51 protein-coding genes and 1 pseudogene (2 of these 52 running past the window's edge) are annotated in these 57,671 nt (G+C 56.5%); 19 read left to right on the plus strand and 33 right to left on the minus strand.

The window, feature by feature from the left end:
* The 6 genes from araB to rluA all read left to right on the plus strand — a co-directional run.
* A protein-coding gene (gene araB / locus GY169_RS19735; protein WP_167576817.1) for a ribulokinase crosses the window boundary here: on the plus strand, positions 1–228 show its 3' end. Its footprint begins 1,479 nt before the window's first position; 228 of the gene's 1,707 nt are visible here — the last part of the coding sequence; the start codon falls outside the window, past its left edge; it ends in the stop codon at positions 226–228.
* A gap of 11 nt (positions 229–239) precedes the next feature.
* The gene (gene araA, locus GY169_RS19740) at positions 240–1,742 is read left to right on the plus strand and encodes an L-arabinose isomerase (protein ID WP_167576819.1); all 1,503 of its coding nucleotides are present in this window, start codon (positions 240–242) and stop codon (positions 1,740–1,742) included.
* A 177-nt stretch (positions 1,743–1,919) separates the two neighbouring features.
* Positions 1,920–2,615: an L-ribulose-5-phosphate 4-epimerase gene (gene araD, locus GY169_RS19745; RefSeq protein ID WP_167576821.1), complete on the plus strand. Its 696-nt coding sequence runs from the start codon at positions 1,920–1,922 to the stop codon at positions 2,613–2,615.
* Positions 2,616–2,718: 103 nt separating this feature from the next.
* The gene (gene polB, locus GY169_RS19750) at positions 2,719–5,088 is read left to right on the plus strand and encodes a DNA polymerase II (protein WP_167577346.1); all 2,370 of its coding nucleotides are present in this window, start codon (positions 2,719–2,721) and stop codon (positions 5,086–5,088) included.
* Positions 5,089–5,218: 130 nt separating this feature from the next.
* Positions 5,219–8,125 (plus strand): RNA polymerase-associated protein RapA, encoded by a 2,907-nt coding sequence (rapA, locus tag GY169_RS19755; RefSeq protein ID WP_163448243.1) that lies wholly within the window; start codon positions 5,219–5,221, stop codon positions 8,123–8,125.
* An 11-nt stretch (positions 8,126–8,136) separates the two neighbouring features.
* Positions 8,137–8,796 carry a bifunctional tRNA pseudouridine(32) synthase/23S rRNA pseudouridine(746) synthase RluA gene (rluA, locus tag GY169_RS19760; protein WP_163448242.1) on the plus strand — a complete coding sequence of 220 codons (660 nt, stop codon included), beginning with the start codon at positions 8,137–8,139 and terminating at the stop codon, positions 8,794–8,796.
* A gap of 102 nt (positions 8,797–8,898) precedes the next feature.
* On the opposite strand, the gene djlA is transcribed toward rluA, so the two are convergent.
* Entirely contained in the window at positions 8,899–9,723 is an 825-nt protein-coding gene (gene djlA, locus GY169_RS19765) for a co-chaperone DjlA (RefSeq protein WP_167576823.1), read from the minus strand.
* A gap of 183 nt (positions 9,724–9,906) precedes the next feature.
* On the opposite strand from djlA, the gene lptD reads away from it, so the two are divergent.
* From lptD to apaH, 6 genes are read left to right on the plus strand one after another with little or no spacing between them, the layout of a single operon-like run.
* Positions 9,907–12,270 carry an LPS assembly protein LptD gene (lptD, locus tag GY169_RS19770; RefSeq protein ID WP_167576825.1) on the plus strand — a complete coding sequence of 788 codons (2,364 nt, stop codon included), beginning with the start codon at positions 9,907–9,909 and terminating at the stop codon, positions 12,268–12,270.
* Positions 12,271–12,323: 53 nt separating this feature from the next.
* Positions 12,324–13,610 (plus strand): peptidylprolyl isomerase SurA, encoded by a 1,287-nt coding sequence (gene surA / locus GY169_RS19775; protein ID WP_163448239.1) that lies wholly within the window; start codon positions 12,324–12,326, stop codon positions 13,608–13,610.
* Positions 13,610–14,599 carry a 4-hydroxythreonine-4-phosphate dehydrogenase PdxA gene (gene pdxA / locus GY169_RS19780; protein WP_167576827.1) on the plus strand — a complete coding sequence of 330 codons (990 nt, stop codon included), beginning with the start codon at positions 13,610–13,612 and terminating at the stop codon, positions 14,597–14,599. Before surA ends, pdxA begins: the two co-directional genes overlap by 1 nt.
* Complete coding sequence (gene rsmA / locus GY169_RS19785; protein WP_064547358.1) at positions 14,592–15,413, plus strand: 16S rRNA (adenine(1518)-N(6)/adenine(1519)-N(6))-dimethyltransferase RsmA; 822 nt, start codon at positions 14,592–14,594, stop codon at positions 15,411–15,413. Before pdxA ends, rsmA begins: the two co-directional genes overlap by 8 nt.
* Before the next feature lie 3 nt (positions 15,414–15,416).
* Positions 15,417–15,794 (plus strand): Co2+/Mg2+ efflux protein ApaG, encoded by a 378-nt coding sequence (gene apaG, locus GY169_RS19790; RefSeq protein ID WP_167576829.1) that lies wholly within the window; start codon positions 15,417–15,419, stop codon positions 15,792–15,794.
* 2 nt (positions 15,795–15,796) lie between these two features.
* Complete coding sequence (gene apaH, locus GY169_RS19795) at positions 15,797–16,645, plus strand: bis(5'-nucleosyl)-tetraphosphatase (symmetrical) ApaH (RefSeq protein ID WP_163448236.1); 849 nt, start codon at positions 15,797–15,799, stop codon at positions 16,643–16,645.
* Between the two features lie 87 nt (positions 16,646–16,732).
* Here apaH and folA read toward each other — a convergent pair whose 3' ends face one another.
* From folA to GY169_RS19820, 5 genes are all read right to left on the minus strand, one after another.
* Positions 16,733–17,212 (minus strand): type 3 dihydrofolate reductase, encoded by a 480-nt coding sequence (gene folA, locus GY169_RS19800; protein ID WP_167576831.1) that lies wholly within the window; start codon positions 17,210–17,212, stop codon positions 16,733–16,735.
* Between the two features lie 155 nt (positions 17,213–17,367).
* Positions 17,368–19,236, minus strand: coding sequence for a glutathione-regulated potassium-efflux system protein KefC (kefC, locus tag GY169_RS19805; protein ID WP_167576833.1), 1,869 nt, complete (start codon positions 19,234–19,236; stop codon positions 17,368–17,370).
* Positions 19,229–19,762 carry a glutathione-regulated potassium-efflux system oxidoreductase KefF gene (gene kefF, locus GY169_RS19810; RefSeq protein WP_163448234.1) on the minus strand — a complete coding sequence of 178 codons (534 nt, stop codon included), beginning with the start codon at positions 19,760–19,762 and terminating at the stop codon, positions 19,229–19,231. The genes kefC and kefF overlap by 8 nt, the downstream gene beginning before the upstream one ends.
* 193 nt (positions 19,763–19,955) lie before the next feature.
* On the minus strand, positions 19,956–20,195 hold the full coding sequence (locus GY169_RS19815) for a YgdI/YgdR family lipoprotein (RefSeq protein WP_163448268.1): 240 nt from the start codon (positions 20,193–20,195) through the stop codon (positions 19,956–19,958).
* Positions 20,196–20,297: 102 nt separating this feature from the next.
* Entirely contained in the window at positions 20,298–21,185 is an 888-nt protein-coding gene (locus GY169_RS19820; RefSeq protein WP_167576835.1) for an ROK family protein, read from the minus strand.
* 165 nt (positions 21,186–21,350) lie between these two features.
* Between GY169_RS19820 and GY169_RS19825 the strand changes: the two genes are divergently transcribed.
* Positions 21,351–22,214 carry a MurR/RpiR family transcriptional regulator gene (locus tag GY169_RS19825; RefSeq protein WP_163448232.1) on the plus strand — a complete coding sequence of 288 codons (864 nt, stop codon included), beginning with the start codon at positions 21,351–21,353 and terminating at the stop codon, positions 22,212–22,214.
* A 233-nt stretch (positions 22,215–22,447) separates the two neighbouring features.
* On the opposite strand, the gene GY169_RS19830 is transcribed toward GY169_RS19825, so the two are convergent.
* The gene (locus GY169_RS19830) at positions 22,448–22,843 is read right to left on the minus strand and encodes a RidA family protein (protein WP_163448231.1); all 396 of its coding nucleotides are present in this window, start codon (positions 22,841–22,843) and stop codon (positions 22,448–22,450) included.
* Between the two features lie 24 nt (positions 22,844–22,867).
* On the minus strand, positions 22,868–24,298 hold the full coding sequence (locus tag GY169_RS19835) for an N-acyl-D-amino-acid deacylase family protein (protein ID WP_167577347.1): 1,431 nt from the start codon (positions 24,296–24,298) through the stop codon (positions 22,868–22,870).
* Positions 24,299–24,500: 202 nt separating this feature from the next.
* Between GY169_RS19835 and GY169_RS19840 the strand changes: the two genes are divergently transcribed.
* Positions 24,501–25,721, plus strand: coding sequence for an amino acid deaminase (locus tag GY169_RS19840; RefSeq protein ID WP_167576837.1), 1,221 nt, complete (start codon positions 24,501–24,503; stop codon positions 25,719–25,721).
* Positions 25,722–25,771: 50 nt separating this feature from the next.
* Here the strand turns inward: GY169_RS19840 and GY169_RS19845 are convergent, their stop codons facing one another.
* Positions 25,772–26,857 (minus strand): MurR/RpiR family transcriptional regulator, encoded by a 1,086-nt coding sequence (locus GY169_RS19845; RefSeq protein WP_167576839.1) that lies wholly within the window; start codon positions 26,855–26,857, stop codon positions 25,772–25,774.
* Between the two features lie 264 nt (positions 26,858–27,121).
* On the opposite strand from GY169_RS19845, the gene GY169_RS19850 reads away from it, so the two are divergent.
* From GY169_RS19850 to celB, 3 genes are read left to right on the plus strand one after another with little or no spacing between them, the layout of a single operon-like run.
* A complete protein-coding gene (locus GY169_RS19850) occupies positions 27,122–27,427 on the plus strand; it encodes a PTS sugar transporter subunit IIB (protein ID WP_106925318.1) in 306 nt (101 codons plus the stop codon).
* Positions 27,428–27,443: 16 nt separating this feature from the next.
* Entirely contained in the window at positions 27,444–28,748 is a 1,305-nt protein-coding gene (locus GY169_RS19855; RefSeq protein WP_167576841.1) for a 6-phospho-beta-glucosidase, read from the plus strand.
* A gap of 49 nt (positions 28,749–28,797) precedes the next feature.
* Positions 28,798–30,147, plus strand: a complete 1,350-nt coding sequence (gene celB / locus GY169_RS19860; RefSeq protein ID WP_223803329.1) for a PTS cellobiose transporter subunit IIC — start codon at positions 28,798–28,800, stop codon at positions 30,145–30,147.
* Between the two features lie 61 nt (positions 30,148–30,208).
* Here celB and GY169_RS19865 read toward each other — a convergent pair whose 3' ends face one another.
* From GY169_RS19865 to GY169_RS19900, 8 genes are all read right to left on the minus strand, one after another.
* Positions 30,209–32,938 (minus strand): autotransporter outer membrane beta-barrel domain-containing protein, encoded by a 2,730-nt coding sequence (locus GY169_RS19865; protein WP_167576845.1) that lies wholly within the window; start codon positions 32,936–32,938, stop codon positions 30,209–30,211.
* A gap of 75 nt (positions 32,939–33,013) precedes the next feature.
* Positions 33,014–33,625, minus strand: coding sequence for a helix-turn-helix transcriptional regulator (locus tag GY169_RS19870; protein ID WP_167576847.1), 612 nt, complete (start codon positions 33,623–33,625; stop codon positions 33,014–33,016).
* Positions 33,626–33,912: 287 nt separating this feature from the next.
* Positions 33,913–34,377, minus strand: coding sequence for a hypothetical protein (locus tag GY169_RS19875; protein ID WP_167577348.1), 465 nt, complete (start codon positions 34,375–34,377; stop codon positions 33,913–33,915).
* Between the two features lie 10 nt (positions 34,378–34,387).
* Complete coding sequence (locus GY169_RS19880; protein ID WP_163448223.1) at positions 34,388–35,152, minus strand: transcriptional regulator; 765 nt, start codon at positions 35,150–35,152, stop codon at positions 34,388–34,390.
* 193 nt (positions 35,153–35,345) lie between these two features.
* A complete protein-coding gene (gene carB / locus GY169_RS19885; protein WP_167576849.1) occupies positions 35,346–38,570 on the minus strand; it encodes a carbamoyl-phosphate synthase large subunit in 3,225 nt (1,074 codons plus the stop codon).
* An 18-nt stretch (positions 38,571–38,588) separates the two neighbouring features.
* A complete protein-coding gene (carA, locus tag GY169_RS19890; RefSeq protein ID WP_163448221.1) occupies positions 38,589–39,737 on the minus strand; it encodes a glutamine-hydrolyzing carbamoyl-phosphate synthase small subunit in 1,149 nt (382 codons plus the stop codon).
* Between the two features lie 455 nt (positions 39,738–40,192).
* Positions 40,193–41,014, minus strand: a complete 822-nt coding sequence (gene dapB, locus GY169_RS19895) for a 4-hydroxy-tetrahydrodipicolinate reductase (RefSeq protein ID WP_167576851.1) — start codon at positions 41,012–41,014, stop codon at positions 40,193–40,195.
* Between the two features lie 269 nt (positions 41,015–41,283).
* The gene (locus GY169_RS19900) at positions 41,284–41,916 is read right to left on the minus strand and encodes an alanyl-tRNA editing protein (RefSeq protein ID WP_167576853.1); all 633 of its coding nucleotides are present in this window, start codon (positions 41,914–41,916) and stop codon (positions 41,284–41,286) included.
* Between the two features lie 92 nt (positions 41,917–42,008).
* Between GY169_RS19900 and GY169_RS19905 the strand changes: the two genes are divergently transcribed.
* Positions 42,009–42,914 carry a LysR family transcriptional regulator gene (locus GY169_RS19905; protein WP_167576855.1) on the plus strand — a complete coding sequence of 302 codons (906 nt, stop codon included), beginning with the start codon at positions 42,009–42,011 and terminating at the stop codon, positions 42,912–42,914.
* Here GY169_RS19905 and rihC read toward each other — a convergent pair whose 3' ends face one another.
* The 7 genes and pseudogenes from rihC to GY169_RS23480 form a co-directional block, all read right to left on the minus strand.
* The gene (gene rihC / locus GY169_RS19910; protein ID WP_167576857.1) at positions 42,915–43,829 is read right to left on the minus strand and encodes a ribonucleoside hydrolase RihC; all 915 of its coding nucleotides are present in this window, start codon (positions 43,827–43,829) and stop codon (positions 42,915–42,917) included. It lies immediately after the preceding gene.
* Between the two features lie 66 nt (positions 43,830–43,895).
* Positions 43,896–44,846 (minus strand): 4-hydroxy-3-methylbut-2-enyl diphosphate reductase, encoded by a 951-nt coding sequence (gene ispH, locus GY169_RS19915; protein ID WP_163448216.1) that lies wholly within the window; start codon positions 44,844–44,846, stop codon positions 43,896–43,898.
* A gap of 1 nt (position 44,847) precedes the next feature.
* A complete protein-coding gene (gene fkpB / locus GY169_RS19920; protein ID WP_064547280.1) occupies positions 44,848–45,297 on the minus strand; it encodes an FKBP-type peptidyl-prolyl cis-trans isomerase in 450 nt (149 codons plus the stop codon).
* A gap of 140 nt (positions 45,298–45,437) precedes the next feature.
* A complete protein-coding gene (gene lspA, locus GY169_RS19925; protein WP_163448215.1) occupies positions 45,438–45,926 on the minus strand; it encodes a signal peptidase II in 489 nt (162 codons plus the stop codon).
* Positions 45,926–48,775 carry an isoleucine--tRNA ligase gene (ileS, locus tag GY169_RS19930; protein ID WP_163448214.1) on the minus strand — a complete coding sequence of 950 codons (2,850 nt, stop codon included), beginning with the start codon at positions 48,773–48,775 and terminating at the stop codon, positions 45,926–45,928. Before ileS ends, lspA begins: the two co-directional genes overlap by 1 nt.
* Positions 48,776–48,812: 37 nt before the next feature.
* Entirely contained in the window at positions 48,813–49,751 is a 939-nt protein-coding gene (gene ribF, locus GY169_RS19935) for a bifunctional riboflavin kinase/FAD synthetase (protein ID WP_064547274.1), read from the minus strand.
* A 25-nt stretch (positions 49,752–49,776) separates the two neighbouring features.
* Positions 49,777–49,956, minus strand: a pseudogene (locus GY169_RS23480) (DUF2575 domain-containing protein).
* A 123-nt stretch (positions 49,957–50,079) separates the two neighbouring features.
* Between GY169_RS23480 and rpsT the strand changes: the two are divergent.
* Positions 50,080–50,343, plus strand: a complete 264-nt coding sequence (gene rpsT / locus GY169_RS19945) for a 30S ribosomal protein S20 (RefSeq protein WP_003018940.1) — start codon at positions 50,080–50,082, stop codon at positions 50,341–50,343.
* Between the two features lie 94 nt (positions 50,344–50,437).
* Here rpsT and nhaR read toward each other — a convergent pair whose 3' ends face one another.
* The 9 genes from nhaR to GY169_RS19990 form a co-directional block, all read right to left on the minus strand.
* Positions 50,438–51,337 (minus strand): transcriptional activator NhaR, encoded by a 900-nt coding sequence (gene nhaR / locus GY169_RS19950; protein WP_163448213.1) that lies wholly within the window; start codon positions 51,335–51,337, stop codon positions 50,438–50,440.
* A gap of 27 nt (positions 51,338–51,364) precedes the next feature.
* Positions 51,365–52,534, minus strand: coding sequence for a Na+/H+ antiporter NhaA (gene nhaA / locus GY169_RS19955; protein ID WP_167576859.1), 1,170 nt, complete (start codon positions 52,532–52,534; stop codon positions 51,365–51,367).
* Between the two features lie 154 nt (positions 52,535–52,688).
* Complete coding sequence (locus GY169_RS19960; protein ID WP_223882118.1) at positions 52,689–52,976, minus strand: hypothetical protein; 288 nt, start codon at positions 52,974–52,976, stop codon at positions 52,689–52,691.
* 24 nt (positions 52,977–53,000) lie between these two features.
* A complete protein-coding gene (locus GY169_RS19965; RefSeq protein WP_167576861.1) occupies positions 53,001–53,834 on the minus strand; it encodes a DsbA family protein in 834 nt (277 codons plus the stop codon).
* Positions 53,835–53,865: 31 nt separating this feature from the next.
* A complete protein-coding gene (locus GY169_RS19970) occupies positions 53,866–54,573 on the minus strand; it encodes a pili/flagellar-assembly chaperone (RefSeq protein ID WP_167576863.1) in 708 nt (235 codons plus the stop codon).
* The gene (locus tag GY169_RS19975; RefSeq protein ID WP_411908103.1) at positions 54,566–55,090 is read right to left on the minus strand and encodes a fimbrial protein BcfF; all 525 of its coding nucleotides are present in this window, start codon (positions 55,088–55,090) and stop codon (positions 54,566–54,568) included. The genes GY169_RS19970 and GY169_RS19975 overlap by 8 nt, the downstream gene beginning before the upstream one ends.
* Positions 55,091–55,099: 9 nt before the next feature.
* Positions 55,100–55,633, minus strand: a complete 534-nt coding sequence (locus GY169_RS19980) for a fimbrial protein BcfE (protein ID WP_167576865.1) — start codon at positions 55,631–55,633, stop codon at positions 55,100–55,102.
* Entirely contained in the window at positions 55,634–56,641 is a 1,008-nt protein-coding gene (locus tag GY169_RS19985; RefSeq protein WP_167576867.1) for a fimbrial protein BcfD, read from the minus strand.
* A protein-coding gene (locus tag GY169_RS19990) for a fimbrial biogenesis usher protein (protein WP_167576869.1) crosses the window boundary here: on the minus strand, positions 56,642–57,671 show its 3' portion. 1,574 nt of this gene lie beyond the right edge of the window; 1,030 of the gene's 2,604 nt are visible here — the last part of the coding sequence; its start codon lies off the right edge, out of view — the gene reads right to left on this strand; it ends in the stop codon at positions 56,642–56,644.

The following is a 57,671-nucleotide window of genomic DNA, read 5'->3' on the forward strand; positions in this document are numbered from 1 at the left end:
GCTATCTTCGCCGCGGTGGCCGCCGGCGTTTACGCCGATATCCCGATCGCGCAGGGCAAAATGGCCAGCCGCGTAGAACATACCTTACAGCCACGCCCGGCGCAGGCTGCACGCTTTGAAGAACTCTATCAGCGCTACCAGCAATGGGCCGAAAGCGCTGAACACCATTATCTCCCTGCTGCTTCGTCGGAAAAAACCGCCGCTACCCGCGCAGCCCTGACTCATTAAAGGATACGAACATGACCGTTTTTGATAATTATGAAGTGTGGTTTGTCATTGGTAGCCAGCACCTGTATGGGCCGGAAACGCTGCGTCAGGTGACGCAAAACGCGGAGCACGTGGTCAATGCCTTAAACGCCGAAGGGAAACTACCGTGCAAACTGGTGCTGAAGCCGCTGGGTACCCGCCCGGACGAAATCACCGCCATCTGCCGCGACGCGAACTACGACCAGAAATGTGCTGGTCTGGTCGTCTGGCTGCACACCTTCTCTCCGGCGAAGATGTGGATCAATGGCCTCGCTATCCTCAATAAACCGCTGCTGCAATTCCATACCCAGTTCAACGCGGCGCTGCCGTGGGACAGCATCGATATGGACTTTATGAACCTGAACCAGACCGCACACGGCGGCCGCGAGTTCGGTTTCATCGGCGCACGCATGCGTCAGCAGCACAGCGTGGTTACCGGCCACTGGCAGGACAAACATGCGCAAGAGCGCATTGGCTCATGGATGCGCCAGGCGGTCTCTAAGATTGATACTCGTCAGCTGAAAGTGTGCCGCTTTGGCGACAACATGCGTGAAGTGGCGGTCACCGACGGCGATAAAGTCGCGGCGCAGATCAAGTTCGGTTTCTCCGTGAACACCTGGGCGGTGGGCGACCTGGTGCAGGTCGTCAACGCAGTTACCGACGGTGAAATCAGCGCGCTGATCGACGAATACGAAAGCAGCTACCGCTTTACTCCAGCTACCCAGATTCACGGCGACAAGCGCCAGAACGTGCTGGACGCCGCACGCATCGAGCTGGGCATGAAGCGCTTCCTCGAAGAAGGCGGCTTCCACGCCTTCACCACCACCTTTGAAGATTTGCACGGCCTGAAACAGCTCCCGGGCCTCGCCGTGCAGCGCCTGATGCAGCAAGGCTATGGCTTTGCGGGCGAAGGCGACTGGAAAACCGCCGCCCTGCTTCGCATTATGAAAGTGATGTCGACCGGTCTACAGGGCGGCACCTCATTTATGGAAGACTACACCTACCACTTTAACGGCGGTAACGACCTGGTGCTCGGCTCACACATGCTGGAAGTGTGCCCGTCTATCGCGGTGGAAGAGAAACCGCTGCTCGACGTCCAGCACCTCGGCATCGGCGGCAAGGCCGATCCGGCGCGTCTGATTTTCAACACCCAAACCGGCCCGGCGATCGTCGCCAGCATGATCGATCTCGGCGATCGCTATCGCCTGCTGGTTAACACCATTGAAACCGTGAAAACCCCGCACGATCTGCCGAAGCTGCCGGTAGCGAACGCCCTGTGGAAAGCGCATCCAAACCTCGAAACCGCGTCTGAAGCGTGGATCGTTGCGGGCGGTGCGCACCACACCGTGTTCAGCCACGCGCTGACGCTAGACGATATGCGCCAGTTCGCCGAGCTGCATGATATCGAAATTGCGGTGATCGACAACGACACCCGCATGCCGGCCTTTAAAGACGCGCTGCGCTGGAACGAAGTGTATTACGGGTCCAAACGTTAAGCCGCTTTCCCCCTCACCCTAACCCTCTCCCAACGGGAGAGGGGACCGATCGAGCGAGAACTCCGCCCTTCCCCCTCACTAACGGGGAGAGGGAACCAATCGGGCACAGACTCCGCCCTTCCCCCTCTCCCTATGGGAGAGGGTCGGGGTGAGGGAAATTCAGACTCGGAGCAAAACATGTTAGAAGAACTCAAACGCCAGGTCCTGAACGCTAATCTGGCGCTGCCAAAACACAATCTGGTCACCCTCACCTGGGGCAACGTCAGTGCCGTCGACCGCGAGCGTGGCCTGCTGGTGATTAAGCCGTCCGGCGTTGATTACGGCGTGATGACCGCCGAAGATATGGTGGTGGTCAGCCTGGAAACCGGAGAAGTGGTGGAAGGCAACAAAAAGCCATCCTCCGATACACCGACTCATCGCCTGCTGTATCAGGCGTTTCCAACGCTCGGTGGCATCGTGCACACCCACTCGCGTCACGCCACCATCTGGGCGCAGGCCGGGCAGCCAATTCCGGCGACAGGGACCACCCACGCCGACTATTTTTACGGCCCGGTGCCCTGCACTCGCCTGATGACCGATGAGGAAATCAACGGCGACTACGAATGGGAAACGGGCGCGGTCATTGTCGAAACCTTCCGTGATAACGGCATTGATCCGGCGCAAATGCCCGGCGTACTGGTCCACTCCCATGGCCCGTTCGCGTGGGGGAAAAACGCCGAAGACGCGGTGCATAACGCCATCGTGCTGGAAGAGATCGCCTATATGGGCATCTTCTGCCGCCAGTTGGCGCCGCAGTTACCGGAGATGCAGCAGACGCTGCTGGATAAGCACTATCTGCGCAAGCACGGCGCGAAAGCGTATTACGGGCAGTAGCCTGGACGAGGCGCAGCCTACTCCGGAATCCCCCGGCGACACCTGTATAAAACACCAGCTTCTTTATCTAAACCAAGCTATACTCAAGCCTGGTTTTTTGTTGATGAGAGCACGCGTGACGCAGCCACAAGCTGGTTTTTTACTCACCCGCCACTGGCGGGATACGCCGCAGGGCACTGAACTGGCTTTCTGGCTGGCGACCGACGACGGCCCGCTACAGGTCACCCTGCCGCCGCAGGAATCTGTTGCATTTATCCCTGAATCTCAGCGTACGCAGGTTGAACGCCTGCTGCACAGCGAAAACGGGGTACGTCTGGCACCGCTCGCCCTCAAAGACTTCCATCGCCAGCCGGTTTTCGGCCTGTACTGCCGCGCCCATCGCCAGCTCATGCGGCTGGAAAAAGTGCTCCGCGAGAACGGCATCACCGTCTACGAAGCCGATATCCGCCCGCCGGAGCGCTATCTGATGGAGCGCTTTATCACCGCGCCGGTGTGGGTTGAAGGCGAAAAATCGGCAACCGGGCTGCGTAACGCACGCATGAAGCCACACCCCGAGTACCGCCCGCCGCTGAAATGGGTGTCGCTGGATATCGAAACCAGCCGCCACGGCGAACTGTACTGCATCGGGCTGGAAGGCTGCGGGCAACGCACCGTCTACATGCTCGGCAGCCCGCCCGCGCAGCCGCCACAGGTCGATTTCCATCTCGAATATGTCGCCAGCCGCCCGCTGCTGTTGGAAAAACTCAACGCCTGGTTTGCCGAACATGACCCGGACGTGCTGATTGGCTGGAACGTCGTGCAGTTCGACCTGCGCGTACTGCAAAAAAGCGCCGAACGCTACAAAGTGCCGCTATTGCTCGGGCGCGGCGGCAGCGAACTGGAGTGGCGTGAACACGGCTTTAAGAACGGCGTATTCTTCGCTCAGGCTGCCGGGCGGCTGATTATCGACGGCATCGAGGCGCTGAAATCCGCCTTCTGGAACTTCACCTCGTTTTCGCTGGAGAACGTCGCCCGCGAGCTGCTGGGCGAAGGCAAGGCGATAGATAACCCATGGGACCGAATGGACGAAATTGACCGCCGTTTCGCCGAAGATAAGCCCGCACTGGCGACCTATAACCTCAAAGACTGCGAGCTGGTGACGCGCATCTTCCGCCAAACCGAGATCATGCCTTTTTTACTGGAGCGCGCCACGGTCAACGGCCTGGCGGTCGATCGGCACGGCGGTTCGGTCGCGGCTTTCAGCCACCTCTATTTTCCGCGGATGCATCGCCTCGGCTACGTCGCGCCGAATCTCGGCGAAGTGCCGCCGCAGGCCAGTCCCGGCGGTTATGTCATGGACTCCCGCCCCGGCTTGTACGACTCGGTACTGGTCCTCGACTACAAAAGCCTGTACCCGTCGATCATCCGCTCTTTCCTGATCGATCCGGTTGGGCTGATTGAAGGGATGGCGCACCCCGATGCGGCGCACAGTACCGAAGGTTTTCTGGATGCCTGGTTTTCGCGTGACAAACATTGTCTGCCAGGGATCGTCAGCCAGATCTGGCACGCCCGTGATGAAGCCAAACAGCAGAAAAATAAGCCGCTTTCTCAGGCGCTAAAGATCATTATGAACGCCTTCTATGGCGTGCTGGGCACCAGCGCTTGCCGCTTTTTCGATCCGCGCCTGGCGTCATCTATCACCATGCGCGGCCACGCGATCATGCGCCAGACCAGGGCGCTGATTGAGTCACAGGGCTATGACGTGATTTACGGCGATACCGACTCCACCTTCGTCTGGCTCAAACGCGCCCACGGCGAGGAAGAAGCGGCGAAAATTGGCCGCTCGCTGGTGAATTTTGTGAACCAATGGTGGGCCGACGAGCTGCAAAAAAGCGGGCTGACCAGCGCGCTGGAACTGGAGTTTGAAACCCACTTTTGCCGTTTCCTGATGCCGACCATTCGCGGTGCCGATACCGGCAGCAAGAAACGCTATGCCGGGATGATTCAGGACGGCGACAAGCAGCGGATGATGTATAAGGGGCTGGAGACCGTGCGCACCGACTGGACACCGCTGGCGCAGCAGTTCCAGCAGGCGCTGTATCTGCGCATCTTCCGCAACGAACCGTACCGGGATTTCATCCTCGAAACCATTGATAAGCTGATGAACGGCGAGCTGGATGACCAGTTAGTCTACCGCAAGCAGCTGCGGCGTCCGCTTGCAGACTATCAGCGAAACGTGCCGCCGCATGTCCGCGCCGCGCGCCTTGCTGATGAACAGAACGTGCGGTTAGGACGTCCGCAGCAGTACCAGCAGCGCGGTAGCATCCGCTACGTCTGGACCACCAACGGCCCGGAGCCACTGGACTACCAGCAGTCGCCGCTCGACTATGACCACTATCTCACCAAACAATTAGCCCCCGTCGCCGAAGGAATTCTCCCCTTTATTGACGACGATTTTGCTACAATAGTGACGGGGCAACTGGGGTTGTTTTGACAGGTGACTAACGTCCCGCCATCCAGTACCATAGCGCCCTTTCCATTCCTGGACCAAATTCACTCGCCGCCTCCTTTCAGGTGGTGGCTGAATATTGCCTGCAATTTATTAAAGATAGAGCCGAACATATATGCCTTTTACACTTGGTCAACGCTGGATCAGCGATACAGAAAGCGAACTGGGACTTGGTACTGTTGTTGCAATGGATGCACGCACCGTCACCCTGCTCTTTCCGGCAACCGGAGAGAACCGTCTGTATGCCCGTAGTGACTCCCCCGTGACCCGCGTAATGTTCAACCCCGGCGACACGATCACAAGCCATGAAGGCTGGCAGTTGCTCGTTGATGAAGTTAAAGAAGAAAATGGCCTGCTGGCATATATCGGCACCCGCCTGGATACCGAAGAAACCAACGTGATGCTGCGCGAAGTGCTGCTCGACAGCAAACTGGTGTTCAGCAAGCCGCAAGACCGTCTCTTTGCCGGGCAAATTGACCGTATGGACCGATTTGCGCTGCGCTACCGCGCGCGTAAATACCAGAGCGAGCAATACCGCATGCCGTGGAGTGGCCTGCGCGGCCAGCGCACCAGCTTGATCCCACATCAGCTCAACATCGCCCATGACGTGGGCCGTCGCCATGCGCCGCGCGTCCTGCTGGCAGACGAAGTGGGCTTAGGGAAAACCATTGAAGCCGGGATGATCCTGCACCAGCAGTTGCTCTCCGGCGCCGCTCAGCGCGTGCTGATTATTGTTCCGGAAACCCTGCAACATCAGTGGCTGGTTGAAATGCTGCGCCGCTTCAACCTGCGCTTCGCGCTGTTCGACGACGAGCGCTATGCCGAAGCCCAGCACGATGCCTACAACCCGTTTGAAACCGAACAGCTGGTGATCTGCTCGCTGGACTTCGTGCGCCGCAACAAACAGCGCCTGGAGCATCTGTGCGACGCCGAGTGGGACCTGATGGTCGTCGACGAAGCGCACCACCTGGTGTGGAGCGAAGACGCGCCAAGTCGCGAATATCTGGCCATTGAAGAGCTGGCCGAGCGTGTACCGGGGGTCCTGCTGCTGACCGCAACGCCGGAACAACTCGGAATGGAAAGCCACTTTGCCCGTCTGCGCCTGCTGGACCCGAACCGCTTCCACGATTTTGAGCAGTTTGTCGAAGAACAGAAAAACTACCGTCCAGTGGCTGACGCCGTGGCGCTGCTGCTGGCGGGGAATAAGCTCAGCAACGACGAGCTGAACATGCTCGGCGAGCTGATTGGCGAGCAGGATATCGAAGCGCTGCTGCAAACTGCCAACAGCGATCGCGAAGGCTCCGAGGCTGCGCGCCAGGAACTGATCAGCATGCTGATGGACCGCCACGGCACCAGCCGCGTGCTGTTCCGTAACACCCGTAACGGCGTGAAAGGCTTCCCGAAACGCGAGCTGCACACCATCAAACTGCCGCTGCCGGCGCAGTACCAGACGGCAATTAAGGTTTCCGGCATTATGGGCGCCCGCAAAAGCGCCGAAGAGCGCGCGCGCGACATGCTCTACCCGGAGCAGATTTATCAGGAATTTGAAGGCGATACCGGCACCTGGTGGAACTTCGACCCGCGCGTTGAGTGGCTGATGGGCTACCTGACCAGCCATCGCTCCCAGAAGGTTTTGGTTATCTGCGCCAAAGCGGCCACCGCGCTCCAGCTGGAGCAGGTGCTGCGCGAGCGTGAAGGCATCCGCGCCGCCGTGTTCCACGAAGGCATGTCGATTATCGAACGCGACCGTGCCGCCGCCTGGTTTGGCGAAGAAGACAGCGGCGCGCAGGTGCTGCTGTGCTCGGAAATCGGCTCTGAAGGCCGTAACTTCCAGTTCGCCAGCAACCTGGTGATGTTCGACCTGCCGTTCAACCCGGACCTGCTGGAGCAGCGTATTGGCCGTCTGGACCGTATCGGCCAGGCGCACGATATTCAGATCCACGTACCTTATTTAGAGAAAACCGCGCAGTCCGTGCTGGTGCGCTGGTACCACGAAGGTCTGGACGCCTTTGAACATACCTGCCCAACCGGTCGTACTATCTATGACAGCGTGCACGACCAGCTGATCACCTATCTGGCCGCGCCGGAAACCACCGAAGGCTTCGACGAGCTGATTAAATCCAGCCGCGAGCAGCACGATGCGCTGAAGGCACAGCTCGAACAGGGCCGCGACCGTCTGCTGGAGATCCATTCCAACGGCGGCGAAAAAGCGCAGAAGCTGGCAGAAAGCATTGAAGAGCAGGATGACGACACCAACCTGATCGCCTTCGCGATGAACCTGTTCGATATCGTCGGCATTAACCAGGACGACCGCGGCGAGAACCTGATCGTCCTGACGCCGTCCGACCACATGCTGGTGCCGGACTTCCCGGGCCTGCCGGAAGACGGCTGCACGGTCACTTTCGAACGAGACATCGCCCTGTCGCGCGAAGACGCGCAGTTCCTGACCTGGGAACATCCGCTGATTCACAACGGGCTGGATCTGATCCTCTCCGGCGACACCGGCAGCAGTACCCTTTCGCTGCTGAAAAACAAAGCGCTGCCGGTCGGCACGCTGCTGCTGGAGCTGATCTACGTGGTGGAAGCTCAGGCGCCGAAGCAGCTGCAGCTCAACCGCTTCCTGCCGCCGACGCCGGTGCGTATGCTGCTCGACAAAAATGGCACCAACCTCGCCGCGCAGGTCGAGTTTGAAACCTTCAACCGTCAGCTCAGCGCGGTGAATCGCCATACCGGCAGCAAGCTGGTGAACGCGGTGCAGCAGGATGTGCACACAATCCTGCAAAAAGGCGAAGCGCAGATTGAGAAAGCCGCGCAGGCGCTGATTGCCGCCGCGCGTGAAGAGGCGGACGAGAAACTCAGCGCCGAGCTGTCGCGTCTGGAAGCCCTGAAGGCGGTGAACCCAAACATCCGCGACGATGAGCTTTCGGCAATTGAAAGCAACCGTCAGCAGGTGATGGAAAGCCTGTCCCAGGCAGGATGGCGTCTGGACGCGCTGCGTCTTATCGTCGTCACTCACCAGTAACCGGAGCCGTTATGGGAATGGAAAACTACCATCCGCCGCAGGACCCGTGGCTGGTTATTCTCTATCAGGATGAGCACATTATGGTGGTCAACAAGCCGAGCGGCTTGTTGTCCGTCCCGGGCCGTCTTGAGGAGCATAAAGACAGCATCATGACCCGCGTGCAGCGCGATTATCCCCAGGCGGAGTCCGTACACCGTCTGGATATGGCGACCAGCGGTGTGATCGTAGTGGCCCTGACCAAAGCTGCGGAACGGGAGCTTAAGCGCCAGTTCCGCGAGCGCGAGCCGAAAAAGCAGTACGTGGCGCGCGTGTGGGGACATCCGCAACCGCAGGAAGGTCTGGTGGACTTACCGCTGATTTGCGACTGGCCGAACCGGCCAAAGCAGAAAGTGTGCTATGAAACCGGCAAGGCGGCGCAAACGGAATATGAAGTGCTGGAGTATGCGGCGGATAACACCGCGCGGGTGAAGCTCAAACCGATTACCGGGCGCTCTCACCAGTTGCGTGTGCACATGCTGGCGCTGGGCCACCCGATTCTCGGCGATCGCTTCTACGCCCACGACGAGGCACTGGCGATGGCGCCGCGGTTGCAGCTGCACGCCGAGACGTTAACCATTACGCATCCAAAGTTTGGCAATAGCATGACGTTTAAGGCGCCAGTGGATTTTTAGACCGCGCCTGTTTTACCTCTCCCCTCATGGGAGAGGTAACCGTTCGCATGCGCTTCAGGTTTCGGTTTTCTCCCTTGCCCCTTTGGGGACAGGGCCGGGCGCTTACTTAAACCCTTTCTGCTCTTTAATCAGCTCGTACGCCTTCTGAATTTCCTGCGCCTTCTGCTTGGCCATCTCCATCATCTCCGGCGGCAGCCCTTTCGCCACCAGCTTATCCGGGTGATGTTCGCTCATCAGCTTACGATAGGCGCGCTTGATGGTCGTGGCATCGTCGCTCGGCTTCACGCCCAGTACGTTGCAGGCATCCTCCAGCGTCGGCCCGCGCTGCGTCTGCTGCCAGCCGCCACCCTGACCGCCCTGAGAGTGCTGATGATAGCCACCGCCAAACTGCGCGCCGCCCTGCATCATACGCAGGAACTGGTCAAACTGGTCACGGGAGATACCCAGCTCTTCGGCAATGATGTACAGCACGTCGCGCTCGTTCGGGTGCAGCGATCCGTCGGCAAACGCCGCCTGAATCTGGATTTCAAGAAACATCCGAATCAGATCGAAACGCCCGAAGCACACGCTACGGAATTGACGCATCTTTTCGCGCAGCGGGTAATTATCCGACTTACCGACGCGAAACGCCTGCTGCGCCGCCGTACGCGACTCACCGTGCAGATTCATGCGGTCCATAAACAGACTCGCAATATGAATATCCGCCTCCGTCACGCGCCCTTTCGATTTGGTCAGGTGCCCCATCACTTCAAACGTGGTCGCAAAAAACAGCGACTGACGCTGCTGTTGGTTAGCAAACCAGTTCACGCGACGGCTGCGCGCCTTATCAAACATGTGGCCCACGAGCAGCCCGAGGACTACGCCCCAGAAGCCGCCGCCCATCATCAGGGCAACCGCCACACCAATCACTTTTCCCCAATACTGCATATACTCCCCAAATCGTCATGCCAGCGGCTAAAATATGCATTATCATACCTGTCATTCAATGCCGTGCATAACACCTCTGGCGAGAACGGGCAGGATAAAACTAGCGTGAGAACGATGAGTACGTTAGTCTCTGACCGTTTGCATGCCGCAATGCTATAGATGACGGAACAACAAATACAACGTATGAAAAAACGTATTCCCACTCTCCTCGCGACCATGATCGCCAGCGCCTTGTACAGCCAGCAGGGAATGGCAGCCGATCTCGCCTCTCAATGTATGCTTGGCGTACCGAGCTACGATCGTCCACTGGTGAGCGGCCCGACAAACGAGCAGCCTGTCACCATTACGGCCGACCACGCTGATGGCAACTACCCGGATAATGCCTCATTTAAAGGCAACGTCGATATTAATCAGGGTAATAGCCGCCTGCAGGCTGATGAAGTTCAGCTGCACCAAAAGCAGGCTGAGGGTATGGCTACGCCGGTGCGCACCGTTGATGCGCTCGGCAACGTCCACTATGACGATAATCAGGTGATTCTGAAAGGGCCAAAAGCCTGGTCAAACCTGAATACCAAAGATACTAACGTCTGGAAAGGCGACTACCAGATGGTTGGCCGTCAGGGCCGCGGTACCGCCGACGTCATGAAACAGCGCGGCGAAAACCGCTATACCATTCTGGAAAACGGTACCTTTACCTCCTGCCTGCCGGGTTCTAACACCTGGAGCGTGGTGGGCAGCGAAGTCATCCACGACCGCGAAGAGCAGGTCGCTGAGATCTGGAACGCCCGCTTCAAAATTGGCCCGGTGCCGGTGTTCTATAGCCCGTACCTGCAGTTGCCGGTTGGCGACAAGCGTCGTTCAGGCTTCCTGATCCCCAACGCCAAGTATGGCAGTTCCAACGGCTTCGAGTTCATGCTGCCGTACTACTGGAACATCGCGCCAAACATGGATGCGACGATCACGCCGCACTACATGGATAAGCGCGGCGGCGTCATGTGGGAGAACGAATTCCGCTATCTGACCCAGGCCGGACAAGGCCTTTTCGAGCTGGACTATCTGCCTTCGGACAGCGTCTATTCTAACGACCACCCGAGCGATGATAACAGTCGCCGCTGGCTGTTCTACTGGCGTCACGCCGGGGTGATGGATCAGGTGTGGCGCTTTAATGCCGACTACACCAAAGTCAGCGATCCGGACTACTTCAACGACTTTGACTCGAAGTACGGTTCCAGTACCGACGGCTACGCCACGCAGAAGCTGAGCGTAGGCTATGCGGATCAAAACTTCGACGCCACCGTGTCGACCAAACAGTTCCAGGTCTTTGACCGCCGTAACAGCAACTCCTATTCTGCAGAACCACAGCTGGATGTTAACTTCTACCAGAACGACGTAGGGCCTTTTGACACCCATGTCTATGCCCAGGCGGTGAAGTTCGTTAACAGCAACGGCAGCCTGCCAGAAGCGACGCGTGTTCACCTTGAGCCAACCATCAACCTGCCGCTGGGCAACCGTTGGGGTAGCCTGAACACCGAAGCCAAGCTGCTGGCAACGCACTATGACCAGACCAATATCGACGACTACAACAGCGACAGCAGCCATAATCCGCTGGCAAGCTCCGTCAGCCGCACCATGCCGCAGCTGAAAGTCGATGGGAAGATGGTGTTTGAGCGCGATATGGTGCTCAGCCCGGGCTACACTCAAACGCTGGAGCCGCGCGCACAGTATCTGTACGTGCCGTACCGCGATCAGAGCAAGATCAACAACTACGACTCAGCCTTCCTACAGTCCGACTACTCCGGCCTGTTCCGCGATCGTACCTACAGTGGTCTCGACCGCATTGCCTCCGCGAACCAGATCACGACCGGCGTCACATCACGCATTTATGATGACGCCGCCGTTGAACGTTTTAACGTTTCTGTTGGTCAAATCTACTATTTCACCGAGTCTCGCACCGGTGATGACAACATTAACTGGGAGAAAGACAACAAAACGGGTTCACTGGTATGGGCTGGTGATACCTACTGGCGCATCAGCGACAAATGGGGTCTGCGCGGCGGCATTCAGTACGATACGCGTCTGAACAACATCGCCACCAGCAGTTCGGCGATTGAGTACCGTCAGGATGAAGAGCGTTTGGTGCAGTTGACCTATCGCTACGCCAGCCCGGAATACATCCAAGCGACATTGCCGAAGAACTACTCAACCGACGAACAGTACCGTAACGGTATCTCGCAGGTGGGCGCAACGGCCAGCTGGCCGATTGTCGATCGCTGGTCCGTCGTCGGTGCCTACTACTTTGACACCAACACTCACAGTCCCGCCGATCAGATGCTGGGCGTGCAGTACAACTCCTGCTGTTACGCGATTCGCGTCGGCTACGAGCGCAAGCTCAACGGTTGGGATTACAACGGTTCAACCGGCGGGCAGTCGAAATATGACAACTCCATCGGCTTCAACATTGAGCTGCGTGGTCTGAGCTCTAACTACGGTCTGGGTACCCAGCAGATGCTGCGTTCCAACATCATGCCGTACCAGAGTTCGCTGTAAAGTAACTGGTTAGACACATCATCCGCACTGCGGTTAATTGAAATGGAAAAAGTATGAAGAACTGGAAAACGCTGCTTCTCGGTATCGCCTTAGTTGCGAATACCAGCTTCGCTGCCCCACAGGTTGTCGATAAAGTAGCAGCCGTCGTAAATAATGGCGTTGTCCTCGAGAGCGACGTCGATGGCCTGATGCAATCCGTTAAGATGAACGCTGGCCAGGCTGGCCAGCAGCTGCCGGATGATGCGACACTTCGTCACCAGATTCTGGAACGTCTGATCATGGATCAGATTATCCTGCAGATGGGGCAGAAAATGGGCGTCAAAGTCTCCGATGAGCAGCTCGACGCGGCCATTGCCAACATCGCCAAGCAGAACAATATGACGATGGATCAGATGCGTAGCCGTCTGGCGTACGACGGGATGAACTACAACACCTATCGCAACCAGATCCGCAAAGAGATGCTGATATCTGAAGTGCGCAACAACGAAGTTCGTCGCCGCATTACCGTTCTGCCCCAGGAAGTGGACGCGCTGGCAAACCAGATTGGTAACCAGAACGACGCCAGCACCGAGCTGAACCTCAGCCACATCCTGGTGCCGCTGCCGGAAAACCCAACCTCCGATCAGGTGAACGAAGCACAGAGCCAGGCAGAATCTATCGTTGAGCAGGCGCGTAACGGCGCAGACTTCGGCAAGCTCGCCATCACCTACTCCGCAGACCAACAGGCACTGAAAGGCGGCCAGATGGGCTGGGGTCGTATTCAGGAACTGCCAGCCATCTTCGCTCAGGCACTGAGCACCGCGAAGAAAGGCGATATCGTCGGTCCAATCCGTTCCGGCGTGGGCTTCCACATCCTGAAAATCAACGATATGCGCGGCCAGTCTCAGAGCATCTCTGTGACCGAAACCCACGCTCGCCACATTCTGCTTAAGCCATCTCCGGTGATGACCGACGACCAGGCTCGCGCGAAGCTGGAACAGGTTGCCGCGGATATCCGCAGTGGCAAAACCACCTTTGAGAAAGCGGCTCGTGAGCTGTCTCAGGATCCAGGCTCGGCTAACCAGGGCGGCGATTTAGGTTGGGCCACCCCGGACATCTACGATCCGTCGTTCCGCGATGCGCTGATGAAGCTGAACAAGGGCCAGATTAGCGCCCCGATTCACTCTTCCTTCGGCTGGCACCTGATTCAGCTGCTGGACACCCGCAACGTTGACCGCACCGATGCGGCACAGAAAGATCGTGCCTATCGTATGCTGATGAACCGTAAGTTCTCTGAAGAAGCGGCTACCTGGATGCAGGAACAGCGCGCCAGCGCTTACGTTAAAATTCTGAGCAACTAATGACTCAACATCGTGTCGTTATCACTCCCGGCGAACCCGCCGGGATTGGTCCGGATCTCGCGATCCAACTGGCCCAGCGCGACTGGCCGCTTGAACTGGTCGTCTGCGCTGATGCCAGCCTGCTCACCGAGCGGGCGAAACTTCTTGGTCTTCCCCTCACGCTTCTCCCCTACGCTCCCGAACAGCCTGCAAAACCGCAACGCGCCGGTACGCTAACGCTGCTGCCCGTTGCGCTGCATGCGCCGGTGACGCCGGGTGAATTAAACGTGGAGAACGGTCGCTACGTCGTCGAGACGCTGGCGCGTGCCTGTGACGGCTGTCTGAACGGTGAATTTGCCGCGCTGGTCACCGGGCCTGTGCACAAAGGCATTATTAACGACGCAGGCATCCCGTTTACCGGGCATACCGAGTTCTTTGAAGAGCGTTCGGGCGCGGCGAAAGTGGTGATGATGCTGGCGACCGAAGAACTGCGCGTCGCGCTGGCGACCACGCACCTGCCGCTAAAAGCGGTCAGCGACGCCATCACGCCGGATCTGCTGCGGGAAGTCATCACCATCCTGCACGATGATTTGCGGAATAAGTTTGGTCTCGCCGAGCCACACGTACTCGTCTGCGGCCTGAACCCCCATGCGGGCGAAGGCGGCCATATGGGTACGGAAGAGATCGATACCATTATTCCGGTACTCGAAGAGATGCGGGCAAAAGGGATGAATCTGAGCGGGCCCCTGCCTGCCGACACCCTTTTTCAGCCGAAGTATCTTGACCATGCCGATGCCGTGCTGGCAATGTACCACGATCAGGGCCTTCCCGTGCTAAAATACCAGGGCTTTGGCCGTGGCGTGAATATTACGCTCGGTTTACCCTTTATTCGCACCTCCGTTGACCACGGCACCGCCCTTGAACTGGCAGGCCTTGGAAAAGCGGACGTCGGCAGTTTTATTACGGCGCTTAATCTCGCCATCAAAATGATTGTTAACTCTAATGAATAATCGAGTCCATCAGGGCCACTTAGCCCGTAAACGCTTCGGGCAAAACTTTCTCAACGATCAGTTCGTGATCGACAGCATTGTTGCGGCCATCAATCCGCAAAAAGGCCAGGCCATGGTTGAAATCGGCCCGGGCCTCGCCGCACTGACCGAACCGGTTGGCGAACGCCTTGACGAACTGACCGTGATCGAGCTTGACCGCGATCTGGCCGCGCGTCTGAAAACGCACCCGTTCCTCGGGCCGAAGCTGACGATTTATCAGCAGGATGCCATGACCATGAACTTCGGCGAGCTCTCCCAGACGCTGGGCCAGCCGCTGCGCGTGTTCGGCAACCTGCCGTATAACATCTCCACGCCGCTGATGTTCCACCTGTTTAGCTATACTAACGCCATTGCAGACATGCACTTCATGCTGCAAAAAGAGGTGGTTAACCGTCTGGTTGCCGGGCCGAACAGTAAAGCCTATGGTCGTCTGAGCGTCATGGCGCAGTATTACTGTAACGTGATCCCGGTTCTTGAAGTGCCGCCGAGCGCTTTCACACCGCCACCTAAAGTCGACTCTGCCGTCGTACGTCTCGTGCCGCACAGCACCATGCCGTACCCGGTAAAAGATGTTCGCGTCCTGAGCCGTATTACGACCGAGGCGTTCAACCAGCGTCGTAAGACGGTCCGCAACAGCCTTGGCAACCTGTTCAGTGTTGAGGTGTTGACGGAGCTGGGCATCGACCCGGCGATGCGAGCAGAAAATATCTCTGTTGCGCAGTACTGCAAGATGGCCAACTATCTGGCAGAAAATGCGCCCTCCAAGGAGAGCTAAACCATGATCGATTCGCCACGAGTTTGCGTCCAGGTACAGAGCGTCTACATTGAGACGCACTCCCAACCGGAAGAAGAGCGTTACGTCTTCGCCTACACGGTGACCATCCGCAATCTCGGGCGAAGCGCGGTTCAGCTTCTGGGCCGTTACTGGCTTATCACCAACGGTAACGGCCGCGAAACCGAAGTCCAGGGCGAGGGTGTGGTTGGCGTTCAACCGCACATCGGACCTGGCGAAGAGTATCAGTACACCAGCGGCGCCGTGCTGGAGACCCCGCTCGGCACCATGCAGGGCCACTATGATATGGTCGATGTCGACGGCGTGCCGTTCTCTATCGACATTCCCGTTTTCCGTCTCTTTGTTCCCACGCTGATTCATTAATCATGTCTACATACCTTATTGGCGACGTTCACGGTTGCTACGATGAATTAATCGCCCTTTTACAGCAGGTGGAATTTACGCCGGGCGAAGATACCCTGTGGTTAACGGGCGATCTGGTTGCGCGCGGCCCTGGCTCGCTGGACGTCCTGCGCTACGTGAAATCGCTGGGCGATAACGTCAAAATCGTATTGGGTAACCATGATCTGCACCTGCTGGCGGTGTTTGCGGGTATTAGCCGCAACAAGCCGAAAGACCGGTTGAACCCGCTGCTGGAAGCACCAGATGCAGACGAGTTGCTTAACTGGTTACGTCGTCAACCGCTGATGCAGGTAGATGAGGAGAAAAAGCTGGTGATGGCGCATGCGGGCATTACGCCGCAGTGGGATCTCGAAACGGCAAAACAATGCGCCCGCGACGTGGAAGCCGTGCTTTCAAGTGACTCCTATCCCTTCTTCCTTGATGCGATGTACGGTGATATGCCAAACAACTGGTCGCGGGATCTGAGCGGCCTCGCGCGCCTGCGTTTCATTACCAACGCCTTCACCCGTATGCGTTATTGTTTCCCGAACGGCCAGCTGGATATGTATAGCAAAGAGTCCCCTGAGAACGTGGCCGCGCCGCTCAAACCCTGGTTTATGCTGCCGGGGCCGGTGACCGAGGAGTACAGCGTAGCGTTTGGGCACTGGGCTTCGCTGGAAGGTAAAGGCACGCCGGAGAATATTTACGCGCTGGATACCGGTTGCTGCTGGGGCGGCGATCTGACCTGCCTGCGCTGGGAAGATAAAACGTATTTTGTGCAACCGTCGAACCGTCGGCTGGCGCCGGGCGAGAGCGAGGCGGTAGCTTCGTAGCACCATGCATCCACGACAGCACGTCGTCTGATGGAATAAGCAAAAAAATGCCGGGTCGAAACCCGGCATTTTTATTTAAGCGCAGCCTTAACGGCGCTCAAGCACTTCAAAACAGTAGCTGTGGGAATTCTGCTCGTCCGCATCGTGGAACTCGCTGAACACTGACTCCCACTGGTCCGGATCGTAGTCCGGGAAATGGGTATCGCCTTCCACTTCGGCGTCGATATGCGTCAAATACAGCTTCTGCGCTTTCGGCAGGAACTGCTCGTACACGCGCCCACCGCCGATGACCATAATTTCTTCCGCGTCGCCGCAGGCGGCAACGGCTTCATCGACCGATTTAACCCATAGTACGCGGTCATCAGTGCCCGGCTGGCTGCTGATAACAATGTTCTTACGTCCCGGCAGCGGGCGACCGATGGATTCCCAGGTCAGGCGACCCATCACCACGGGTTTGTTTAAGGTGTTGCATTTAAACCAGGCCAGATCGGCCGGCAGGTCCCACGGCATGGCGTTTTCCATACCGATGACGCGATCGACCGCTAGCGCAGCAATCAGACTGATCATTGAGTGTATCCCAGATGCGAAAAAAATTGTCGCCACTATACGGAAAGCATAATCTTTCGTCGACTGGCAGCCAGGTAAAGAATAAGAAAATTTTCAGATTTGCTGGCAAGTCCACGAAGGGAAAGTGGACAGCCAGCATTACACTTCACACATCACTAGAGCGTCGGTTTGACTTCCGGCTCATCCTCAGGGTTACCGCTGTGTTTTCCCTCTTCCGTCCCCTGCCAGCCATGACGCTGAATCACCGACAGATGGTTACGGTCTTCGTTGATAATTTCGGTCAACATAGCGCTGGTACGTTTAAATGCCGCCGCCCGCGAGGTCGCGTCGTTCTCGGCCATCTCCACCATCTCTTCCATCAACTGAACGTTAAAACGACGGAACAAATCGGCGCGCTCTCGCGCTTCGTACGCGCCCAGCCCGAGTGACTCCAGCGCCTGACGCCCGGACTTCAGCGCCGCCTCGAAGGTTTCACGCTCTGGCGCGCTAACGCCCGCCTGGCGCAGCTTAATATAGTGCTCGACGTCGCGGGCGCGGGCGATGATCGTCAGATTCGGGAAGTGCTCTTTCGCCAGTTCGGTCAGTTCCAGGCTGGCCTGAGGATCGTCAATGGCGTTAATCAAGACTTCCGCTTTATCCGCCCCAGCGGACTCCAGAAGGTCGGCTCGGGTGGCATCGCCGTAAAACACCTTCATGTCGAATTTACGCAGCGTATCAACGTGGTCTGGATCATGATCGAGAACCACCATTTTAACCCCGCTGGAGAGCAGCAAACGACCGGCAATCTGACCAAAACGACCAAACCCAGCGATGATAACCCGCGGCTGCTCTTCGTCAATTTCATCCGCTTCACGCGCATCGCCTGCACTGGCGCGTTTTTCCAGCCGCGTCAACAACACCAGAAGAACCGGCGTAGCCGCCATCGACAGCGCAACCGCCAGCGTCAATGCCTTCGCCCATTCAGCATCCAGCACATTCGCCATCTGGGCGGCACCGAAGACCACGAAGGCAAATTCACTGCCCTGCCCCAGCAGCGCCGCAAACCACAGACGCTGCGAACGCGGCACCTGCAGCGGTTTGGCAATCAGCCACAGCAGCACGGATTTGATCACCAGGAAACCAACCAGCAGCGTAATGATACGCAGCGGATGATGGATGAGCGTACCGAAGTCAATCGACATTCCCACGCCAATAAAGAACAGCCCCAGCAGCAAGCCTTTAAACGGTTCGATATCGCTTTCCAGCGCATGGCGGTACTCGGAGCTGGCGAGCAGCACCCCGGCGAGGAACGCCCCCATCGCCATCGACAGCCCCACTTCTTCCAGCAGTAAACCGAAGCCAAAGACGAGGAATAAGGCCACGGCGCTGAACACTTCACGCAGGCCGGAGCGCGCCACAAAGCGCAGCAGCGGGCGCGTCACGTAGCGCCCAAGCACCACCACCAGCACCAGCGCGCCAGCAACCTTCAACGCCGAAAAGGCAAACGCGCCAAGGGTGGTCGACTCGCCGCTGCTTGCCAGCAGCGGGATCATCGCCACCAGCGGAATCGCGGCGATATCCTGGAACAGCAGCACCGCGAAAGCACTACGCCCAACCTGCGTCACCGTCAGGTTACGTTCGTTCATCGCCTGCATGGCAATGGCGGTAGACGACAGCGCCAACGTCATGCCGATCAGCTCAGCTACCTGCCAGCGCAGACCAAGGAAGATGCAGAACACACCGATAAGCGCCCCGCACAACACCATTTGCAGCAGGCCGCCACCAAACACCGAGGCGCGCAGTTTCCACAGCCGCTGCGGATCCAGCTCCAGGCCGATGACAAACAGCATCAGCACCACGCCAATTTCGGCAAAGTGCAAAATAGCTTCCGCATCGGTCACCAGCCTCAGTCCCCATGGGCCGATAATGCAGCCCGCAATCAGGTAACCCAGCACCGAGCCGAGCCCCAGACGTACGGCGATGGGCACAATCAGCGCTGCCGAACCGAGATAAATCAACGCCTGTATGAGCGTATGGCTATCCATGATTGTGCTCCTCCTGCCAGGCCAACAGCCGTTGTTTATAGTGGCGCGCCTGCACCTGTAGCGTCTCTTCGTCGCAGATAAACGTGCAGTGTACGGCAAACGGCGGCAGCCATTTCATGCCGCAGTAGACGGCAGTGGCTTCCAGCGGTTGGCCCAAAACCTCAAACCCCGGGTGCGAACCAATATCAAAATGGCTTTCGCCCCCTCCGGTGGTGACCGCCCACATCACGCTTTTGCCGTGCAGCGCCGTGCCGCCGTGGCCATAGGCCCAACCGTGCGCCAGCACTTTATCCAGCCACAGCTTAAGCAGCGGTGGCGTGCTGTACCACTGCATCGGATGCTGCAAAATGATCAGATCGGCACGAGACAGCGCCTCCTGCTCGGCGGCAACGTCGATATTAAAATCCGGATAGAGGTGATAGAGAGAACGGATTTCCACCCCGTCAAGCGTCCTTACCTGCTCAAGCATCCGTTTATTCGCATGCGAGTGATGCGGATAAGGATGCGCATAAACAATCAGAATCATGATTAGCCTGTCTTACTTCATTATTGTATTGCTGAGTTTAGACAGATAATGATGACACTTACAGGACCTGTTAACGCAATAGCAAGAAATGGGGGGATGGCATTGTTGAAAGGAAAGCGGCAGAGAACCTGCCGCCATAAGCGTTATACGCTGGCCCCACACTGCATTGAAACTGCGGGGCCACGGATAACGTTTAGTTATTCAGCTCATTCATTGAGCGAACCTGGTCACGGTTAATCTGTTCAGTTTGCCCGGTTTCCGCATTTTTGTACGACACCAGACCAGTATCTTCATCAACCTGAGGTTTACCGTCGGTTACGATGGTCTTGCCGTCGGTCGTCTTCAGCGCCTGGTTGGATGAACAGCCAGCAACGGTAAAGAGCGCACCCGCGGTCAGAATCGCTGCGGTCAGTCGTTTATATTTATAATGCATCATGTTTCCCTCCTGCTTTTCAGCGAATATTCATTATCACTCTAACCATTTTAGGTTAGCCGCCAGAATGCAGGAAGGAAACCAGAAAGCTCCGAAGCGGCATTATCGGCGATTTTCGCCGAATTTCTGCCTGAAACTCTCCGCAGCGCCGATCAGGTTGGCCTCGTTACGATACTGGCAGAGCAACAGCGTGGGCATAAATTCCGTGAGCTGCTTTTCTGCCACCAGTGCCCGAAGTCGAGCCTGAATACCCGCAAAGATGGCCTCATTAGCGGAGATACCCCCGCCGATCACCAGACAATCCGGGTCATAGCACACCTGCAAATTCAGCAACCCAACCGCCATCCAGTGATAAAACCGTTCAACCTCTTCGCCAGCGACAAGGTCTCCCGCTTCGGCAAGGCGAAAAACATCGGCCCCTGAGACGCTCTCTACCGGCAGCGACAGGCGTTGCGCATAGCGTCTGGCCATCGCCACTGCGGTCCCCAGCTCGCTGAAAGTTTGTCCGTTATCCAGCGTCATCAGACCAAACTCTCCGGCATAGCGATGGCTGCCGCGGCGCAGGATCTTATCTTCCACAATCGCGCCGCCAACGCCGGAGCCGACAATGATAAACAGCACATGACGATAGTCTTTGCCCGCTCCCATCGCCGCTTCGGCAATGCCCGCCGCATTGGCATCGTTTTCAATACTGACCGGTAGCCCGAACAGCGCCGTCAGCTCTTCAACGATGGGGAAGCGATGGATATACGGAATCGCGCTCAGCCCGCCAATCTCACCGCGCTCCGGGTCAACGTTGCCGGGCGCGCTGACCGCCACGCCCTGAATGTCATAACGCTGGCGATAGTCGTGGAAAATCACCAACAGCTGCGCCTTCATTTTATCCCAGCAGTCCGGCGTTTTGACCGACGCGGTTTCTGCCAGCGAATCCTGCTCCCATACGCCGTATTTAATCGACGTGCCGCCCCAATCAAACAATAAAATAGCCATACACATCCCATAGTTAACTAATAATCGCGGAAAGAAACCGGGTTATTATGCCGGGGGCAGAAAGGCCGAAACTTGCGCCTGCTCGCAACAATGAACCCCACGGATACCCGCGACGTAGGATTTCTATGGTACAAAGTACCGGCTATTCATTTTCAGGGGCTTACCATGTCCGTTTCCATTGACATCATTTCCTGCATTACCGACCGTTTTGTTGAGCTGACCGCCACCGAGAAGCGCATTGCGCAGTTCATCCTCGACGACGTTCAGGCCGCAACCACTCTGCCGATCGCCGAAATGGCGCGGCAGACCGAAACCAGCCAGGCATCGATCACCCGCTTTGCCCGAGCCATTGGTTGCAAGGATGTGCGCGAGCTAAAGGTGAAGCTGGCGCAGTCGCTGGCGGTTGGGCAGCGTTTTATCCTCGACGTACCGGATCTGGAAGGGGTACAAGGGATCTACGAAACGATCATCAACGTGCTGGAGATTAACCGCCGGGCGCTGGAGCCCGCGACGCTAAACAGCGCCGTCGAGTGGCTGAGCGGCGCGCGGCAGATCCTCGCTATCGGCATGGGCGGCGGCTCCACCATTTGCGCACAGGAAGTGCAGTTTCGCTTGTTTCGACTGGGGTTACCGGTGGTGAGTCAAAGCGACGGGCTACTGGTGCGGATGATGTGTTCCTCAGTCGCGCCCAATGATGTGGTACTGGCGCTGTCCCTCGGCGGTTACACGCAGGAAGTGGTGGAAAGCGCGGCGATCGCCCGTCAATACGGGGCCAAAGTCATTGCCATTACGCCCGAGGGGACACCGCTGGCCAGCAATGCCGATGTGGTGCTGCCGCTAATCGTACGGGAAAACGACTATATCTTTAAGCCCAGTACTTCGCGCTATGCGATGCTGGCAATGGTCGACGTGCTGGCGACCGAGCTGGCGATGGTGGATAAGACGCAAACCAAGAACCGGCTGCGCCGGATTAAGCTGGCGCTGGATAGCCATCGGGGCGGGGTTGATCGGCAGCCGCTGGGGGATTAGTGCAGGGGGTCCCCCTCACCCTAACCCTCTCCCCTAAGGGGAGAGGGGACCGAATGTGCGGTTTGGGGCTTCGCCGCTCAAAATGGGCACGCTTTTCTCCTTCTCCCTTCCGAAGGGGAGAGGGGACCGAATGTACGGTTTGGCGCTTCGACGCTCAAAATGGGCACGCTTTTCTCCCTCTCCCTTCCAGGGAGAGGGCCGGGGTGAGGGTAAAACTCGCAACACCCCGCAAATTACTTCACCCGCTCCGCGTTGTAACAGGTCAAATCCACCTCAACCTTACAGTCCACCACCAGATCCGCCACGCAGCACACCCGCGCTGGCGGGTGGTCGGCAAAAAATTCGCGGAACACCTTGTTGAACGACTGGAAGTAACGCGCATCGGTAAGATAAACCTTCACGTGCACCACGTCAGCCAGCGTATATCCAGCCTCCTGCATAATGTCCACGCAGTTCTGAATCGCCAGACGCGACTGCTCGACGATACCGCCTTCCACCACTTCGCCATCCTTCATCGGCGTTTGCCCGGAGACGTACAGCCAGCCGCCCGCTTCCACCGCTTTTGCAAACGGCAGATGCTGCCCGCCGGTGCCGGTACTGCCGCCCACGCCATAACGTTTAATGCTCATTGTTGCTCCTTTATTTTTGGCGGCCTATCGGCGTAAGAATCGCCCGGCACGCCCGATAACGTTGTTATTCTGACCATAGCTCATCACGCCGTTGACCATCACCGCCTCAATGCCAGCGGCCGGGCGCTGTGGGTCGCTGAAGTTCGCCACATCGCGGATAGTGTCCGGGTTAAACAGCACCAGATCGGCAAAGTAGCCACACTTCACCAGCCCGCGTTCGGCAAGCTGGAAACGCGACGCGGACATACCGGTCATTTTGTGGACAGCCGTGGTTAGCGGAAAGAGTTTTTCGTCGCGGCTGTAGTGGCCCAGCACGCGTGGAAAAGCGCCCCAAAGACGCGGATGCGGCATCGGATCGTTCGGCAGGCCGTCTGAACCGACCATCGTCAGCGGGTAGCGCAGCACGCGACGCACGTCCTGCTCATCCATGTTGTAGTAAATCGCCCCGGCAGGCATCAGCTTCTGGCCCGCTTCTTCCAGGGTCAGCGACCAGCTTTCGGCAATCTGTTTTAACGACTGCCCCGCCATTTCCGGGTGCGGCGTGGACCAGGTGATAACGATGTCGAAATCCGCCGTGATCTGTTTCATGTCCAGCGTCGACGAACTGGCGGAGTACGGATAACAGTCGCAGGAGACATCCTGCTGCTGACGCACCGCATCGAACAGTTTCAGCGTCTCCACCGTCCGCCCCCAGTTGTTGGCGCCCGCACATTTATGATGCGAAACCACCACCGGCACCTTACCGTGGCGACCGACGCGAAACGCCTCGTCGAGCGCCTCGAGAATCGGCTCAAACTCCGAGCGCAGGTGAGTGGTATAAATACCGTTGCCTGCCGCCAGCTCTTCAGCCAGCGCCATCACTTCTTCGGTTGTTGACTGGAATGCCGACGCGTAAGCCAGACCGGTGCTCAGCCCAAGGGCTCCCTGTGCCAGCGCCAGACGCAGTTGCGCGCGCATGGCCTGAATTTCATCGTCGTTCGCCGGGCGGAACAGGTTGTCCATATGATTATTACGCAGCGCGGTATGGCCAATCAGCGTGCCGACGTTCACCACCGGGCGTGCCTCGGTTACCGCCCGTGCATAATCGTCGACCGTCGGGTAGATAAAGTGCGCCGCTTCGCCGAGCAGATTCATTGGATCCGGCACCTCACCTTTGATGCTGGCCGAGGCCGCGCTGATCCCGCAGTTGCCGACAATCACCGTAGTCACGCCCTGGCTGATTTTGGGCAGGTACTCCGGCATGCGAATCACGTTGATATCATCGTGGGTGTGTACGTCGATAAACCCAGGCGCGAGCACACGCCCGTGGCCGTCAATGTCGTGCAGCGCCTCACCATGAATGGCAGGCGCGATTTCCGCAATACGGTCACCCTTCACCGCCACGTCGGCGCGATACTGCGGGCCACCGCTACCATCAATCACCGTGACATTCCTGAACAGATAATCAAACTGCATCGCTTCTTTACTCCCGTCGTTTTCTGGCTCAAATTTGACCATTTACAAGCACAGAAAACAGTGAAAGACTACGCAAAACCAACATGGAATTATGATACTTTAATTCATTAAATATTATAATTTATATAAATAGTCATTATTTACAATAAGTTAAACACAAACAAAACGATGATACAAAATCCGATTACGAAGGAATAATGTTATGAAATACCAGAACAATACCCTCGTCCCCCACAAATCCGCCCCGCTATTCACCCCGGCGAATCTCCTTAACGAAGACGTCTGCCTGCCTGCCGCCGTCATCAAAAAAGCGGCACTAGAAAACAATATTCACTGGATGCAACGCTATGCCGACACGCGCGGCGTATCGCTGGCGCCGCACGGAAAAACCTCCATGACGCCGTGGATTTTTCAGCAACAGCAGCAGGCGGGAGCCTGGGCAATTGGCGTCGGTAGCGCATGGCAGGCCAGCGTCGCGATGGCGAGCGGAATTCGCCGCGTGCTGATGGTCAATCAGTTGGTCGGCAAAGCCAATATGCAGTTAATTGCCGAACTGCAAAGCGCATACCCGGAAGTTGAGTACTTCTGCTGTGTCGATAGCCTCGATAACGCACGCGCCCTCTCCGCCTTTTTCGCCGCGAAAAACCAAACCCTGAATATTCTGCTGGAGCTGGGCGTGCCTGGCGGACGCTGCGGCTGCCGCACTGCTGAACAAGCGCTGACGCTCGCCGGGGAGATTTCGTCGCTTCCGGCGATTCGTCTACGTGGGCTGGAGCTGTATGAAGGCGTGCTGCACGGCGACAACCCACAGCCGAAGGTTGAAGCACTGCTGCGCGATGCCGCGGCGCTTGCCTGCCAGCTTGAACGCCATGTCGACGGGGAATTTATCCTGACTGGCGCCGGGTCGGTCTGGTATGACGTGGTGTGCAACGTGTGGCAGTCCGCAGCAAAACCGGTGAACTGCCGGGTCGTGATTCGCCCTGGCTGCTACATCACGCACGATGCCGGCATCTACCAACAAGCGCAGAATGACATTCTGGCGCGCGACCAGACCGCCTGCGATCTCGGCGGCGATCTGGCCTCCGCGCTGGAATTGGTGGCCATGGTGCAATCGGTGCCGGAAAGCGATCGTGCGATCGTCAATTTCGGCAAACGCGATAGCGCGTTTGACGCAGGATTACCGCAGCCTATCGCCCACTATCGCGACGGTAAGGCGCTCCCGCTGGCAACGCACAGCATCGAAGCTACCGGCATTATGGATCAGCACGCGATGCTGAAGCTTGCGCCAGGTACCGATGTGAAGGTGGGAGACATTCTGATCTTTGCCACTTCACACCCTTGCCTGACGTTCGATAAGTGGAAAGCGTTGCTGCTGGTTGATGAGGACTACAACGTGCTGGAAACGCTGGAAACGGGGTTCTGAACCCGGAGCATGCCCGGACGAGGCGTGTAAACGCCAACGCCGGGGTGACCCTATTGGGCCATTGCATCGCAAAGCAAATCCATCACCAACAGCGCTCCGTAACGCGGATCGTTGAGCGGTAGCGTCACATTTTGTGGGTGACTCAGTGCGCTTTCCTGCTGTCCGATGATGACGATCTCCGCCCCTGCCCAGCGTGCCTGATGCACGGCCGCCGCTAACGCGTTACCCGCTGGACTACCGGCAAACACCACCAGCACCTGCCCCGCCCCCAGCATTGAGGCGGTAATGCCCATTAGCGCCGGATCCTGGCAGACGTTGGCTGGATAACCTAGCGTAAGCAACCGATACTGCAGCAGGCTGGCAAATGGGCTGTCGGCGGTGCTGGCGCTAAAGATATGCACCGCACGGGCCTGTTTTAGCAGACCCGCGGCACGTTCAACCTCTGTGGACGAAAGTTCGCTGAGCTGGGCATTCAACGAATGCTGGATTTGGCTGAGCCTTTCGCGCCACGGCCCTGGCAGATCGCCCGCCGCCACCGGCGCGCTGGCCTGCGCCAGCTTCATGCGCAGATCGCGAATGTCGTCACAGCCCGCCGCACGGGCAAAACGGGTGATGGTCGCCGGGCTGACGCCCGCCGCCGTTGCCAACTGGTCAATGGTGGCCGAGGCGGCAAAGGCGACATCGCTGAGGATAGTCTGCGCCACGCGCGATTCCTGCTGGCTGAAATCCTGCAACCGCTGACGGATCAGGCTGAGGATATCCTCATTGCTGTCGCGGCCAATCGAGTGAGAAAAACGGTCCAGCACATCGCTACCGACGCCCGCATTTTTCGCCAACTGTTGCAGAGTATGCGGATCCATCCATGCCGCATCGCCCAGCATGGGGGCAGCCGTTTTATTCAAGCGGCTCTCCTGCTGCTGATGGCGCACCTGGCCAATAAAGTCATTGATATCCGCGCAGCCAATGCTGCGCGAAAAGTGTTGCAGCGTCGCCGGGCTGACGCCAGCCTTTGCCGCCAGCTCTTCAATCGTCGCCTCGGGGATCTGGGCAAAATTATCGAGGAAAAAGCGCGCCAGCCGGGATTCCTGCGCAGGCAGTCCGGATAACCCATGCACCAGCTGATAAACAATATCCATAACCAGAGTGTCCTCATGTGCGGCTCATTAAAAACATCATAATTTATTGAAATTATTTTTCAATTCATTCAGCCGAAGGGCGACACGTTATGCGATTAACCGGCGGCAAAGATTCATTTATCTTATCGTGATCACATTTTTATCCCTCTGACATGCCGTAAAGCAATATTTTAACGTCGATCACACTCATGAAAATAATTTTCATACATGCTACGTAAAACCGCTAATGTGTGAAATATGTTTTCAAACGAGGGAAATATTGTCATGAAAAAGATCATGTTGTGCTGCGCCGCCGGAATGTCCACCAGCATGCTGGTGCAGAAGATGCGTGCCGAAGCGGAAAAACGCGCGCTGGCGGTGGAGATCAACGCCTATCCGGTTGCCGAGATAGAAAGCATGCTACCGCAGGCGGATGTGGTGCTGCTGGGCCCTCAGGTGCAGTTCGAACTCTCTCGCCTGCGCGAACTGTCCGCGCCGCTGGGTAAACCGGTCGAAGTGATCGACATGATGGACTACGGCACCATGCGCGGCGATCGCGTACTCGATAAAGCGATCCAACTGATGGCCTGAGGCCCAGGAGAAAGCGATGAAAATTACCGTGATTGGCGGGGGCAGCAGCTACACCCCGGAACTGGTTGAAGGATTAATTGCGCGTCATGCTTCCCTGCCAATGGCGGAACTGGCGCTGGTTGATGTCGAAGCGGGCCGCGAAAAAGTTGAAATTATCGCGGCGCTCTCTCGTCGCATGCTCGATCGCAACGGGCTGGAGGCGGTAAAAGTCTCGGTTCACTTCGATGCGGACGACGCCATCAGAGGCTCAAGTTTTGTGCTCACCCAGCTGCGCGTAGGCCAGCTACCGGCCCGCGCCGCCGATGAGCGTCTGGGCCTGAGCCATAAACTGTTGGGCCAGGAAACCACTGGCGTTGGCGGCTTCGCCAAGGCGCTGCGCACCATTCCGGTGATGCTGGATATCGCCAGACGCGTCGAACGTCTGGCGCCTGACGCATGGATCATCAACTTCACCAACCCCGCAGGTATCGTTACTGAAGCGGTGTCGCGCCACAGCAAGGCAAAGATCATTGGCCTGTGCAACGTGCCGGTGACCATGCACCACATGATTGCCGATATGCTCAAGCTGCCTTATGGGGACGTCTCGCTGCGCTTTGCCGGCCTGAACCATATGGTCTGGGTACATCAGGTGCTGGCGGCGGGCCGCGATGCGACCGACGAGGTTATCGAGATGCTGTGCGACGGCGAGCAGCTGTCGATGAACAATATCAAGGCCATTCCGTGGCCACCGGAGCTACTGCGCGCGCTGCGCGCCATTCCTTGCCCGTATCACCGCTATTTCTGGCAGACCCGCACCATGCTGGAAGACGAACTGGCGGATGCCGACAGCAAAGGCACTCGCGCCGAGCAGGTGATGAAGGTCGAAGCGTCGCTGTTCAAGCTGTATGCCGACCCGAATCTGGACAAGAAACCAGAGGAGCTGAGCCAGCGCGGCGGTTCGTTCTACTCCGAAGTGGCGGTGCAGTTGATTAACGCGCTGCACAACAATCTTGGCATTGAAATGGTGGTAAATACCGCCAATAACGGTGCCATTCAAGGACTGCCGGACGACGCGGTGATAGAGACCAACTGCCTGATTGATGCGCTGGGCGCGCATCCGCTGGCCTTTGGCAAACTGCCGCCGCTGATGAACGGCCTGACCCAGCAGGTCAAGGATTTTGAGCGTCTGACCATCGATGCCGCCGTGCACGGTGACAAGCAAAAAGCGCTGCTGGCGTTGGTTGCCAACCCGCTGGTCGCCGATGTGAATCTGGCGTCGGCGCTGGTCGATGAAGTGCTCACTATCAATAAAGCGTGGCTGCCGCAGTTCAGCCAACAATAAATACAACAATAGCCCGGTCGGCAACGTCTGCGCCGGGCAGGGGGTGTCTGTGAATAAGTCGATAATAGATAAATACGTTTTACCGACCGCGCTCAAAATCGCCGGACAAAAACATGTGCTTTCGGTGCGTGACGGGATCATCCTGAACATGCCATTTATGTTGATAGGCTCGTTCTTCCTGATCTTCGCCTATCTGCCGGTGCCGGGGTACGGTACGCTGATGACCGAGCTTTTCGGCCCAACGTGGCAGGAAAAAGTGCTCTACCCGGTGAAAGCGACCTACGACATCATGGCGCTGATCTCCAGCTTCGGTATCGCCTACCGTCTGGCGGAGAAGTACCGCACCCTCGACCCGCTGACCGCCGGGGCTGTCTCCCTGGTGGCCTTCGTGATGACCATTCCACAGCACATCATGTTTACCCCGGCGGGTAGCGACGTGGCGCAGCTGGTCAAAGGCGTCATGCCTATGGGGCAGATTGGCAGTCAGGGGCTGTTCGTGGCAATTCTGATTGCCCTGCTCTCCACCGAAATCTACCGCTTCGTCAACGACCGCAACCTGGTCATCCGCATGCCGGAAGGCGTACCGCCGGCGGTGGCAAAATCGTTCCTCGCGCTGATCCCGGGTTTCTGCGTGCTGGCGGTGGTGCTGGCGCTGCGCCTGCTGGTTGAAGCGACGCCGTTTGGCGATATCAATACCATGATCACCGAGCTGGTCGGTATTCCGATGAGCCACGTCGGCGGCTCGCTGCCGGGGATGATTATTTCAGTGCTGCTGATTGGCATTCTGTGGATGCTGGGTCTGCACGGCGACACCATCGTACTGGTGTTTATCCGCCCGGTCTGGCTGAGCAATATGTCCGAAAACCTGGAAGCGTTCCAGAACGGCCTGCCGATTCCCCACATTATCACCCAGCAGTTCTACGACCTGTGGATTGCGCCGGGCGGTACCGGGGCGCTGTTAGGGCTGGTTATCTTTATGATCTTACGCAGCCGCAGCGTGCAGATGAAACAGCTGGGTAAAATTGCCGCGCCGGGCAGCCTGTTTAACATCAGCGAACCCATGGTGTTTGGCATTCCGATCGTGATGAACCCGTATCTGGTGGTGCCGTTTATCCTTACGCCAGTGGTGCTGGTGATTGTCTCCTACGTGGCGATGACCACCGGTTTAGTCGCCAAACCGGCGGGCATTGCGCTGCCGTTCACCACGCCGATTGTGGTCAGTGGCTACCTGGCGACCGGCGGGCATATTTCCGGCTCGGTGCTGCAAATCGTCAACCTCGGGATTTCGCTGGTGATGTATTACCCGTTCTTCCGCATCTGGGATAATTTGAAATATCGCGAGGAGATGGCGAGTAAAACGCAGCAGACCGCAGCGGCGACACCAGCTACGGAACAGTAATTCACCTATAACCGTAGCCCGGCCAAGCAAAGCGCCGCCGGGCTACAAAAGATTTCCTTTATCAGAAACCGTACTTCACGCCCAGCATACCGCGGGTATCGCTGTAACCTTTATCGCCAACCTGCTGCGCCACGTTACTCCATACCTGCAGACGCGGGGTAATTTGCCCTTCCACGCCCACTTTCAGTTCACCGATATGCTTCGTGCCACGCATATCGTTACTCACGTTATCCATTTTCACGCTGGCAGCCTGCGTGTTGTGTATCCAGTTCGCTTCCACAAACGGTTGGAACTCTCGTGACTGGCCATTATCGATAGCGTTGTGGCCCTTGATGTAAGCTCTGACCCCCAGGCGAGTCAACAGATTACCGCTGGCGTTATCCTTCACGCGGGTACCGTTCGCTTCGCGGTGATCGTCAGCCTGCACGCCCATCCACACCGCCTGTGCTTTCGGCTGCAGCCAGTAGCTATTGCCTTCGCTTGCGCCCAATTTAACGCTATAGCCGGCTTCAACGGAGGCGGTAATACCCTTAGATTTGTACTTCTCAGCCGCCTGATCCTGTCCCATCACCTTGTTATCAAACCAGTTATACAGCGCCCAGGTATCCACATAAGTCCCTGACTTGTCGATATCATTCGCATACCAGGTGCCATAAAGGCCGACGCTATAGCCGCTGACCTCGCCACGGGAATGATAACCGGTTGCGGACGACTGCGTACGGCTCTGACCGTTGGCGTAGCCCGCCATCGCGCCAATGTGCCAGCGGTCAAGGCCGTCACGGCTCCACTGTGCCAGGTCGCCGCCCAGCTGTAACACATAGCTATTGCTTTGGGTTTTCAGCTGTCCGCTACCGTCTTTGAAACGGGCATGACCACCGACAGTTCGCATCCACAGACTGGTCACCTTTTTCTCCCCTGTGAGCATATCGGTGTACTGGGTTTCTCCCAGACGGTCATGCAAACGCGTCATGAACAGCGTGTTCGCCGCAGAGTTGTTGGCAAGATAGCTGCCTGCTTCCGGGCGGATCTGATGCTCAGTGACCGGCTGCGGAGTCGGCTCCTCTGGCTCAGGAATGACTGGGTCAGGGTCCACAGGAGGCTCCTGATCTTTCGGTTGAATGTAGCTGGTCAAATACCAGTTTTTATCTTTCTGAACCACGTTGTAGTCATAGGCCCCGGCAACAATACGGCTCGCTTTTTCAAAAGTACCGTCGGAATTGCCTGCAATGTTGATGATTTCAATCCCTTCGAGGGTTTGCGCGCCTGTCCCACCGATGTTATTCACCGCGACAAATGTGTTACCCGAGGTGTTACCAAGAACCTTCAGCATGTCCGTTTCAGAGCCATCGCCATTAAGCACGGTGTTCAGGACCAGCTTACCGCCATTGCCGACATAATCTTCATTGATAGTCAGCGTCTGCCATGGCTCGCCGTCGACATGGTTAAAATTAACGGTCGCACCGCTGTTCAGCGTCAGGTCGGTAAGCGTTGAGCTATGGGTCATATTCCATGTCGCATCGCGCATTTGTACAGAGATTACGCCAGTGCCCGCCGTGGTGCTGGTGATATACGACGCCCCGTTCCACAGCGAGTTGTCCGTCATATTGAGCGTAATCGTGCTGTTCTGCTGCGACAACGTACTGGTAGCCGCAGTCGCGCCAGCGGCGTGAATATCACCGTTAACCCGGAAGTGCCCCCCCGCGGAGCCGTCAACGATACCGCCAGTTTCAGTACTGATGGCGTAGCTTTCACTGCTGTTGTCGCCCGCTATGGCGATCGTCGCGCCACCCGCCAGGTTAATGCTACCGCGAGAGATTGCATATAAACCGCGAGGAGCCTTGCTGTATGAGGCGGCTTTACTGGCGCTATTCACATTAATGGCGGCATTATTGCCCAAATTAACGGTACTGTTAGTAGCATATACCCCGTGCGCGCTGGCCCCGTTCACCGTAATCGTGGCGTTGTTGCCAAGCTCGGTTGTGGAAGAAGAAGCCGCGTAAATCCCCGTTGAAGAGTCGCCGAGGGTCTCAATAGTGGCGTCATCACCCAAACGGATCAAGGAACCACTTTGTCCGGTGCGTAACCCTTCCGAACCGCTGCCGGTCGTCACGATGTGCGCACGATTGCCGACGATAATCGTATTTTTAGCCAGTGATGCATCTCTCATGGCGTTAGCGGTAATGCCACGCCCCTGGCTGCCGGTGGTTTTGATGTACAGATCGTCGCCGACATAAATATTGGCCGACCCCGTCCAGCCCTGGCTCAGCGAGTTGTACCCGGCATTAATACCATCACCATCCTGACCATCCACGTAGATGCGGGTTCGGTCGCCAGTAATAATGAACACCGGGTTACTCGGAGTATTTGCCCCATGAGTGCGAATACCATCGACATCTTTACCATTGTTCGCGGCATTCTTCGACTGCGTGCGAATCGTCAGGTCGTCGCCAAAAATAACGCCTGGGCTTCCTGTGGCGCTATTTTGAATGACGGTCAGGGAATGCTCAAACGCTTCCATCCCAGGACCATTGAGCGTTAAATTATTGCCATATACAGGAATAGTACCTGCACTCCACTGATAAACGTAATTCGGCATGGTGCTGGTTTTGGCGAAGTTCGCATTCGCCTGAGCCGGAATAAGCGCCTGTAGCTCTGGTGGCAATTGGCTCACCAGTCCACTGGAAGGTAGGCTATCAATATCGACCCAGGCTGCATGAGCCGGATAGACTACTGAGCCTAATGCGATTGATATCGCGAGAGCAATTCGTGAGTAATACTTGGGGGTACGCATTTATTTGCCTCCTGCATTCGGGCGTAGAGCGTCCTCCACATCGCAATGACGTGGACAATATGAATAAAAATATGGCTATAGAATATTTAATAAAATCGTTTGAATACGCTGTCCCAATTTGCTCTCGAGACTACGTTTATACGCATAGATTTTATTAATACTGCTGATATTGATTTCCTGCTGAATACCGACTCCTGAAATAAAACTATTCAGCAAGAGAAACTCTGCAGCGTTCAACGTGCGCCCACGCTTGATATTCGTACGCCGACCGGTAAATAAACGATGAATGCTTTGTTGCTGCACCAGAACATCATCATCAGCGTAAATAACGCCATGAACGTTATCATTATTCAAAAACCAATAGTTAGCCAGGGGAGTGAGGCTACTATCAGCAATAATAACAATATACATACCGCTATTGGCCAACCAATCAAGCCATTGCGGCTGAGAAAAAGCCCGCAAGTTTGGTAAAGAAAAATCAACAAAGATAAACCCTTTAGATAAATGATTTTTATTGCTTAGCAATAACCTTTCAATGATGCCTCTTTTCAGAAAGGAATTCCCCTCTGGCCAAATGGCAAACTCAGTATTACAACAATACTGAGTTCGCAGATCGGCATCAGGAAATAGCTGGCAGGCTAACTCACAGCTGATGCAACGAACAGCTTTCGAACGTGCTTTTTCCATTCAATATGATGCCTTTCGTATGTTCTCTTAATATCCCATGAATAAATAAATGAACCACTACCTATCATCTATTTACTCAACCAATGGCTGATGGCGATGAAATATAAATAAAACTCCGAAAAGCCTGAAGTGAAGTCCTGTTATTAAGCCTTATAAAGTTCTTATATGAATTCTTAAATGAAGTATCTGTTTGTATTTATTGCATTTTACAATGAAACCCAGCTCCCCCAACACCAGGGGGTTATACCTGTCATATCAACAGCAAGCGATAGGGGATGTCGCCAGAATTAATGTGTACAGAGGAACACCGGACGCTTGCCGATGGTAAACATAAAGCCACGGTGGCCTTGTGTCAGGATCGTGTAATTGATCGTTTTACCCGGATAGACATAAAAGTCGGGTAAAATCGTTGCGATGACGGCATCCGGTAGCGTTTCATCACGCGTCACCTTATTGATATCCTTCGAGACAAAGTGGGTGCTATCTTTGTTTTCACTCCATGTATAGGAAACATCACGGCGGATAACGTCACTGACTTTATTATCGACGTAATACGTCCCGTTGACGGACACCACCCCGGTGTGTTTTTCCAGCGAATACATAAAATCCAGCGTCAAATTTGCTTTGGTGTTTTTATAAAACACCATTACGGGGGCCGTACATTTCTCTGGATCGCGGTTTCTTTCCATACGCAAATGAAGAAAATGCCCCATTCCTGCGCCCAGAAACAGCAGTGCCAGACAGCTCGACAACAGCAATCGTCTACTCATGCATCGCTCCACGGAAGAAAAGAGTAATACAGCCGGTATCTCCGCGCGTCTTATAAGGGCGCTGACAAATCAGCGCCACCAACCCTGGGATGTGACTACCAGAGAGGAAATAAACCCACGGGTATTTTTGACAATCCATACCCGTTTTGAGAATCATTGTTTTATAACTTTCAAATCGGCTTACGCTGCTGATATCTTCATTTCTGGAAAAGAAATGACAACCCTGCGCCGTTTCCACCAATGCGTACCGATCGTAAAAATTTTTATCTGGAACGGTCTGCCAGCTTATATATCCCAGAACCATGCCGACGATCAGCGATGCGAGCATCCACAGTGGCGCAATATTACGTTTAAAGTGACGGCGCGGTAACGGCCGAGGAGGCGACGCTTTTTTTTCGCTTTCCTGTGCAGCGGCCTTGTTGATGGTTAAAATATCCACCCCAGGTTCAATCTGAAAACCTTTACGTGGGACGGTGGTAATCAGCGTATCTTCTGTTTCACCAACGGTGCGTAATCCACGGCGAATAATAGAGATGTTTTGGTAAAGCGTATTGGCAGGCACCACCATGCCGCCCTCTTCCCACACTTTTTGAAAGAAAGTTTGCTGTGCGACAACGGCAGGGGCGTTTTCCAGTAAAAGATGTAAACAGCGGCTGGCTGGGGTGGTCAGAATAACGGTAAGCTCTGGCCGGGATAATGACGCCAGACGATTCCTCTCCGGATTGAACTCTATATTGCCGTTAATTATCCATAACATCGTATTGTTACCATGCCAAAGCGGATCGCGGAGAGGATTTATCGATACCGTAAAGTATAGCTCTGCACAGCTTTGCGGCACGTTACCTTATCATCCAGAATTACGATAACGTACTGTATTGGTCGTCATTCTGCTACGTAGATGTGATAAAAAAAACGCCGGGCAGATGCCCGGCGTTTTTTGTTGCTTGCACTTATTTTTTAATCTGTGCGTGCATTTCCTGTACAGAGGTCACTTTCTCTTTGGCATCTGCATTCAGCGCCATCGCCGTAGCGAAACCGCCGTTCAGGGTAGTGTCGTAGTGCACTTTGTACTGCAGCGCGCTGCGGCGAATCAGCTTGGAGTCTTCAATCGCCTGACGACCTGCGGTGGTGTTGATGATGTAGGTGTATTCGCCATTCTTGATACGGTCCTGAATGTGCGGACGACCTTCATGCACCTTGTTCACCAGACGCGGGTTGATACCGGCTTCGCCCAGCACAATCGCGGTACCGTGGGTGGCATCCAGCTCGAAGCCTTGTTTCAGCAGCTTAGCGGCCAGGTCCACCACGCGCTCTTTGTCGCCTTCGCGAACGGAGAGCAGCGCACGGCCCTGTTTCTTCATGGTGGAATTACTGCCCAGCTGCGCCTTGGCGAACGCTTCCGCGAAGGTACGGCCCACGCCCATCACTTCCCCGGTAGAGCGCATTTCTGGCCCTAACAGCGGGTCAACGCCCGGGAATTTGTTGAACGGCAGCACCACTTCTTTCACCGAGTAGTACGGCGGGATAATTTCTTTGGTCACGCCCTGCTCGGTCAGCGATTTGCCGGCCATCACGCGCGCCGCCACTTTCGCCAGCGGAACGCCGGTGGCTTTGGAGACGAACGGTACGGTACGCGCCGCACGCGGGTTGACTTCAATCAGGTAGACTTCGTTGTCTTTCACCGCAAACTGCACGTTCATCAGGCCGCGTACCTGCAACTCGAAGGCCAGCTTCTGCACCTGCTGGCGCATCACATCCTGAATTTCCTGGCTCAGCGTGTAGGCTGGCAGAGAGCAGGCGGAGTCGCCGGAGTGTACGCCCGCCTGCTCGATGTGTTCCATGATGCCGCCAATCAGCACCATTTCGCCGTCGCAGATGGCGTCAACGTCCACTTCAATCGCATCATCAAGGAAGCGGTCCAGCAGCACCGGCGCATCGTTAGACACGCTGACCGCGGTCTGGAAGTAGCGACGCAGGTCGGCTTCGTCGTAGACGATTTCCATCGCGCGGCCGCCCAGTACGTAGGATGGGCGCACCACCAGCGGGTAACCAATCTCTTTCGCCTTCTCAACCGCTTGTTCAATGGCGGTGACGGTGGCGTTCGCCGGCTGCTTCAGCTTCAGACGGTCAACCGCGTGCTGGAAGCGTTCACGGTCTTCCGCGCGGTCGATGGCGTCCGGGCTGGTGCCGATAACCGGTACGCCTGCGGCTTCCAGTTCACGCGCCAGCTTCAGCGGGGTCTGGCCGCCGTACTGCACGATAACGCCCTTCGGCTTCTCGATGCGCACGATTTCCAGCACGTCTTCCAGGGTGACCGGCTCGAAGTACAGACGGTCGGAAGTGTCGTAGTCGGTGGAGACGGTTTCCGGGTTACAGTTGACCATAATGGTCTCGTAACCGTCTTCGCGCAGCGCCAGCGAGGCGTGGACGCAGCAGTAGTCAAATTCAATACCCTGACCGATACGGTTCGGGCCGCCGCCGAGGACCATGATTTTATCGCGGTCAACGGACGGGTTAGATTCGCACTCTTCTTCATAGGTGGAGTACATGTAGGCGGTATCGGTGGCGAATTCCGCCGCGCAGGTATCCACGCGCTTGTAGACCGGGTGCAGGTTGTACTGGTCGCGCAGCTTGCGGATTTCCGCTTCGCGCACGCCCGCCAGCTTCGCCAGACGCGCATCGGCGAAACCTTTACGCTTCAGGTGACGCAGAAAATCAGCGTCGAGGCCGTTGATGCCCACTTCCGCCACTTTCTCTTCCAGACGCACCAGCTCTTCAATCTGCACCAGGAACCAGCGGTCGATGTTGGTCAGGTTGAACACGCCATCGACGGAGAGGCCTGCGCGGAACGCATCGGCGATATACCAGATACGATCAGCGCCCGCGTCTTTCAGCTCGCGGCGGATTTTGGTCAGCGCTTCCGGGTCGTCGAGGCTCACTTTCGGGTCGAAACCGGTGGCGCCCACTTCCAGACCGCGCAGCGCTTTTTGCAGGGATTCCTGCTGCGTGCGACCAATCGCCATCACTTCACCGACGGATTTCATCTGGGTGGTCAGACGGTCGTTAGCGCCAGCGAATTTCTCGAAGTTGAAACGTGGAATCTTGGTGACAACGTAGTCGATAGACGGCTCGAAGGAGGCCGGCGTACGGCCGCCGGTGATGTCGTTCATCAGTTCGTCGAGGGTGTAACCCACCGCCAGTTTCGCTGCCACTTTGGCAATCGGGAAGCCGGTAGCTTTCGAGGCCAGCGCCGAGGAGCGGGAGACGCGCGGGTTCATTTCGATAACGATCAGACGGCCGTCTTTCGGGTTCACCGAAAACTGAACGTTAGAACCGCCGGTTTCTACGCCGATTTCACGCAGTACCGCCATCGAGGCGTTACGCATGATTTGGTATTCTTTGTCGGTCAGGGTCTGCGCTGGCGCTACGGTGATGGAGTCACCGGTGTGGATGCCCATCGCATCGAAGTTTTCGATAGAGCAGACGATGATGCAGTTGTCGTTTTTATCACGCACCACTTCCATCTCGTACTCTTTCCAGCCGATCAGCGATTCATCAATCAGCAGCTCGTTGGTTGGCGAGAGGTCCAGACCGCGTTCGCAGATTTCTTCGAACTCTTCGCGGTTGTAAGCGATACCGCCGCCGGTGCCGCCCATGGTAAAGCTAGGCCGGATGATGCACGGGAAGCCCACATCAGCGGCAACCGCCAGCGCTTCTTCCATAGTGTGTGCGATACCGGAACGCGCGGTGTCGAGGCCGATTTTCTTCATTGCCACATCGAAGCGACGACGGTCTTCTGCTTTATCAATCGCATCGGCGGTGGCGCCAATCATGGTTACGCCGAACTCTTCCAGCACGCCCTGACGCTCCAGCTCCAGCGCACAGTTCAGCGCGGTCTGGCCGCCCATGGTCGGCAGCACCGCATCCGGGCGCTCTTTTTCGATGATTTTGCGTACCACTTCCCAGTTAATCGGCTCGATGTAGGTGGCATCGGCCATTTCCGGGTCGGTCATGATGGTGGCCGGGTTGGAGTTCACGAGGATTACACGATAACCCTCTTCGCGCAGCGCTTTACACGCCTGGGCTCCGGAGTAGTCAAACTCACACGCCTGACCGATAACAATCGGGCCCGCGCCCAGAATCAGGATACTTTTTATGTCTGTACGTTTTGGCATGGCTCTTATTACTCCTGATTATTTCGCGGACTGACGGTATTGCTCAATAAGCTCGATAAAGTGGTCGAACAGCGGCGCCGCATCGTGCGGGCCTGGGCTCGCCTCTGGGTGGCCCTGGAAGCTGAACGCCGGTTTATCGGTACGGTGAATCCCTTGCAGGGTACCGTCGAACAGGGATTTGTGGGTCACGCGCAGGTTGGCTGGCAGCGAGTCTTCATCAACCGCAAAGCCGTGGTTCTGCGCGGTGATCATCACCACATTCTTATCCATGTCTTTCACCGGGTGGTTACCACCGTGGTGACCAAATTTCATCTTGATGGTTTTCGCACCGCTCGCCAGCGCCAGCAGCTGATGGCCGAGGCAGATGCCAAATACCGGAATGTCGGTCTGGAGGAATTTCTCAATCGCGTCGATGGCGTAGTCGCACGGTGCCGGGTCGCCAGGGCCGTTAGACAGGAACACGCCGTCCGGATTCATCGCCAGCACTTCTTCAGCGGAGGTTTTCGCCGGTACCACGGTCAGGCGGCAGCCGCGATCAACCAGCATGCGCAGGATGTTGCGCTTGGCGCCAAAATCGTAGGCCACCACGTGGAACGGCAGCTCTTCTGCGGACTTGGCTTCCGGCAGGTCACCCGCCAGCGTCCAGCTACCCTGCGTCCAGCTGTAGGATTCAGCCGTGGTCACTTCTTTTGCCAGGTCCATCCCATTTAAGCCCGGGAACGCTTTGGCTTTTTCTAAGGCCAGCGTAGCATCCAGGTTATCGCCTGCGATGATGCAGCCGTTCTGAGCGCCCTTCTCGCGCAGCAGTCGCGTCAGCTTACGGGTATCGATATCGGCAATCGCCACGATGTTATGGCGTTTGAGGTAAGAAGAGAGGTCTTCAGTATTGCGATAGTTGCTGGCAATCAGCGGCAGGTCGCGAATAACCAGACCCTGAGCGTGAACCTGAGAGGACTCTTCATCGGCGGCATTGGTGCCGACATTACCAATATGGGGATAAGTAAGAGTGACGATTTGGCGAGAATAGGAAGGATCAGTGAGGATTTCTTGATAACCGGTCATTGAAGTATTGAAAACGACTTCCCCAACCGCCGAACCTGTTGCCCCTATGGCCCGACCGTAAAACTGGGTTCCGTCTTCCAGAACCAATAGCGCTGACTTAATCAAAACACCCTCCAGAGAATATTTACTCGCTTTATTTGCATATTAATTCATAACAACGGCACAAATCAATGCAAATCTGCTTACCGATGAATTTCTGGCAAACGGCGGCATTCTAGTGACAGCCTCGGCAAAAGTCTACCTCAAAGGGCAATTTTTATTATTATTTTGCGCCACTGGCGAATCAAGCCGCCTCCAGGTATCAAAAAGATCAACTAACTCATGGGAGAAAACGCTTGCGGAGCAGAAAGACTGTAAAATGATGAGAGGACGCCTTAAAAAGTAGACCAGATGGTCAAAATTTACATTTAACCAACACTTTTAAGGTAGATATCTTATAAAAATAAGCATCTGAATACAAAAGCAACAAAAACAAGATAAAATAAAGGGCAATAAAATATTGCCCTGTGTAATCAAGTAATTATGACTACAATAACCACATCACGATGGGTAATAAATACTTATAGTTCATTCAAATTCAGCACATCACGCATATCAAAAAGACCATTTTGCTTCGAATTAAGCCACAATGCCGATCTTACCGCTCCGTTAGCAAACGTCATGCGGCTGGAAGCCTTATGCGTTATCTCCACACGCTCGCCAATATCGGCAAACATGGCGGTGTGTTCGCCGACAATGTCGCCCGCGCGTACGGTCGCAAAACCAATCGTGCCCGGCACGCGTTCACCGGTATAACCTTCACGCGAGTAGACCGCGCAGTCCTTCAGATCTTTATCCAGCGCCCCGGCGATCGCCTCGCCCATTGCCAGCGCCGTACCCGACGGTGCATCCACTTTATGGCGGTGGTGCGCTTCAATAATTTCAATATCGGTGTAGTCGCCCATTACCTTCGCGGCTTTCTCCAGCAGCTTGAGCATGACGTTAACGCCGACGCTAAAGTTTGCGGCGAAAACGATCGCAATCTCTTGTGACGCCTCGCGAATGGCTTGTTTACCAGCATCGTCAAAGCCGGTAGTACCAATCACCATCCCTTTACCCTGCTGCCGGCAAAACGCCAGATGCGTCAACGTACCTTCCGGACGGGTAAAATCGATGAACACGTCAAAATCATCTTTTACCGCCTCAAGGCTGCTTTGAACGGTCACGCCGGACTTTCCCGCCCCCGCCAGTTCGCCAGCATCGCTGCCCAGCAAGGAAGAGCCTTCGCGCTCCAGCGCGGCACCCAGCTGAACACCTTCCATCGCCATGGCGGCCTGGATTAACTGCCGTCCCATGCGGCCGCCGGCGCCGGCAATGGCGACGCGGATTTGTGCTTCATGCATAGCTATTCTCTTTTGTAAAAATTGCGTAAATCGTTTTCAGAGTAACCAGCGCGCCCGGAGGTCGCTAGCTGAAAACACCCATAATTAGAATTTAATGATAAACAGAGGGGAATATCAGTAAAAGACATGATTCATCCCGCAGGATGAATCATTGCCGCAGCAAAGGAAAGAAGTCAAACTCGCTCAGTAAGCGGTAAGCCGATGGGAAAACGACGGGAAAACCGAACAAAATACAGCCAATCTGCATAGCGACTTTCGCAAGCCCGGTTTTACGACACAAGCGTGTAGTTAACGATCATCTGCCCTTTTTTCATCTTCACCTGGGTAATCGTCACCTGCCCAATGTCGGATAAACGCGCAACATGCGTCCCGCCGCAAGGGTAAGCGGGAAGCTCACCAAACCCGACTTCGCGCAAACCGCCGTCGAATGTCACCCGGCGAGGAAGATCCTCCGCCTGCCAGGCGCTGATTTTCGCCAGCAGCGAGGCACAATCCGGCAGCGAATTGCTACCTTTTGCGGAAAACGTAATGCGCCCTTCGCCAGGCCAGTGGTGCGCTTTCACCGGTTGCCATCCGTACTCTGTACCCGCCAGGCCGATAAGATGCCCCGCAGAGTGCAGCCGCGCATGCAGCTGACGCTGTGACGCATCAACCCTCAACTTGACTACGCCAGGCTCAATCGGTGTTGCTACGATATGTAGCACGTCGTCATCACGCGCGATCACCGTCTCGACGGGGATCTCATCAATCCAGCCGGCATCCGCGGGCTGTCCGCCGCCTTGCGGGTGAAAAAGGGTTCTATCCAGTGCCACCGCATACCGTCCATCCGGCTCAGCCGAGCAGCTCAGTAAGTTAGCCGGGCCTTCAGTATTATCGCAGGTGTAATAAAGACGTTCGGTCATGATTGCTCTCCTCTTGATGGGGAGAGTATATTCACTTTACTGGCAGCGATAATCCTGCGCTGGTTCAATGCATCTTTGCCTGGTACGCACAAATGAATCCTAACCTTCTTCCCGACCTCGCCACCTTTGTGTTGATTATCGACCACGGGAGCTTTTCCGCCGCCGCCAAAGCCTCGGGCGCTACGCCTTCCGCTATTAGCCGCAGCGTTTCACGCCTTGAGAAGGCGCTGGGCAGCAAACTGTTGCATCGTACAACGCGCAAGCTGGCGCTCAGCGAAACGGGAAAAATGGTGTATGAACATGCGCTGGAGATGCTGCATGCGGCGCAAATGGCTGTCGACTCGGGCAGCAGCCGACAAAGCATCGCGCAAGGTAAGCTGACCCTCAGCGTGCCCAAGGCGGTGGGACGGTTTGTTATTCATCCTCTGATGGCCGAATTCTTTGCCCGCTACCCGCAAGTGGACGTCTGTCTGCGGCTGGAAGACCGCTATATGGATTTAATCGACGACGGCGTCGACCTTGCGCTGCGCATCAGTCAGTCTCCCTCCCCAGGCTTGTACGGGAAACCGCTGATGCCGGTTAGCCATGTGATATGCGCTACCCCCGCGTACCTACGCGAGCACGGTACGCCAGAACACCCGCAGGCACTGCGCGACCATAGCTGTATCAGCCTTGGCGAGACCCCTGCGGATTCGCGCTGGAAGTTTCGCCGCGGTGAACGCGTGGAGACCATTCAAACTCATGGCCGTTACGCCGCCAACCACACTGGCGTACGTCTGGATGCGGTAAAAAATGATCTGGGAATCGGCAGCCTGCCGCTCTTTACCGCCCGCGAGGCACTTGCGAGCGGAGAGATCGTCCAGGTCCTGCCAGAATGGGAATTTATCAGCGACTACAGCGGCGAGCTGTGGCTGCTGTGGACGCGCAATCAACATATGCCCGCCAGAATGCGGGCGATGATTGACTATCTCAGCGAGAAGGTACCGCTACACACCTGATTACGGCGCGCGGGCGAATACCTCGGCCACCCACTGACGAAAACCATCCACATCCAGCGCCAGCGCCACCTGCGCGTTGGCGGGCTGCCCCAGACGCCCTTCAATATCCACCACCGTGGTGCCAGCGGTGTATTGCCCCTGGGTTTCCACCGCCACAAAGCAGCTGTGCAGCGTAAACAGGTCCGGACGGACCAGCCAGGCAATGGCGCAGAGGTCGTGCATCCGCAGGCCGCTCTGCATACTGCCACTACGATAGTGGCTGAACAACGCGTGAAGCATGCTGCCGGTCTTATTGAGCGCGGGAAGCGTAAACAGATACTCCGGCGTCAACACGGCCTGATTGGTCACGTCCAGCCCACACATCACAATCTCCAGACCGCTGCGGAACACCAGCGCCGCGGCTTCCGGGTCGATAGCGATATTGAACTCGGCGTTGGGCGTAAAGTTACCGCGCCCGGCGGAGCCGCCCATGATCACCAGGCGACGGATATTAAAACGACACTCCGGATACTGAGTCAGCAGCAGCGCAATATTGGTGAGTGGCCCGATAGCTACCAGCGTAATCGGCTGCGGCGCATGCATCAGCGCATCACGGATCGCCTGGAACGCCGGTTTGGCCAGCGGCTGACGGTTGTGCTCAACAAAGTCGTAGCCTTCCATGCCCGACTCGCCGTGAACCGAGGCGGCGTCACGTAGCGGACGCACCAGCGGCGCGGCAGCCCCTTGTGCAAGTGGAACATCGGCGTCCCAGAAATGCAGGAGCTGTAAGCCGTTACGGGTGGTTTTTTCGACCGAAACGTTGCCGGCAACGGTGGTCATCAGTTGAAGATCCAGCTCGGGGGCAAACAGCGCAGCGGCAATCGCCGCCGCATCATCAATACCGGGATCGGTATCCAGAAAAATAGGTAGACGCATGATTTCTCCCTAAAAAAATGCCAGACGTTAAGCCTGGCATTTTTTCACATTCGCGGGAGAAATAATTTATTCGACTTCACGAACATCCACTCGCAGCTCGCGCGGAACTTCGAAAACAATATTCTCTTCGCGACCTTCAAGGGTGATGGCTTCGCCGCCGCCCAGCGATTGCAGGCGGGCAATCACGTTCTGCACCAGAATATCCGGCGCGGAAGCTCCGGCGGTCACGCCGACACAGGCGGCGTCTTTCACCCAGGCTTCCTGGATGTCCGCCGCATCGTCAATCAGATAGGCCGCTTTGCCCATCCGCTGCGCCAGTTCGGCCAGACGGTTGGAGTTGGACGAGTTTTTCGAGCCGACCACCAGCACCACGTCGGCCTGCTGGGCGAGCGATCGCACGGCTTCCTGGCGGTTCGTGGTGGCGTAGCAGATATCGTCTTTGCGCGGACCAACGATTTTCGGGAAGCGCTGGCGTAAGGCATCAATGACGTCGGAGGTATCGTCCACCGAGAGCGTGGTCTGGGTCATAAACGACAGCTTGCTTTCGTCTTTCACCGCCAGCTTCAGCACATCTTCCGGCGACTCAACGAGGTACATGCCCCCTTTCGGGTTGCTGTACTGACCCATCGTACCTTCCACTTCCGGGTGACCAGCATGGCCAATCAGAATGGATTCTTCACCACGACGGCTGGCGCGCGCCACTTCCATATGCACTTTCGTGACTAACGGACAGGTCGCGTCGAACACCGTGAGCTCGCGGCTTTTAGCCTCGTTACGGACGGCCTGAGAGACCCCGTGCGCGGAGAAGATCAGGATAGCACCGTCCGGCACTTCACTGATCTGCTCGATAAAAATCGCGCCGCGTTCACGCAGACTGTCCACCACGTAGCGGTTGTGCACCACTTCGTGACGAACGTAAATTGGCGCGCCATAAATGGCGAGCGCATTTTCAACAATGCTGATAGCGCGGTCAACGCCTGCACAAAAGCCGCGTGGGTTGGCCAACAGGATCTGCATGTTACGCCTCCAGTACCGGATCGACTTCCAGTACTTCAATATCAAAATGAACGGTATGTCCCGCCAGCGGATGGTTAAAATCAACCGTGATGGAATCACCGTTGATTTCGCGGATCACGCCCGGCATTTCGCTGCCATCCATCGCGGTGAACAGCATGATCGCCCCGATTTCCGGCTCGCCCGCATCCATAAATTCGCGGCGGGAGAAATACTGGATCAGGTCGGGCGTCGAGATACCGAACGCCGCATCCGGCTCCAGAGAGAAGGATTTTTTGTCCCCGGCCTTCAGGCCGAGAAGATGCTGCTCCAGCCCTTCAGACAGGGAGGCATCGCCCAGACGAAACAGCGCCGGTTTGCCGTTGTTACGGGTTGACTCAGCGGTAGAGCCATCGTCCAGTTTCAGCGTGAAGTGCACCAGCACCGCGCTATTGCTTTGAATCGAGTTAGACATGCAGGTACAGCCTTCTATCTTACGACATTGAAATGACGATTATTGTTATGTGTTCGGCGTAGCGATTGCAGATGGCGCGACGCTTTCCGGGCCTACAATGGATCGTAGGCCGGATAAGCGCAGCGCCATCCGGCATTATCTTACGCCTGCTTTTTCGGCAGGAAGCCTTCCAGCACAATCAACGCCGCGCCGATACAAATTGCCGTATCGGCCAGGTTGAAGGTGGCAAAGTGCCAGTCGCCGACGTAGAAATCGATCATGTCGACGACAAAGCCGTGCCACAGACGGTCGAACAGGTTACCCAGCGCGCCGCCAATAATCAGCGCATAGGCGATGTTATTCAACTTCTGCGTAGCTTTGGAACGGTACATCAGTACCGCCAGCGCCACGCAGATACCGATAGCGATACCCGCGAAGAACCAGCGCTGCCAGCCGCCGCTGTCAGCCAGGAAGCTGAACGCGGCGCCGTAGTTACGCGCATAATGGAGATTAAGCGACGGGAACAGCGACACCGTATCCCCCAGAGCAAAGTTCTGGAGGATCAGGTATTTACTGCCCAGATCGATAATCAGCACGGCGACGACCAGCCACAGCCAGCGCAGCCCTGTTGCACAAATCGATTTACTCATCAGGCAAACTTACGTTTTTCGCCGTCACCGGCCACGTTGCTCACACAGCGTCCGCAGATATCTGCGTGCTCCGCCACCTTGCCGATATCCTGAGTATAGTGCCAGCAGCGCGGGCACTTCTCACCTTCGGCTTTATTCAGCGCGACTTTCAGACCTTTCAGCAGTTCACTCTGCTGAGCGTCAGCGGTCGCCGCTGCATAATCGGCAACGGTCGCCCCGGAGGTCAACAGGACAAATCGTAATTCGTCACCCAGCGCCGTCAGTTTGGCCGCCAGCTCCGCATCCGCGTACAGGGTCACTGCCGCTTCGAGGGAACCACCGACTTTCTTGTCAGCACGCGCCTGTTCGATAACCTTGTTCACTTCGCCACGAACTTTCAGCAGCTCTTCCCAGAAGTCGTCGTTCATCTCTTCGGCATTGTCCAGACCGAACAGCCCTTCGTACCATTCGCCGGTGAAGACATACTTCTCACGGTCGCCCGGCAGGTAGCCCCAGATTTCATCGGCGGTGAAGGACATGATTGGCGCCATCCAGCGAACCAGTGCTTCTGCGATATGGTACAGCGCAGTCTGGCAGCTACGACGCGCCACGCTGTCGGCTTTCGCGGTGTACTGGCGGTCTTTGATGATGTCGAGGTAGAACGAGCCCATTTCAACGGAGCAGAAGCGCATCAGACGCTGTACCACTTCGTGGAAATCGTAGGAAGCGTACGCTTTCACGATATCTTCCTGAGCGGCCTGCGCACAGGCGACGGCCCAACGATCCAGCACAACCATCTCTTCCGGTTTCACCATGTCTTTCTTCGGATCGAACCCGTTGAGGTTCGCCAGCAGGAAGCGCGCGGTGTTACGGATACGACGATAGCTGTCGGCAGCACGTTTCAGGATTTCGTCAGACACCGCCATTTCGCCGGTGTAGTCGGTGGATGCCACCCACAGACGCAGGATATCCGCGCCCAGTTTGTTCATCACGTCCTGCGGAGAAACGGTGTTACCGATAGATTTGGACATCTTACGGCCCTGACCATCGACGGTGAAGCCGTGGGTCAGTACCTGACGGTATGGCGCTTTGCCTTTCATGGCGACGCTGATCATCAGCGAGGACATGAACCAGCCGCGGTGCTGGTCGGAACCTTCCAGGTACATATCCGCTGCGTGACCGCCGAATTCCGGACGGGCGTCAACAACGGAGTAGCTGGTTGAACCGGAGTCGAACCATACGTCCAGCGTATCCGGCACTTTGACGTAGTTGTCTGCGTCGTCGCCGAGGATTTCACGCGGGTCGAGATCCCACCACGCCTGAATGCCATCTTTCTCAACGTATTTGGCCACCGCTTCCATCAATTCGGTAGTGCGCGGGTGCAGCTCTTCGGTGTCTTTATGCACGAACAGCGCCATCGGCACGCCCCAGGTACGCTGACGGGAGATACACCAGTCAGGACGGTTAGCCACCATGGATTCGATACGCGCTTTACCCCATGCTGGGATCCAGCCGCTCAGATCTTCTTTCGCCAGGCCTTCCTGTTCAATGCGGTCGATCTCTTTGAGAGACTGAATGCGCAGGCCTTTCTGGTCCATGCTGACGAACCACTGCGGGGTCGCACGGAAGATGATCGGCGACTTATGACGCCAGCAGCACGGATAGCTGTGCTGCATTTTTTCGACGTGCAGCAGCGCGCCTTTCTCCGTCAGCAGCGCAACGATTTTGTCGTTGGCTTTAAAGACGTTCACACCGTCCAGCTCCGGATAGGTACCCGCCAGGTATGCGCCGTCCGGGCCAACCGGGTTCGCGATTTCCAGACCGTATTTCTGGCTGATCACGTAGTCGTCCGGGCCGTGGCCACCGGCGGTATGCACCGCGCCGGTACCCGCATCCAGGGTGACGTGATCGCCGAGGATAGCCGGCACATCAAAGCCCATGAACGGGTGGGTAAAGCGCAGCAGCTCCAGCTCAGCGCCTTTGACGGTACCGAGGATGGTGTAGTCAGCGGCGCCAATGCGTTTCATCACGCTTTCGACCAGATCGCTCGCCAGAATCACCGCCTGACCGTCGATCTGCACCAGCGCATAATCGAAGTCCGGCGCCAGGGAAATGGCGCGGTTAGCCGGCAGAGTCCACGGCGTGGTGGTCCAGATAACCAGCGAGATAGGCCCAGTCACGTTGGACGCGCCAAATTTCGCTTTTACCGCGTCCTGATCGGCGGCGTGGAACGCGACGTCGATAGACGGGGAGGTTTTGTCGTAATACTCAACTTCCGCTTCCGCCAGCGCAGAACGGCAGTCAACGCACCAGTGCACCGGCTTCGCGCCTTTGTGCAGGTGGCCGTTAGCGACGATTTTACCCAGCGCGCGAATGATGTTGGCTTCGGTTTTGAAGTCCATGGTCAGGTACGGCTTCTGCCAGTCGCCCAGCACGCCCAGACGGATGAAGTCGGTACGCTGGCCGTCAACCTGAGTGGCGGCATATTCGCGGCACTTGGCGCGGAATTCTGCCGCAGTGAATTTCTCACCTGGCTTACCGTATTCCTGCTCTACCTTCAGTTCGATCGGCAGGCCATGGCAGTCCCAACCCGGGACGTACGGCGAGTCGTAACCGGAAAGTCCTTTGGACTTCACGATAATGTCTTTCAGAATCTTGTTAACCGAGTGACCAATATGAATGCTGCCATTCGCATATGGAGGGCCATCATGCAGAATGAAGGTTTTTTTGCCTTTTTTGGCTGCACGAATGATGCCGTACAGGTCATCATCGGTCCAACGCGCCAGCATCCCCGGTTCACGCTTGGCGAGATCGCCGCGCATCGGGAACCCTGTTTCCGGCAAATTCAGGGTAGATTTATAGTCACTCATCAGATTATCGATTCCGTATTTAAAACGTGTTCAGGCATTAAGCCGGTGTTGATAGCCCAAAATGCTCCCGGGCCGTTAGCACATCGCGTGCGATTTGAGCCTTAAGCTCATCAAGCGACGCGAATCGCTGCTCGTTGCGTATCTTTTTACGCAGTATCACATCTATATGGCGACCGTACAGGTCCATTGCAACGTCCAGCAAATGAACCTCCAGCTGCTGGCGCATGCCCGCAACCGTTGGACGCGTGCCAATGTTAGCCACGCCCGGCAGCGGCTTGTCGCCCAGCCCTGCCACTTCCACCGCATAAACCCCTTTAACAGGGGAAACCTGACGACGCAGCGGTAAATTCGCCGTCGGGAAACCGATTGTGCGGCCCAGTTCATCGCCGTGCACCACGCGCCCGGAGATAATAAAAGGATGACCCAGCAGACGTTCCGCCTGCTCGAGATTATCGTCGGCCAATGCCTGGCGCACCGCGGTGCTGCTAATGCGTACTCCGCCATGGCAGAAGGTTTGCGTGCTGGTGATGTCGAAACCGAAGTCCGCGCCCGCCTTCTGTAATAACAAGAAATCCCCCTGACGACCAGCGCCAAAGCGGAAATCATCCCCCACGGCAAGGAACTGCACGCCCAGCCGCTTCACCAGCAGCTCGCTGATAAAGTCCTGCGCGGTCAGCGCCGCAAAGCGGCGATCAAAACGCAGGCACAGGACGTAGTCCACTCCACTCTCGGCCAGATAGCGCAGCTTTTCGCGCAGGCGCGTCAAGCGCGCAGGGGCCTTGTCAGCCGCGAAGAGCTCCAGCGGCTGCGGTTCAAAAATCATCACCACCACAGGCAAACCGCGCGCTCTGCCCTCGGCACGTAAGCCTTGCAGTAACGCCTGATGCCCACGATGCACACCGTCGAAATTACCAATGGTCAGAACGCACCCATGTGGGGCCTGACTGAGATTATGTATGCCGCGTATCAGCTTCATGTCTGGCTCAAAAGAGTGAAAATCGTCAGAGTATACCTTGTACAGCAGTCAAGGTTAACCGGCGATTACACCTCGTAACGGAAAGAGGGAATGATTTCATCAGCATCCGTTAAAAAGGCAAGAAAATATAGTCGAGACGCGTGATTTTTGTGCCGGAAAGACTGTATTCATCGGCGACAAGCTGGTAGAATCCTGCGCCATCAATACGTAATGCAGCGTTGTCAAATTAACGGCGCTTATTTGCACAAATCCATTGACAAAAGAAGGCTAAACGGGCATATTCCTCGGCCTTTGAATTGTCCATATAGAACACATTTGGGAGTTGGCCTTGGCTAATATCAAATCAGCTAAGAAGCGCGCCGTTCAGTCTGAAAAGGCTCGCAAACACAACGCTAGCCGTCGCTCTATGATGCGTACTTTCATCAAGAAAGTATACGCAGCTATCGAAGCTGGCGACAAAGCTACTGCACTGAAAGCATTTAACGAAATGCAACCGATCGTGGACCGTCAGGCTGCTAAAGGTCTGATCCACAAAAACAAAGCTGCACGTCATAAAGCAAACCTGACTGCACAGATCAACAAACTGGCTTAATCGCCCGCTTGTTATCAGCTTTGTAGAAAAACCCGCGTAAAGCGGGTTTTTTTATGCCTGCGATTGACGTCGCCCGGCATGCCGGGCGACAAGATTACTTCGACGGTTCGGCAAACAGCGCCGAATAGTCGCTATGGCAGATACGCTGTACCGATGGATGCTGAATCATGCGTTCGGCAAAAATTGCGTGATACTCTTCCATCACGTTATCCATACGGCCAATTTCCACAATGCTGTCGTCGGCATAAAAGTCGTGGGCATAGAGCGTCGGCGCGACAAATATGGCGTTATGCGCCGCGCCAAAGGCCTTCATCAGCGCCGCATCGTCAAACTCACCGAGTATCTCAACCTTCAGCCCCTGCACGTTAAACCAGTTCAGCAGCTTACGTCCGAGCATGGAGCGGCGGCCCGGAATCAGCAAACGTCGCTCTTCCAGACAGGCCGGGAAAGGTTTCTCCGGCGGCGGATTGGTGCACCAGAAGCTCACGCTGCACTCACCGATTTTGACCGAGAACAGCCCTTCCTGCTGCGTGGAGTCGATCGGGCAGTCAGAGATAATCATATCCAGCTTGTGCTGACTGAGCTGCTCAAGCAACATTTCATGCGTCGACTCAAAACAGCGCAGATGAATTTGCTCACCTTCCACCACCGCGGCATCCAGTACGCCACTGACCAACCGTTTCGACAGCGCATCGGCTACGCCGACGTCGAACAAGAGGTTCGATTCCTTACGGTAGTTCACGATATCCAGCATCTCCTGGCTTAAGGTGAACATTTTGTCCGCGTAGCGGAAGACCAGTTCCCCGAGCTCCGTCGGCTCAATGCCGCGCCCTTTACGCTTAAACAGCTTGCCCTGCAGGCGCTCTTCCAGTGCCTTAATCTGTCCGGTAATGGTCTGCGGCGTGAGGTACAGCGCCTCCGCCGCGCCCACGACAGAACCTTCCTTGTAGACATGCCAGAAGTAGTAAAGATGGTTGTAGTTAATATGCGACATGCCCTGTGCTCCCCTCTCCTTTCATTCTCATTTCGCTACCGGCTTTAAGCGTGCACGTAGCAAGCTGTATCCCACCACCGCTGACAGGACGGAGCCGATCAGAATGCCAAGCTTCGCCCAGTTAATCAGCGACGGATCGACGCTGCCAAAGGCCAGGCTGGCGATAAAAATAGACATCGTAAAACCAATCCCGCACAGCAGACCCACGGCCATAATCTGCGCAAAGCGGGTGCCTTCCGGCAGCTTTGCCAGCTTCAGCTTTAGCGCCAGCCAGCAGAACACGCTAATGCCCAGCGGTTTGCCAATAAACAGACCGGCGATAATGCCCAGCGGCAGCAGCGAAGTCAGCCCGTCCAGCGTCACGCCTTGCAGCGAGACGCCCGCATTCGCAAAGGCAAATAGCGGCAGGATCATAAAGGCCACCCACGGGTGTAAAACGTGCTCAAGCTGTTTCGCTGGCGACTTGCCGTCCTGCTCGCGCAGCGGAATAAAGAAGCCCACGATCACGCCCGCCAGCGTGGCATGCACACCCGACTTCAGCACCGCGGTCCACAAAATGACGCCGACCAAAATATAAATACCGGTGCGCCGTACCCCGCTCAGATTCAGGACGGCCAGCGCCGCAATAGCAACGGCCGCGACGGCGAGTGACAGCAGCGATAAATCGCTGGTGTAGAACAGCGCAATAATCACAATAGCGCCCAGATCGTCGATAATTGCCAGCGCCATCAGGAAGATCTTGAGCGATGCCGGAACCCGGCTGCCGAGCAGCGCCAGCACGCCAAGTGCAAAAGCGATATCCGTTGCCGCCGGAATCGCCCAGCCGCTGCTGGCCACCGGATCCTGCGCGTTAAACGCCAGATAAACCAGCGCGGGCACGACCATACCACCCAGCGCGGCCACGACAGGGAAAATCGCCTGACGACGCGTCGCTAACGATCCCTGCATCATCTCGCGTTTAACCTCGAGGCCAATCAACAGGAAAAACACCGCCATCAGGGCATCGTTAATCCACAGCAGCATGTTTTTGTTGATCTCAAGGGCGCCGACGCGAACCTGCACCGGGGTATCTAAAAAAGCCCGATACAGGCCGCTGGTGAATCCCATGTTCGCCATCAGCATCGCCAGTACGGCAGCAATAATGAGGATAATGCCCCCAGAGGCATCGTTGCTAAAGAAACGCTGAAGATGCTTCACTTTTACTCTCTCTGTTCCGTCAATAACTCGTTTAAACCATTCTAAACCCCTTAACTGCTCGAAAAAATAAGATTATTATTGCTTAACGATTCGTTTTTAACGAAATATAATCAAAAGAAAGCCGGACATACCGAAGTATTCAGCGTTGCAAAAGTTAATCATAGACAATGCGCAACAGCGTCAGTTGCTTGTCTTCATCGAGATAATGGGTTTCGACCGATGCGTACGGCTGCGCGATCGGCGTGGTCAGATTCTCCACAATGACGTGACGCTCAACGCTATCGTGACGATGACAAAGAATCTCAAGCGCATCCGTCTCATTCCAGCAGCCCATTTCCACCACGCTGCCGGAAAAGACAATATTGCCAATCGCGGCCGCGCCTGTGGTACATGCCCACGGCAATAGCAAAATAAGCACCGTGCCGCCTACCCGATTTCTCATTCCGTGAACCTCGCCATCAGCGCATTACCCTTTTGCTTTCAGGATCGCCATCTGTAATGCATCCTGCGATGTGCTGCCGGGAACGACAGAGATCCGTTTGCTATCGGCATTGGCCGCCTGCGGCATCACCACAAAGGCTGGCGTGCCGGTGAAGTCCATATGCTGCGCCAGCGCCTGATTGAGCATCAACGCATCATGAATACGGCCGCTGCTTTGCGCGCTATTCACCGCCGCAATTTGCGCGTCATTCAGATAGTGATGCGCCAGAGAATAAATATCCTTGTCCGTCAGCGCGCCTTCCACTTTACCCGTCGCGTACAGAGCATTGTGCCAGTCGAGATACTTCGCGCCGCCGTGGGTCAGCCAGACCTGCTCGCCGACGCGCGCCGCCAGTCCGGATGCCGGCCAGCGAGAGGCAAAAATCGGAAACTCTTTAAAAATAAAGCGCGTATCGGGGTTCGCTTTGACCAGATTTTCGACTTCCGGCGCCATTTTGCTGCACCAGGAACACTGGTAATCGAAGAACATGACCACGGCGGCTTTCGCATCGGCAGGGCCGACGGAAGGGCTGCTATTGCTCAGCAAATCGGCACGATACTGCGACGCCAGCTGCACGTAAGCCTGCTGCTGGGCAATTTGCTGGCGCTGATGCAGGGTTTCGCTAGCCGCCACTAAAAACTCGGGATGATTCGCCAGATACGTCGCAACCGCCTGCCCGACTTTGTCAGGATGGCTAGCAATATAGGCTTCGGCCTCTGGGCCAATCTGCGCGTTATCGGTCGCCATCGCGGGAAGCGAGATGGCGCTGAACAATGCCAGCGCCGCCCATGAACGGCGTGCTAAAACAGGATGTAACATACGAGAGTCCTCATTCTCTAAAGGGGAAAAATTAGCGATTTTCAACGGCGTTAAAGACCACCGGCGGCATCACCCGGCCATCATCATTAATGCTTTGCCAACGAATCGCGCAGTGCGCCGCCTTCTGGCATCCGCGCAGACGCCGGGTGGAAAAAGGGGCGACGACGCCCGCGCCATCCCTCGCGCTACCGTCAATGTTCAGTAAAAAAAGGGTGATGTAATAAGGCGTTGGGTTGTGCACCGAAAGGCCGTCCGGGGCCAGGCTCCAGCGCAGTTGCCGGTACGCCTGCTGCGGATCGCCGCTCAGCCCGGAGGGGCGATAAAGCAGTTTCATGGCCGAACGAAAAGCCATCTGCACGCTGTTGGCACTCGGTTTCCCGGAAGGGATCGCGGCAATACTGAGCGTAAAAAGGCTCTCTCTGTCGTTCGGCAACGAGCCGCCGCTGTACACCAGACGCAGCGTATTCTCCTGGCCTGCGGCAAGCAGGAAGAGCGGAGGCGTGACGATAAACGGCGGTGAAGCGACAGGGGTCGGGTCGGCGCCAGGCCAACGTACGGCAGACTGAATATGGCTATTGATCAGCCAGCTTGTGGCAGAGGTATTGCGCAGCGGTACGCTGAGCGATGAGTCGCCAGCCGGATAAATAAACCGCGTGCCGCCAATCACCACGCCAGCCCGTGCCGGAGAGAGCGACAGCAACAACCCGATTGTCGCCAGGCGAAGAATCAACTTATTCATAGGTCAGCTTAAACGTCGCCGAAGCGTTTGCCGTGCCGGATGCGACCGTGTCGCCATCCGCCACATAACGCGCATAAAACTGTAGATGTACGGACGCCTGCCCGCCGATCAGCGGCATCGTCGCACTGTCAGCGCCCAGCGGGATGGCATTTTTGTTTGTGTCATACAGCGCGATCCCCACGCCGGTGGCATTGCCCTCTTCGGGCGTCAGCGCCAACAGATTGTGATTAGTCTCATCCTCACTGCCGCTAAAGCTCACCGAAACACCGCTGGCGGTTGAACCACAGTTCAACAGATCGATAGCAAACGGCTGCCAGGCGGCCCCTTCGCCTGGATGCAAAAACTGGCGGTTAGAGACGTCGCCCATCGCCACTGTCATATTCTGTGAATCTGGCGAAAGCGTGCAGGTGTTATTGGTGATAGTGCCAGTGACGTAGACACGTCCATCGTGGGCCAGCGTCGCGAATGCCGCCAGACTCAACGCAATGCCGCAAGCGGCGCAAAGATGAATTTTCACTGCCGCCCCTTATTCATACTGAAGATCGAAATACATCACCGCCGTCGCATTACCTGAGGTCACGACGGGCTGAGTGGATTTGTAGCGGATGTAAAACGAGAGCGTGTTTCGCCCCGCTTTAAGCGGATAAACCGCCGAGTCGCTGTTGTTGATGCTGACGTCATTCTGGTTTTCATCGAGGATTTCAACGCCCACGCCGCTGGCCAGCATATTTTCGTTGCCCATTCCGGTGTCGGTCAGCGCCAGCAGCGACGGATTGTCACTGTCGGCCTGGCCGGTAAACCAGATTCTGGTACCGCTGATCTCTCGTGAGCAGTTTTTCAGGTTAATGTTGAAAGGCTTAAACTTTGTCGTCGTTCCGGCGGACGGAAAGTCGTCCACCGAAAATTGCCCGAGATCGATACTCTGGCTCAGGCTGGAGATATCAACATCGCAGGTTTGCGCCACGATAGTGCCGGTAAATTCGAGGTTGTAGCCCGAATCATCAGCCCGGCATAAAGGCGCCAGCGCCAGCGCGGCAAAGAGATACAGGCGTTTGTCCATTTAATCGAAATCCACCCGTAGGTTAGCCAGCGCCGTGAAGGCCCCTTCCGCCGGCACGTTTCCGGTTGTACTCACCGGATAAGCTTGCAGAGCGATATTCGCCCGTCCGCTGTCATCCGTGACAAAAGGGGCGCGACTGCTGGCGTCATCAGGCGTGAGCACATTGCCGTCGCGGGTTTCCACCACCACGCCGACATCGGGGTTGCTTGAGGCGATCGCCTGGGGAAAATGGCTGTCGGCGGTCGCCATCACGCGCATGCTCATGTTTACCGTCGAATCCACGCCGTTGCACTTAACCGGGACGTTAAAGCTGCGCGTCCTCACGCCCGGCGGTTTCTCTCCCGCATGCGTAAAATTGCCGCTATACAGCGAACCAAAGTCGACAACAATGGTTTGTCCGGCATTGATTTCGCAGCTTTGCGGCACGGTGATGCTGCCGCTGTAGACAATGTTGTAAACCACGTCAGTAAGAGGATCGCTGTTGTTGGTTGTTACGTAGACGCTGAACATCGTCTTGGGTGAGATGACGACGGATCCCACGAAAGGCTTCACAACCTTCAACTGGAAAATAAGGTTCGAATCTCGAATATAGAATGGCGTGCCGGTGTTGACGTTACCGTCAGTCCCCATCATGTAATAGTTAACAGGCGGGTAGAAATTACCCACCGCCGAATCCTGAATCTGCATGGCGCCTTCCAGATAATCCGGGTCGAGCTTTAAGTATTGCCAGCGCCCGTCGGTTTCCACGACGGGATAAGGCGAGACATAGGAACGATAGGTGTGATTATAGGGAGCCGATCCCGCGGGACATACCGCCTGCACATTCACCTCCTGGCTTCTCGCCAGCTGCACGGTCTTGCCCGCCTGGTTCTGCGCGGCAGTCAGCGTTGTCGTCAGGTCGTAATCCACGCTGGAAGGGGAGCCGTTCACGTTTTTACAGACGTCGGCCAACGCATGCTGCGCCAGCAGCACACCGGCCAGCAGGAGTAATAACACGCGTACTTTCATTTAGTTACATTCCACGGTTTGTCGGACCAGCGCCTGTGAGGCCGCTGGCAGTTGGTAATGCGCTTCACAGCGCTGATTCGCCTGTTTCCCCCACTGAAGCTGCAGCGCGCCCTGATTCGCCAGCCCGGGCAGATACACCTCGCCATCGTCGCCGACAATGGCGTCAATGCCCTCGGTCGTTGCCGTCGCGCCAAACGGCACAGCCTTGCCGTGATAGCGCACGGTCAGCAACGCGCGCTGCCCTACCCGTGCTTGAAAGCGAGCCACCGCTAACGCGCCTTCGGTAGGCACGACATTGGTCACCGAATCATCGATATCGACATCATTCGCCAGAGTGTTCACGTCGAGCGCCATCCGGTTTTGTCGGTAGGTCGTGGCATAAGGAACCACGGCATAGCCATGACCATCGGTATGAATACCGGACTCCTCTTCAATACCGACACCCGCCGCGCCCGGCACTGCCACCAGGATATTGGTGCTTCCCAGCGGCTGGCTGAGGGTCACGCCGTGAGAATGCACCACCAGCCCGCCGTTCAGGCCGTAGTTCACCTGCTGGTAGTTGCCGTTATCATTCATGTTGTAACCCACGCTCGCGTCGCCGCGGCTGCCGTCATACTCCATGCTGGCCGCACCGCTCTCGCCGCCACCGTGATTTTGCATGCCCTGTTGAACGCTATAACTGAGGTTGTTTTCATCCAGCAACGTACCGTTAATCCCCATGTTTTCCGTCACGTTATGCTGTTTGTCGCTGCTGGCGCTAAAGGTGGCGTAGGCGTTATGCGGCGAGCGCGTGAGATCATCGCCATGGCTCAGCCACTGCGTCAGCGGCAAGGACATGTTCAGCGACAGAATCTGATCGCTATCGGCCTTCCCCGGCGATTGACTGTCGTTGTACGATACGCTCCATGAGATGCCACCGACGGTATCGCTATACCCCACCTGCAGCAGCGAGTTAGTTTCATCGGTATGCCAGTAGCTTTGCTTGCTCGCGGTAATGAAAAAGGAACCGTAGCGGCCTAGCTGCTGGGAG

The sequence above is a fragment of the Kluyvera genomosp. 3 genome (genome assembly GCF_011765685.1).
Lineage (GTDB): Bacteria > Pseudomonadota > Gammaproteobacteria > Enterobacterales > Enterobacteriaceae > Kluyvera > Kluyvera georgiana_A.

Coding starts and splice junctions, on each gene's coding strand:
- GY169_RS19855 (WP_167576841.1), top strand. CDS start 27,444: ATGAAAATTACCGTGATTGGCGGGGGCAGCAGCTACACCCCGGAACTG.
- djlA (WP_167576823.1), bottom strand. CDS start 9,723: ATGCAGTATTGGGGAAAAGTGATTGGTGTGGCGGTTGCCCTGATGATG.
- rluA (WP_163448242.1), top strand. CDS start 8,137: ATGGGAATGGAAAACTACCATCCGCCGCAGGACCCGTGGCTGGTTATT.
- kefC (WP_167576833.1), bottom strand. CDS start 19,236: ATGGATAGCCATACGCTCATACAGGCGTTGATTTATCTCGGTTCGGCA.
- surA (WP_163448239.1), top strand. CDS start 12,324: ATGAAGAACTGGAAAACGCTGCTTCTCGGTATCGCCTTAGTTGCGAAT.
- rsmA (WP_064547358.1), top strand. CDS start 14,592: ATGAATAATCGAGTCCATCAGGGCCACTTAGCCCGTAAACGCTTCGGG.
- apaH (WP_163448236.1), top strand. CDS start 15,797: ATGTCTACATACCTTATTGGCGACGTTCACGGTTGCTACGATGAATTA.
- GY169_RS19870 (WP_167576847.1), bottom strand. CDS start 33,625: ATGGAAAAAGCACGTTCGAAAGCTGTTCGTTGCATCAGCTGTGAGTTA.
- GY169_RS19960 (WP_223882118.1), bottom strand. CDS start 52,976: ATGAGAAATCGGGTAGGCGGCACGGTGCTTATTTTGCTATTGCCGTGG.
- araA (WP_167576819.1), top strand. CDS start 240: ATGACCGTTTTTGATAATTATGAAGTGTGGTTTGTCATTGGTAGCCAG.
- ispH (WP_163448216.1), bottom strand. CDS start 44,846: ATGCAGATCCTGTTGGCCAACCCACGCGGCTTTTGTGCAGGCGTTGAC.
- apaG (WP_167576829.1), top strand. CDS start 15,417: ATGATCGATTCGCCACGAGTTTGCGTCCAGGTACAGAGCGTCTACATT.
- lptD (WP_167576825.1), top strand. CDS start 9,907: ATGAAAAAACGTATTCCCACTCTCCTCGCGACCATGATCGCCAGCGCC.
- rapA (WP_163448243.1), top strand. CDS start 5,219: ATGCCTTTTACACTTGGTCAACGCTGGATCAGCGATACAGAAAGCGAA.
- GY169_RS19845 (WP_167576839.1), bottom strand. CDS start 26,857: ATGGATATTGTTTATCAGCTGGTGCATGGGTTATCCGGACTGCCTGCG.
- GY169_RS19820 (WP_167576835.1), bottom strand. CDS start 21,185: ATGGCTATTTTATTGTTTGATTGGGGCGGCACGTCGATTAAATACGGC.
- GY169_RS19970 (WP_167576863.1), bottom strand. CDS start 54,573: ATGAATAAGTTGATTCTTCGCCTGGCGACAATCGGGTTGTTGCTGTCG.
- GY169_RS19840 (WP_167576837.1), top strand. CDS start 24,501: ATGAAATACCAGAACAATACCCTCGTCCCCCACAAATCCGCCCCGCTA.
- lspA (WP_163448215.1), bottom strand. CDS start 45,926: ATGAGTAAATCGATTTGTGCAACAGGGCTGCGCTGGCTGTGGCTGGTC.
- GY169_RS19865 (WP_167576845.1), bottom strand. CDS start 32,938: ATGCGTACCCCCAAGTATTACTCACGAATTGCTCTCGCGATATCAATC.
- dapB (WP_167576851.1), bottom strand. CDS start 41,014: ATGCATGAAGCACAAATCCGCGTCGCCATTGCCGGCGCCGGCGGCCGC.
- fkpB (WP_064547280.1), bottom strand. CDS start 45,297: ATGTCTAACTCGATTCAAAGCAATAGCGCGGTGCTGGTGCACTTCACG.
- polB (WP_167577346.1), top strand. CDS start 2,719: ATGAGAGCACGCGTGACGCAGCCACAAGCTGGTTTTTTACTCACCCGC.
- GY169_RS19965 (WP_167576861.1), bottom strand. CDS start 53,834: ATGTTACATCCTGTTTTAGCACGCCGTTCATGGGCGGCGCTGGCATTG.
- carB (WP_167576849.1), bottom strand. CDS start 38,570: ATGCCAAAACGTACAGACATAAAAAGTATCCTGATTCTGGGCGCGGGC.
- GY169_RS19830 (WP_163448231.1), bottom strand. CDS start 22,843: ATGAGCATTAAACGTTATGGCGTGGGCGGCAGTACCGGCACCGGCGGG.
- GY169_RS19825 (WP_163448232.1), top strand. CDS start 21,351: ATGTCCGTTTCCATTGACATCATTTCCTGCATTACCGACCGTTTTGTT.
- folA (WP_167576831.1), bottom strand. CDS start 17,212: ATGATCAGTCTGATTGCTGCGCTAGCGGTCGATCGCGTCATCGGTATG.
- GY169_RS19985 (WP_167576867.1), bottom strand. CDS start 56,641: ATGAAAGTACGCGTGTTATTACTCCTGCTGGCCGGTGTGCTGCTGGCG.
- araD (WP_167576821.1), top strand. CDS start 1,920: ATGTTAGAAGAACTCAAACGCCAGGTCCTGAACGCTAATCTGGCGCTG.
- ribF (WP_064547274.1), bottom strand. CDS start 49,751: ATGAAGCTGATACGCGGCATACATAATCTCAGTCAGGCCCCACATGGG.
- pdxA (WP_167576827.1), top strand. CDS start 13,610: ATGACTCAACATCGTGTCGTTATCACTCCCGGCGAACCCGCCGGGATT.
- GY169_RS19900 (WP_167576853.1), bottom strand. CDS start 41,916: ATGACCGAACGTCTTTATTACACCTGCGATAATACTGAAGGCCCGGCT.
- rihC (WP_167576857.1), bottom strand. CDS start 43,829: ATGCGTCTACCTATTTTTCTGGATACCGATCCCGGTATTGATGATGCG.
- GY169_RS19815 (WP_163448268.1), bottom strand. CDS start 20,195: ATGCATTATAAATATAAACGACTGACCGCAGCGATTCTGACCGCGGGT.
- GY169_RS19980 (WP_167576865.1), bottom strand. CDS start 55,633: ATGGACAAACGCCTGTATCTCTTTGCCGCGCTGGCGCTGGCGCCTTTA.
- GY169_RS19905 (WP_167576855.1), top strand. CDS start 42,009: ATGAATCCTAACCTTCTTCCCGACCTCGCCACCTTTGTGTTGATTATC.
- ileS (WP_163448214.1), bottom strand. CDS start 48,775: ATGAGTGACTATAAATCTACCCTGAATTTGCCGGAAACAGGGTTCCCG.
- kefF (WP_163448234.1), bottom strand. CDS start 19,762: ATGATTCTGATTGTTTATGCGCATCCTTATCCGCATCACTCGCATGCG.
- GY169_RS19880 (WP_163448223.1), bottom strand. CDS start 35,152: ATGTTATGGATAATTAACGGCAATATAGAGTTCAATCCGGAGAGGAAT.
- nhaR (WP_163448213.1), bottom strand. CDS start 51,337: ATGTCGCATATTAACTACAACCATCTTTACTACTTCTGGCATGTCTAC.
- GY169_RS19835 (WP_167577347.1), bottom strand. CDS start 24,298: ATGCAGTTTGATTATCTGTTCAGGAATGTCACGGTGATTGATGGTAGC.
- GY169_RS19850 (WP_106925318.1), top strand. CDS start 27,122: ATGAAAAAGATCATGTTGTGCTGCGCCGCCGGAATGTCCACCAGCATG.